Genomic DNA, 50,970 nt, shown 5'->3' on the forward strand with positions numbered 1-50,970 from the left:
CCGCCAACGGCGATCGCTGGCTGCTCGGCACGGCGGCCGATCGCCCGGAGCCTTCGGCGCTGGAGGCGGCCCTGGCGGCCGATGGTCTGATCGCGGCGCCGCTGGAGGTCGACGGCCACCCGCTGCTGGCCTGGACCCGGCTGCAGGCCGGCCCGGGCCGCCGGGACGGCAGGTCCGAGCAGCTGCAGGCCCCCCTGCTCGGCTGGCGCTGGCAACGGGGCGACCAGGCCTGGTGGGGGGAGTCCCTCGGCCAGCTGGAGAACCTGGACGGGCCAGAGAAGAAAGGATCTGGTCGCCTTCAGGGACAACTGGAGGCCCTTGCCGTTCCGGAGGCGGCTCTGCAATGGGCCCTCGATGGCCCACGGGCCCGCGATGTGCTGGCGGCCTGGCGGCCGTGGCAGCGCCTCACCGCCCTGGCCGGTGGCCCGCTCAGTGAGCCGGTCACGGGCCTGGCCCTGGCGCTGCAGGGAGAGCCCGGCATTCTGGCGGTGGAAGCGCGCCTCGACTTCGGAGGATCCTGAGCATGGCGTCACTGGCTTGGGAGCTGCTGTTGCTGCGCCATGGCATTGCCGAGGAGCGCAGCCCCAGCCGAGCCGACGCGGGGCGGGAGCTCACCGCTGCTGGCAGGGTCCGCGCCCGGGCGGTGCTGGAGCGAGCCGTCCAAATGGGTCTGCGGGCGGATCGTCTGTTCTCCAGTCCCCTGGCCCGGGCCAGCCAAACCGCAGAGATCGCCAGATCCGTCGGCCTGGCCGCCGCCATCGAACTGGCCCAGGCCCTGGAGCCCGGCGGTGATCCCCTGCCCCAGTTGCCGGCCTGGTTCAACCAAGGTGATGAAGCGCCATCCTGCCGGCTGCTCCTGGTGGGCCATGAGCCGGATCTGGGGCTGCTGGCGGCCCGACTGCTCGGGGCGCCGCCCGGCGCCATCGCCCTGCGCAAGGCGGGCCTGGCCCTGCTGCGCCTGCCCGTGGTGGCGCTCGATGGTTCGCTGGCCGGCACGGCCCGTCTGGAATGGCTGACGCGCCCCAAACTCTGGCTTCCTCGCCCCTGAGCCGGCAGCGGGCGCTACGTCAGGCGCCGGTTCCTGCGCCTAAGTTCTTGCCATCCACAGGAAGCGGTATGGCGGCGGAGAGCACCCCAGAGGTGAACGACCCTCAGGGCACCCCGCCAACGGTGCCGGCGCCGGCTCCACCCACGTTCCGCCCGGGGCTTGAGGGGGTGCCGGCCACCCAATCGGCCATCTGTGACATCGAGGGGCAACGGGGCCTGCTCACCTACCGGGGCTACCCCATTGAGCAGCTCGCCAACCAGAGCAGTTTCCTGGAAACCACCTACCTGCTGATCTGGGGCGAGTTGCCGACGATCTTCCAGTTGCGGGAGTTCGAGCAGGAGGTGCAGATGCACCGGCGGCTCAGCTTCCGCATCCGCGACATGATGAAGTGCTTTCCGGCCACGGGCCATCCGATGGATGCCCTTCAGGCCAGTGCGGCGTCCCTGGGGCTCTTCTATTCCCGCCGCGCCCTGTACGACCCCCAGTACATCGTCGATGCGGTGGTGCGGCTGATCGCCAAGATCCCCACGATGGTGGCGGCGTTCCAGCTGATCCGGAAGGGTCAGGATCCGATCCAGCCCCGGGACGACCTGGCCTATTCGGCCAACTTCCTCTACATGCTCACCGAGCGGGAGCCCGATCCCCTGGCGGCCCGGATCTTTGATTCCTGCCTGATCCTGCACGCCGAGCACAGCCTCAACGCCAGCACCTTCAGCGCCCGCGTCACCGCCAGCACCCTCACTGACCCCTACGCCGTGGTGGCCTCCGCCGTGGGCACCCTGGCCGGGCCCCTGCACGGCGGCGCCAACGAAGACGTGCTCGACATGCTCGACCAGATCGGCAGCATCGATCAGGTGGAGCCCTGGCTCGATCGTGCCATCGCCCAGAAGCATAAGATCATGGGCTTCGGTCACCGCGAGTACCGCGTCAAGGACCCCCGGGCCGTGATCCTGCAGGGCCTGGCCGAAGAGCTCTTCCAGCGCTTCGGCCACGACGCCATGTACGACGTGGCCCTCAAGCTTGAGGAGGTGGCCGAGCGGCGGCTGGGGCCGAAGGGCATCTACCCCAACGTCGACTTCTATTCCGGTCTGGTTTACCGAAAACTCGGTATTCCCCGCGACCTGTTCACCCCCATCTTCGCCATCGCCCGTACGGCAGGATGGCTGGCCCACTGGAAGGAACAACTGGGTGCCAACCGCATCTACCGTCCCTCGCAGATCTACACCGGTCCCATCGAACGGGGCTGGTTGCCCCTGGAAAGCCGTCCGGTTCCTGGCTGACCCCGTTTCCCCCTAGGTTCCCCGTACCGGAGTTCTCTGATGCTGTCCACTGGCCTGATGGGTGCCACCGTCGCTCCCCCTGGTCTCGACCTCCAGTCGAGCTTCATTGATCTGGCCCAGGGCATGGGTCTCACGGCTGGTGCGGCCCGTCTGCTGTGGCTGCCACTGCCCATGGTGCTGGTTCTGGTGGGGGCCGTGGTCGGCGTCCTGGTGAGCGTCTGGCTGGAGCGGAAGATCTCGGCAGCGGTGCAGCAGCGCATCGGCCCCGAGTACGCCGGAGCTCTGGGCGTGCTTCAGCCCCTGGCCGATGGCCTCAAGCTGGTCTTCAAGGAGGACATCATCCCGGCCCGGGCCGATTCCGTCCTGTTCAGCCTCGGTCCAGTGCTGGTGGTGGTGCCGGTGATCCTCTCCTGGCTGGTGGTGCCCTTCGGGCAGAACCTGCTGATCAGCAACGTGGGTGTGGGCATCTTCCTGTGGATCGCCCTGAGCAGCATCCAGCCCATCGGCCTGCTGATGAGCGGCTACTCCAGCAACAACAAGTACTCGCTGCTCGGCGGCCTGCGGGCGGCGGCCCAGTCGATCAGCTACGAGATCCCCCTGGCGCTGGCGGTGCTGGCCGTGGTGATGATGAGCAATTCCCTCAGCACCGTCGACATCGTCGCGCAGCAGACGGGGGCCGGCATCTTGAGCTGGAACATCTGGCGCCAGCCCGTCGGCTTCGTGATCTTCTGGATCTGTGCCCTGGCGGAGTGCGAGCGCCTTCCCTTCGACCTTCCGGAGGCCGAAGAGGAGTTGGTGGCCGGCTATCAGACGGAATATTCCGGAATGAAGTTTGCCCTTTTCTATCTGGGCAGCTACATCAACCTGGTGCTGTCGGCCCTGCTGGTCTCGGTGTTGTACCTGGGCGGCTGGAGCTTCCCTATCCCCGTCGAATGGATCACCGGCTGGCTGGGGGTCTCCCCCGATGCCCCCCTGGTTCAGGTGATCACCGGCTCGATCGGGATCGTCAGCACGATCCTCAAGGCCTACCTGCTGGTGTTCTTCGCCATCCTGCTGCGCTGGACCACCCCACGGGTGCGGATCGACCAACTCCTCGATCTGGGCTGGAAATTCCTGCTGCCTATCGCCCTGGTGAATCTCCTGGTCACTGCCGGCCTCAAGCTGGCCTTCCCGGTCGCTTTCGGCGGCTGAATCCGTCGCGCGGATACCAACAGCCCCGCGCCCCTGGGCCATCATGGTCCCCATCCCGTAACCCCCTCGCCCCCAGCCATGTTCGGGTTCCTCAAACAAGTCGGTGACTACACCCGCGAGGCGGTGAGCGCGGCCCAGACCATGACCCAGGGTCTGGCGGTCACCTTCGACCATCTGCGCCGGCGCCCGATCACGGTGCAGTACCCCTACGAGAAGCTGATCCCCTCCGAGCGTTACCGGGGCCGCATTCACTACGAACTCGACAAGTGCATCTCCTGCGAGGTGTGTGTGCGGGTGTGCCCGATCAACCTGCCGGTGGTCGATTGGGTGATGAACAAGGCCACCAAGAAGAAGGAACTGCGTAACTACTCGATTGATTTCGGGGTCTGCATCTTCTGCGGCAATTGCGTGGAGTACTGCCCCACCAATTGCCTCTCTATGACCGAGGAGTACGAACTGGCGGCCTTCGACCGCCACAGCCTCAACTACGACAGCGTCGCCCTCGGCCGCCTGCCCACCAGCGTCACCTCTGATCCGGCGGTGTTCGCCCTGCGGGAGTTGGCCTACCTGCCCAAGGGCGTCCTGGATCCCCATGGGGTGCCCGCCAGCGAACCCCGTGCCGGCCAGCTGCCTTCCCAGGTGCTGGAATCTCTCCAGAAGGAGACGGCCCCGAACGGCGCCGCCCCGTCCGACAGCACCGGAGTGTCCTGATGTCGATCGCTTCCACCACCCAGCAGATCTGCTTCCTTGTGCTCTCGGCCACCACGGTGGTCGGATCACTTGGGGTTGTCCTGCTTCCCAACATCGTCTATTCCGCGTTCCTCCTCGGTGGTGTCTTTCTTTCGGTTGCCGGGCTGTATCTGCTGCTCAACGCCAGCTTCGTCGCGGCGGCCCAGATCCTCGTCTACGTGGGTGCTGTCAATGTGCTGATCCTGTTCGCGATCATGCTCGTCAACAAGCAGGAAACCCTCGCCGTGATCCCTGGGCTGCTGGTGCGGCGTCTGCTGTCGGGGGCGGTCTGCGCCGGCCTCTTCGCCCTGCTGTTGCGGGTGGCCTTCACCACCACCTGGGCGCTGCCTGGCCCCCCTCCTGTCGGCGAGGAGGCCACCATCCGGATCGGCGAGCATCTCTTCACCGACTACCTGCTGCCCTTCGAGCTCGCTTCGGTGCTGCTGCTGATGGCGATGATCGGTGCGATCGTTCTGGCCCGTCGGGACGTCTTCAGCACCGATGTGATCACCGGTGAACCGGCCGATCAGGGGCTGATCGAAAAGGAACGCACGCCCCTGCTGATCGAGAAGTCCGCCAACGAGCCCACCCTCCTCACCAAGCCATGAGCACCGACCTCGCGTCCCCGATCCCGCTCGAGGCCTTCCTCTCCGTCGCGGCCATGCTGTTCTGCGTCGGTGTCTGGGGGCTGATCAACAGCCGCAACGCCGTGCGGGTGCTGATGAGCATCGAGTTGATGCTGAATGCCGTCAACATCAACTTGATGGCCTTCTCCAACTACCTTGATGGCCAACTCATCCGCGGCCAGGTGTTCGCCATCTTCGTGATCACCGTGGCGGCGGCTGAAGCGGCCGTCGGCCTGGCCATCCTGTTGTCGCTCTATCGCAACCGCGAAACGGTCGATATGGAGCGCTTCAACCTGTTGCGCTGGTAACCGTGCAAGCGTCTCGCGATCCGGCCCATGCGGCTTGAGCGGGTCTGGTTGATTCTTCGCAAGGGCAGCCAGGCGGCCCAGCGCCAGGCTCGCCGCTGTGCCCAGGATCTGCGTTCCCAGGGGGTGATCGTCACCACCGCCGTCAGCGGTCTGGGGTTGAATCCCTTCCCTGGCCTCCTGGCCACGGAAGCCGAACTCCCCGACCTGGCCGTGGTGCTCGGCGGCGATGGCACGGTCCTGGCGGCCGCACGACACCTGGCCAGCTTCGCGGTCCCGGTGCTCAGCTTCAACGTCGGCGGCCACCTCGGCTTCCTCACCCACGAGCGACGCCTGCTGCGGCTGCGGGGTGAGGCCAACGGGGAGGCCGGCAGCCACGATCCCGACGACAACCTTTGGCAACGTTTGCGGGACGACCGCTTCGCGATCGAGAAGCGCATGATGCTGGAAGCCCGGATCGACCGTGGCGACGGCGTGCCCCAGGAGGGGGACATGGCCTCCGACGACGATCTGAACGGAGTTGGCGATGGCCCCCATGGCGCCCTCAATGACTTCTATTTCCGCCCTTGCCTCGATGAACTCTCACCCACCTGCATGCTGGAGTTGGAGATCGACGGGGAGGTGGTGGATCAATACCGGGGCGACGGCCTGATCATCGCCACCCCCACCGGATCCACCGGCTATGCGATGGCTGCCGGCGGACCGATCCTGCATCCGGGCATCGAAGCGATCGTGGTCACACCCATCTGCCCGATGAGCCTCTCCAGTCGGGCCATCGTGGTTCCGCCCGGTTCGCGGCTTTCGGTGTGGCCCCTGGGGGAGGCCAGCCGTCGGGTGAGGCTCTGGAAGGACGGCGCCCATGCCACCGTGCTGGAACCGGGTGATCGCTGTGTCCTGCAGCGGGGCCGCCATCCGGTGCTGATGCTTCAGTTGGAGCAGAGCCCCTCGTACTACAGCACCCTCACCCACAAGCTCCACTGGGCCGGCAGCCTCACCAGCGGCGAACCGTCCCGTAACTGATCAGCTCTGCTCCCCTGCCCCGACGCCCTACCCCCCATGGCTCTGGAAATCGAGCGCCGCTTCCTGGTCAGCGGCGACCAGTGGCGCCGCCACGTGCAGGGGGCCAGGGAGATCCGCCAGGGCTATCTGGCATCGGGAAACGAGGGCCTCACCCTGCGGGTGCGCCTGGCCCGGCCCCCTGTGGGCTCCATGGAGGCGTTCCTCACCCTCAAGCTGCCGGCGGCCCTCGACGCGGGGATGGCTCCCCCGCCCGGTCAGGCCCTGACCCGGCAGGAGTACGAGTACCCGATCCCCGCCCTCGATGCGGAAGCCCTGCTGGAGCGCAGTGACCATTCGCTCAGCAAAACGCGTTTCGGCCTGGATCTGCCTGGTGGCGACTGGGTGCTGGACGTGTTCGAGGATCCCAATGCCCCTCTGGTGGTGGCGGAGGTGGAGCTGGAACGGGCCGATCAGGCCGTTGCCATTCCCGCCTGGTGTGCCACGGAGATCACTGGCCGCCGCGAGCTCAGCAATGCCTCCCTGGCGCGCCGTCCGCTGGCGTTGTGGTCCGCCGCCGAACGGCAGGCGCTGCTTTCCGGGGTCTGACCCCATCAGCCGGGCCTGGTGGCGTCGAGGTGGGGCAGGGCGCAGCAGTTGAAACCGTCGCGGCAGATCTTGCCGTGGTCCATGGCCCAGTTCAGGAGGGCTACCCGGTTTTTGGCGCCGGTCTTGGTGAAGATGTTGCTGACGTGGTTGTCGACGGTGCGCTTGCTGATGGTCAGCTGGCCGGCGATCTCGAGATTGGTCAGGCCGGTGGCCACCAGTTCGATGATTTCGAGTTCCCGCTCTGACAACTCGCTGCGTAGCTGCACCATGGGCCTCTCCGGGGACGGGGGCATGGAGGGTGCTGCGGGCCTGCGCTCAGCCATCAGCTCCTCGACGGGTCACTCCACTCTAGGCAGCGCTTGATCCATGATGCCCCTGTCATGGAGATGGTCGTTGCAACTTCGACAGGCCCTGGCGGAAGGCCGGTTCGCTGTCACGGCGGAAGTGACCCCGCCCCGTGGGGGCAATGCCTGCCGCACCCTTGAGGCCGCAGCGGCTCTGCGGGGCCTTGTGCAGGCGGTCAACGTCACCGATGGCAGCCGGGCCGTGATGCGGATGAGCAGCCTGGCGATGTGCCGCCTGCTGCTCGAGGCCGGTATCGAGCCGGTGCTGCAGATGACCTGCCGCGATCGCAACCGCATTGCCCTCCAGGCTGACCTGCTCGGCGCCCATGCCCTGGGCATCCGCAACCTGCTCTGCCTGACCGGCGACCCTGTGCGGGCTGGGGATCAGCCCGCGGTTCGTCCGGTGAATGAGCTCGAGTCGGTGCGACTGCTGCAGCTGGTGAGTGCCCTCAACGCCGGCCAGGATCCGGTGAAGGGCGACCTTCCGGATGGACCCACGGCACTTTTCCCAGGAGCCGCCGCCGATCCACAGTCGCCCAGCTGGAGCGGATTGCGCTCAAGGGTGCGGCGCAAGCGGGAGGCCGGAGCTCAATTTCTGCAGACCCAGATGGTGATGGACACGGCTTGTCTGCACCGCTTCGTGGAGGAGATCACCGCCCCGCTGGGGCTACCGGTGCTGGCCGGGGTGTTTCTGCTCAAGTCGGCCCGCAATGCCCAGTTCATCAACCGCGTGGTGCCCGGTGCCCGTATCCCCCAGTCCCTGATCGATCGGCTTGCCGGCGCCGCGGATCCGGCGGCGGAGGGCGTGGCGATCGCTGCCGAACAGGTGGCGGCCTACCGGTCCATCGCCCAGGGGGTGCATCTGATGGCCATCAAGGCTGAGCACCGCATCCCCCAGATCCTTCGGCTGGCGGGACTAGGGGGCGCCGCTGGCGGCGAGGTCGGTGCCGAGCAGCTCGGCCATGGCCTTCTGCTGCGGTGAGGGGGTGCCCACGTCCTGGCGGCGGGCATCGGTGATCAGCCAGTCGAGGGCTGCTTCCTGAAGATCGAAATGGTCGCCGTTGCGATCGACGCAATAGCGGCCGTAGACGAGCTTTTCGACGAGCTGCACACCGGCGCCGATGCGGGAGTAATCAAAGATGATCGAGTTGTCGATCGTGGCGCCTTCACAGATGTGGCAACTCGGCCCGATCATGGCCGGCCCGATGATGGTCACCCCGTTCTCAATGCGGGTCATGCCGCCCACGAAGATCGGCCCCTCGACGTGGATCTTGTCCCAGTCGGCCGCCACATTCAGGCCCGCGTAGATCCCCGGCCGCACTTCCTTGCCAGGAATCTGCACCTGGCGCACGTCCCCTTGGAGGACGCTTCGGATCGCCTGCCAGTAATCCGGCACCTTGCCGATGTCGACCCACTCAAACTCCATAGGGAGGGCAAAGAAGGGCGCCCCGGACTCCACCAACAGGGGAAAAAGATCGGCGGCGATGTCGAACGCTTCCCCGCTGGGGATGAAGTCGAGGACGGCCGGTTCGAAGATGTAGATCCCTGTGTTGATCATGTCGCTGGCGGCCTCTTCCACCGACGGCTTCTCCTGGAAGGAGAGCACCCGACCGGCCTCGTCCGTGACCACCACCCCGTAGCTGCTCACCTGCTCGCGGGGCACCCGCTTGGTGATCAGGCTGGCCATCGCCCCCTTTTCGCGATGGCGCCGCACGGCTTCGGTGAGGTCAAGGTCGATCAGGGCATCGCCGCAGAGCACCACGAAGGTGTCGTCGAAAAAGGCCTGGAAGTCTTGAATCTTTTTCAGCCCCCCGGCTGATCCCATGGCTTCTCCGATCAGCTCACCATCGCTGATGCGGCCCTCGAAGCTGTAGGCGATCTGGACATCAAAGCGTTGCCCATCACGGAAGTAGTTCTCGATCTCCTCCGACAGGTGGGAGACGTTGACCATGATTTCGTTGAAACCGTGCTCCCGGAGCAACTCGAGCAGAAACTCCATCACGGGTTTCTGGAGGATCGGGATCATCGGCTTGGGGGTGGTGTGCGTGATCGGCCGCACCCGTGTTCCCTTGCCTGCCGCCAGGATCATCGCCTTCATCGGCGTCGTTTCATGTCGGAGGTGAGTGGTCAGCCTAAGGAGAAAACTCAGGCTGCCACTGCTTCCAGAGCCGGCCCCCTATCTGACCCCTGGCCCGGTAGCCTCGGCAGGCTGAGCGCCTCTGCCCTTTCCTCGCGTCGGCGCCGCAGGCTGAGGGGCCCGTAGAGACCGCCGGCCTGCTCCAGCTCCACCTTGCCCTGGGAGGAGAGGAACAGCAGGGCCCAGAACACCCCCACCCGATCCCGGTCCAGGTCCTCGTCCGCTGGCGAGCCGGCGGTGCCACTCTCGAGCGCCTCCGCCCAGGCGCCGACAAGGGCATCGAAGGCGACCCAATCGAGGGTCTCGGCGGTGGGCGTCCACTGCAGCAGGAAGCGGCTGAGGGCGGCGGTGGTCTCCGGCAGTTTCTCCCGGTGGGCCAGGGAAGCCACCTGGGCGATCGCGGCCCGTTCGCTGTAACGGCGCGCCCGGGGCCTGTGGCGTCCTTCCCCCCCGTCCTGCTCCAGCTGCTCGGCGATGTCCTCAAGCTGCCGGATCAGCTCCCCCAGCGTGACGGGGCGCTGCAGGGGCGGGGGTGCCACCGGACGGCGATGCAGGTGCCGCTCCGGCCGCCGGGGCAGCGCCATGGCTCCTGGCTCCCAGCCGTCGTCGTCGGCGGAGAAGGGATCCTCCAGCAGGGGTTCGGGCGGGAACGTGGCCGACTCCAGCAGCTGGGCCTTGAGCCCCACCAGCACCGAAGCCGCCAGGAACGCTTCACTGGATTCCGCCAGATCCCGTTCGTAGCTTCCCCCCTGGGGGGCCAGACGCCTGGGTGACTCAATGCGCTGGCGCAACTGGTCGAGGAAGCCGTCAATGACGGCGATCACATCCACGTCCCAGGGGTCAATGTCGCCCCGCTCCGCCGCGTCCTGGAGCAACCTTATGGCGAGTCTGGCGCCCGCTTCTGCCACGCGCGATGTCCTGCTCGGGGGGGCCTTCCAAGCGCAAGCTACCGGCTGCAGACGGATGGCACCAGTCGCGGTGATCACCGAACCGCCCCATGGGCTTCAGTCCACGGCCAGCGAGAGGCTGCCATCGCTCCCCTCATCCCGGGATGGAGCTGAACTCTCTCCAGCCGCCGGCAGCAATCCGAGCTGGGCGTCGACGGTGGCCCGGTAGCGGCGCAGATCGTTCTCCAGTTCGCTGATCCGCACCTGCTGGGCCTCCACGTCACCGCTGCTCTGCAGGGTTTCCACTTTCCGCACCACCCCGCTCCATACGGCGTAGATCCAGGCGGCGGTGGCACCAAGGCCCCCCACCAGCAGCAGGAGGGCGGCCAGGGGCAAGGTGGTGCTCACGCCCGGCAGGAAATGCACCGTCGTGGCCGTGGTGTTCTCCAAGGTGAACATCACTGTGGCCAAGCCGAAGCTGAAGATCAGAAGGAAATTGACCTGCCGCATGGAGACCGTCGCTGTGCGATGGAGGAGCGTAGGCATTTTTTCCGCAGGACGACGGCATCGCCTGGGAGCTGCGCAGGGTTTCGTAACCGGCCCCCGCGGTCAGTGGGCTGGGGATCAGCCGAGGGCCGGGGCGTGCAGCAGGGCAGGGGGCAGGGTGCCGAAGGCCCCGGAGGCCATCACCGCAGGCACCGGTGGACGCCCCACCTTCACCAGGGCGATGGATTCCCGGTCCACCAGGGCCTCGATCGCGGCGCGGTAGCTGTCGGTGACCAGGCGGGGATAGAGGCCGATGCCGATGATCGGCACCAGCAGGCAGGAGATCACATAGATCTCGCGGGGTTCGGCATCCACCAGGTGGGTATGGGAGGCCAGCTCGTTGTTCTCTTTGCCGAAGAAGATCTCCCGCAGCATCGAGAGCAGGTAGATGGGGGTGAGGATCACGCCCACGGCCGCGAGCACCGCAATCACGATGCGGAAGCTCATGCTGTAGGCCTCGCTGGTGACGAAGCCCACGAACACCATCAGCTCTGAAACGAAGCCGCTCATGCCGGGAAGGGCCAGGGAGGCCAGGGAGCAGATGGTCCAGAGGGCGAACATCTTGCGCATTTTCTGACCGATGCCGCCCATCTCGTCGAGCTGGAGGGTGTGGGTGCGGTCGTAGGTGGCACCCACCAGGAAGAACAGGCTGGCTCCGATCAGGCCATGGCTGATCATCTGGAGCATGGCGCCACTGGTGCCCAGGGCGCTGAAGCTGCCGATGCCGATCAGCACGAAGCCCATGTGGCTGATCGAGCTGTAAGCGATCTTGCGCTTGAGGTTGCGCTGGGCGAAGGAGGTGAGAGCGGCGTAAATGATGTTGATCACCCCCAGGATCACCAGCAAGGGGGCGAACTGAACGTGGGCTTCCGGCAGCAGCTGCACGTTGAAGCGCAACAGGGCATAGCCGCCCATCTTCAGCAGGATGCCCGCCAGCAGCATGTGAACAGGGGCCGTGGCCTCCCCGTGGGCATCCGGGAGCCAGGTGTGCAGGGGCACCACCGGCAGCTTGACGCCGAAGGCGATCAGGAGGGCGGCGTAGCAGAGCACCTGGAAGCCGCTGCCGAACTCCTTGGCCGCCAGAACCGTGTACTCGAAGCTGGGGGCACCACCTCCGTAGAAGGCCATCGCCAGGCCCGCCAGGAGGATGAACAGGGAGCTGCCGGCGGTGTAGAGGATGAACTTGGTGGCGGCGTACTGGCGCTTCTTGCCCCCCCAGATGGCCAGGAGCAGGTACACCGGCAGCAGCTCGAGCTCCCAGGCCAGGAAGAACAGGAGCATGTCCTGCACGGCGAACACGGCGATCTGGCCGCCGTCCATGGCCAGGAGCAGGAAGTAGAAGAGCTTCGGCTTGAAGGTCACCGGCCAGGCCGCCAGGCAGGCCAGGGAGGTGATGAAGCTGGTGAGCAGGATCAGGGGCATGGAGATCCCGTCGGCCCCCACCGACCAGGCCAGACCCAGATCGGGCAGCCACTCCACCCGCTCCACCAGCTGCAGGCCTGGATCAGCAGGGTCGTAGCCGCGCAGGTAGGCGCCCACGGTCACCAGGAAGGTGGTGAGGGCAACGCCGAGGGCGTACCAGCGCACCTGCTTGCCATCGCCCTTGTCAGGCACGAAGGGGATCAGCAGAGCGGCGCCGATCGGGAACAGAATCGCGGTGCTCAGCCAGGGAAAGGGCACAGAACGGTGCTGTCCATCTGGCCGGAGTGTAGATATCCCCGCCTCCCCCACACCCACCGGATGGGCGTTGTCACACGCAGCGGGGGGCGGCCCGGCCGACGGCGGGATGGCCGGGACTCAGCCGAAGGCCCCGAACAGCAGCACCAGGCCGATGACACCGCCGAACACGATCAGGGCATAGAACTGCACGCGGCCGGTCTCGAAGTACTTGAGACCCTCGCCGCTGCCCAGGGTGAGCAGGCCGGTCAGGTTGACCACCCCATCCACCACCTTGGAGTCGACGTCGAGCACCTGGCGGGCCAGCCGGCGGCTGCCCTGCACGAAGAGCTTCTCGTTGATGGCATCGAGATACCACTTGTTGACCAGGAAGCGGTTGATCGCTGGGAACCGACCCGCCACGGCGGTGCCGAGGTCGATGCGGTGCAGGGCGTAGGCCAGAACGGCCAGGCCGATGCCCAGGCTGGAGATGGCCACCGAGGCACCGGCCAGGGGCAGGAACTCCCCCCAGCTGAAATGCTCGGCCACCTCGGCGGCCTCAACGGGATCGACGAGGTTGCCGAAGCGGCTGTTCCAGGGGGTGCCGAGCAGGCCGATCAGCACCGAAGGAACCGCCAGCACCACCAGGGGGGCGGCCATCTGCCAGCCCGATTCGTGGGGATGGCTGGCGTGGCCGTGGTGACCGTCTTCGGTGGCCTCCAGGGCAGGCTGGCCCGCCGCGTTGAGCAACTGGGCGCGGATGCCGGCGTCCAGGCCGCGGAAGGGGCCTTCAAAGGTGAGGAAATAGAGCCGGAACATGTAGAAGGCGGTCATCCCGGCGGTCAGGAAGCCCATCGCCCAGAGCAGCGGAAAGCTGTTGAAGGCCTGGCCGAGGATCTCGTCCTTGCTCCAGAAGCCCGCCAAAGGAGGGATTCCGCTGATCGCGATGCAGCCCACCAGGAAGGTGGCGGAGGTGATCGGCATGTGTTTCCTGAGGCCGCCCATCATCCGCATGTCCTGGGCCAGGACAGGCTCGTGGCCCACCACTTCTTCCATGGCATGGATCACCGAGCCGGAGCCGAGGAAGAGCATCGCCTTGAAGAAGGCGTGGGTGACGAGGTGGAACATGCCGGCCAATGGGGCCCCGCAGCCCATGGCCAGCATCATGTAGCCCAGCTGGGAGACGGTGCTGTAGGCCAGGCCCTTCTTGAGATCCATCTGGGTGAGGGCGATGGAGGCCCCCAGGAACAAGGTGATGGTGCCGATCACGGCGATGACCACCTGCACCTGTGGGAAGGGTTCATAGACGGGCTGCAGACGGGCCACCAGGAAGACGCCGGCCGCCACCATCGTGGCGGCATGGATCAGGGCAGAGATCGGGGTGGGGCCCTCCATGGCATCGGGCAGCCATACGTGCAGAGGGAACTGGGCCGACTTGGCCATCGGGCCCATGAACACCAGCAGGCAGAGCAGCACGGCCACCCCCGTGGGCAGGCCACCGCCAGCCACCGCCGCCGTGAGCCGCTCACCGATCTCCTCGAAGCCGAAGCTGCCGGTGGCCCAGAACAGGCCCAGGATCCCCAGCAGCAGGCCGAAGTCACCCACCCGGTTGACCACGAAGGCCTTCTGGGCGGCGTTGGCGGCGGCGTCCCGGTCGTACCAGAAGCCCACCAGCAGGTAGGAGCACATGCCCACCAGCTCCCAGAACACGTAGATCTCCAGCAGGTTGGGGCTGATCACCAGCCCGAGCATCGAGCTGCTGAACAGGGCCAGGTAGGTGAAGAAGCGGACATAGCCCTTGTCGTGGGCCATGTAGCCATCGGAATAGACCATCACCAGCAGGGCGATGGTGGTGACGAGCGACAGCATCACGGCCCCGAGGGCGTCGACCCGGAAGCCCATCTGCAGATGGAAGCTGCCGGCGCCGGCCCAGTCGAACAGCACCTCGGTGCCCCCGGCACCGGCTAACTGTTCGGCGAGGATCGCGAAGCTGAGCACGGCGGCCATGCCCACACTGGTGATGAGCAACAGCGCCACTGGCTTGCGAAGCCGGTTAACGGTGCGGTTGAAGCTGATCAGCCCCAGGCCGGTGAGGCAGGCCCCCAGCAGCGGGAGCACTGGTATCAACCAGGCAAGTTCGGAAGCGGAGGGCATCCTGGGGGCTCTGTTGGCGCGAGTTTAGGCAGGCTCGCCCGAATGGCCCCGGCTCTGTGGGGGCCTGCCCATCGACCTCAGCCGATCGACGGGAGCTTCAGCCCAGCCAGTGGGCCAGGGCGGTGCGCGAGAAGGTCGTGGCGCCGAGGCCGATCCAGCGATGGGACCACCAGATCACACCGATGGCGATGGCGATCCCCAGCTGGGAAGGCCGCAGGAATTCCGCCGCCACCAGCGTCTGACGACCATCCAAAACCGCAGCGAAGGGCAGCACCGAGGTGGCGTCCCGCAGCTCTTCGAAGGCCGGTCCGAAGCGGTTGCGCAGGCGCCGGTCCCCGTTCCAGACGGCAAACAGGTGGTGGCCGATCAGTCCCACGCAGGCCACCAGCGTGAAGCTGGTGCCGATCCAGAGCAGGTGGGTGGCGCACCACAGCACCTGGCCCACCGCCTGGGGATGGCGGCTCACCCGGATGATCCCCGTGGCGTACAGCCGCACCTGGGGCCTCAGCAGCGCCGGAATCTCCAGCAGGTTGTAGGTGGCCGGATACAGAAACAGGAAGCTGATGGCCGTGCCGATCCAGACCACAGGCACGATCCAGGGCTGCTCCTGCAGGTTCCAGAGCCTCAGGCCGTCGTAGCGGTGGGCCAGGAAGTAGCCCACCACCACCACCGCCGAGGGGATGCTGAGACCGGCGAACAGCAGCCGCCAGAGCCGGGCCCCGATCCGTGCCTCCCCCCAGGCCCTCAGGGAGGCCCCGCCACTGTGGATCAGGGCGAAGAAGATCAGCAAAGCCAGCATCACCACGCTGCTGTGCTGGGGTCCCGCCGTCAGCAGGGGAAGCGAGGCCATGGGGTGTGGTGTCCGGGAACGGATGTGACAGGCCGATTCTTGCCACCGGGCGAGCCCCCTAGAGTTCCGCACGGCCTGCCGGCTCCGGCGAACGGTCCCCCCGCGGCCTCCCCGACCCATGGCAGATCTGCCTTTCACCCTCGACCAGCTGCGCATCCTGCGGGCCATCGCCAGTGAGGGCAGCTTCAAGAAGGCGGCCGACAGCCTTTATGTCACCCAGCCGGCGGTCAGCCTGCAGATCCAGAACCTGGAGAAGCAGCTCGATGTGTCGCTGTTCGACCGCGGCGGCCGCAAGGCCCAGCTCACCGAAGCCGGCCACCTGCTGCTCAGCTACTGCGACCGGATCCTGAGCCAGTGCCAGGAGGCCTGCCGGGCCCTTGATGATCTCCACAACCTTCGCGGCGGCTCCCTGGTGGTGGGAGCGAGCCAGACCACGGGCACCTATCTGATGCCCCGCATGATCGGCCTGTTCCGCCAGAAATACCCCGACGTGGCGGTGCAACTGCAGGTGCACAGCACCCGCCGCACCGGCTGGAGCGTGGCCAACGGGCAGATCGACCTGGCGATCATCGGCGGCGAGCTGCCGGCGGATCTCAACGACCTGCTGCAGGTGGTGCCCTACGCCAACGACGAGCTGGCCCTGGTGCTGCCCCCCAAGCACCCCCTCGCCCGTCTGCCCGAGCTCACCAAGGACGATCTCTACCGCCTGGGATTCGTCTGCCTGGACGCCCAGTCCACCACCCGCAAGATGGTGGACCAGCTGCTGAGCCGCTCCAAGCTCGACGTGCAGCGGCTCAAGATCGAAATGGAGCTCAACTCCTTCGAGGCGATCAAGAACGCCGTCCAGGCGGGCCTGGGGGCGGCGTTTCTGCCGGTGGTGTCAATTGAGCGGGAGCTGGCCGCCGGCACCCTGCATCGCCCCCAGGTGGCCGATCTGATGGTGCGGCGCCAGCTGAAGCTGATCACCCACCCCGCCCGTTACTGCTCCCGGGCGGCCGACGCCTTCCGTCGCGAGGTGCTGCCGGTGTTCGCCAGCCCGGACAGCCCCCTGCGCCAGGTGCAGCCTTCGCCGGGGCCGGCCGAGCGCAACGGCACTAGAACTGATCGGCCTCCGGTGTGAGGCCGACGGCGTCATCGGCGGCGCCGGCGACGCCCCGGGTCTGGAACTTGTTGCCGGTGATGTCGGTCTGGTAGACGCAGCGGACGACGGGCTTGTCGCGCACCGAGCCGATGTAGGCGAAGGTGTTCATGCGCTGTTTGCACTGGCGCATCTGCTCGGCGGTCACCGCCCCTTCCTTCTGCAGCACCGACCAGTTCTCCCGGCGGATGACACAGCCGGGCTGGAGCGTGGGCTGGGTCACGAAGCTGCTGCTCGGGTTCATCGTGGTGTACAGCTCAATGTCCATCACGAAGGCGCTGGCGCCCCACTGTTTGCAGAATTCGGGGTCGGGAACCGCCATGTCGAGCTGCTGGGCGCTGGCGATATTGCCCTGGTTGCCCTGGGTGGTGCTGGTCACGGCGCTGCCGATGCCGATGCCCACCACCAGCACCCCCGCCAGCACCGCCACGGTGGCCACATTGAGCTGAATGTTGGGGCCGCCGCCGCCCGGGGGGCCGCCGCCGTTGCCGGAGGGGGGCCGACCGCCACCACCACCGCCGTTCGTCTCCCGACGTCCCTTGGTCCCGGTGCGCGGGTCATCCCGGCGGCCGTAGCCCGTGGAAAACCGGTCGGTGCGCTCGTCGTAGCCATCGGCCCGGGGGTCGTAGCGGTCGGGTCGGCCGCTGCTGCGGGAGCGGGTCACAGGGTTTCCGGGCTGCGGGGCAGGCCCATCGAGTAATTGAGCACCCGGGCCTCAGGGTTGTAGCTCACCTCACCGGCTTGGAGCATCTGCCGGATGAGGCCCTCGAGTTCGGAGCCGATGCGGCGCAGGCTGTAGTCACTGAGCTCCTGGCCGGCCTGGGCCGCCACCAGTGCCCTGAACTGGCCACGCACCTTCTCAAGGGCCGCTTCGTCCCAGAGGAACTCGTTATCGGGATCGATGTCGAGGGTCAGCTGATCCGGGTCGGGGATGAGATCGTCGTTCTCGACCCGCGCCGTGAACAGACGGATGTGGCGGGTGGTGGACTTGAGCAGCGTCTCGACCATGGGCTCGGCCTCGGGGGCAGGGATGCGGGAGAAGGGGGCGGCACCCGTTGAGTGCTCCTGTGACTTTAGGTAGGCCGAAGCCCGATACCGTCGCCGCGGCCCCATCCCACCGGTCGCCCCTGCCCTAGAGGGCCCGATAAGGTTGCTGTTGATCTCGGGTTCAATATGCGGGTTGTGATCGCCGGGGCCGGGCTGGCCGGCCTGTCCTGCGCCAAATACCTCTGTGACGCTGGCCATACCCCGATCGTGCTTGAGGCCAGAGATGTGCTGGGCGGAAAAGTGGCGGCCTGGCAGGACGCGGATGGCGACTGGTATGAAACCGGCCTTCACATCTTCTTCGGCGCCTATCGCAACATGCGCCAACTCTTTGCCGAGCTGGACATCGAGGATCGTCTGCAGTGGAAATCCCACTCCATGATTTTCAACCAGAAGGAAGTACCGGGCACCTATAGCCGTTTTGATTTTCCTGATCTACCTGCTCCGTTCAACGGTGTGGCCGCGATCCTGGGGAACAACGACATGCTGACCTGGCCGGAGAAGATCGCTTTCGGCCTCGGCCTGGTTCCTGCCATGCTTCGCGGCCAGGCCTATGTGGAGGAATGCGACAAGTACAGCTGGAGTGAATGGCTCGAGATTCACAATATTCCTGAGCGCGTCAACGATGAAGTTTTTCTCGCCATGAGCAAGGCGCTCAACTTCATCAATCCCGAGGAGATCTCCAGCACGGTGGTGCTGACAGCCCTCAACCGCTTCCTCCAGGAGACGGATGGCTCCCGCATGGCCTTCCTCGATGGCAATCCCCCAGAGCGGCTCTGCCAGCCGATCGTCGAGTCCATTGAGGCTCGGGGGGGCGAGGTACATCTGGATTCGCCCCTCAGGGAAATCCGCGTCGACCAGAATGGAGCCGTTACCGGCTTCCGCATCGGTGGCATCAAGGGCCGCCCCGAGCGCGAGATCCAGGCCGACGCCTACGTGAGCGCCATGCCGGTCGATCCGCTCAAGCTCTTGCTGCCTGAGCCCTGGAAGCAACTGCCGTACTTCAGCAAGCTCGAGGGCTTGCGTGGGGTGCCGGTGATCAACATTCATCTCTGGTTCGACCGCAAGCTCACCGCTATCGATCATCTGTTGTTCAGCCGCTCCGATCTGCTCAGCGTCTATGCCGACATGAGCAACACCTGCCGGGAGTACGAGGATCCCGATCGCTCCATGCTCGAGCTGGTGTTCGCTCCGGCGGCCGACTGGATCGGTCGTCCGGACGAAGAGATCGTGGCCGCCACGCTGGAGGAACTCAAGCGCCTGTTCCCCGTCCATTTCACCGGCGCGTCCCCGGCACGGCTGCGCAAGTCGGTGGTCGTCAAGACGCCGCTCTCCGTCTACAAAACCGTGCCTGGCTGCCAGCAGCTGCGTCCCTCCCAGGCCTCCCCCATCCCCAACTTCTTCCTGGCCGGTTGCTTCACCATGCAGCGCTACCTGGCCTCGATGGAGGGTGCGGTGTTGAGCGGCAAACTCTGCGCCGCCGCCGTGGACGCCAGCCTCTCTGGCGGCCGTGGTCAGGGGCCTGCCCCGGCCCAGAGCCTGGCAACGGTGTGAGTGTGCTGGCCCCCCTGCCTCGATGTCTCTCCTCCGATCTGCAGGACGCCTATGAATCCTGTCGGCAGGAAACGGCGCGCTGGGCCAAGACCTTCTATCTCGGCACGATGCTGCTGCCCCCGGCCAAGCGCCGGGCGATCTGGGCGATCTACGTCTGGTGCCGCCGCACCGACGAACTCATGGACAGCGCCCAGGCGCAGACCCTTTCCGCCGATGTTCTGCTGGAACGCCTCGACGCCTGGGAGGAGCGCACCCGCGCCCTGTTCGCCGGCCGTGCCGTCGATGCCCTCGACAGGGTGATGGTGGACACGATGGAGCGCTTCCCCCAGCCCCTTCAGGCCTACCTCGACATGATCGAGGGCCAACGGATGGACGTGCTGCGCGATCGCTACGCCAGCTTCTCCGACCTCCAGCTCTATTGCTACAGGGTGGCTGGGACCGTGGGACTGATGACCCAGGAGGTGATGGGGGTCGATGCCGCCTACACCTCCGCCCCCTGGAGCGAGCGCCCCGACACGTCGGAAGCCGCCGTGGCCCTGGGCATCGCCAACCAGCTGACCAACATCCTGCGCGATGTGGGTGAGGATCGCGGTCGTGGTCGCATTTATCTACCCCAGGAGGATCTTGACCGTTTCGGTTACTCCGAAGACGATCTCATGGCCGGCCGTCTCAACGAGAACTGGCAGGCACTGATGCGCTTCCAGCTCGAGCGGGCCAGGGATTGGTTCAACCGTTCCGAAGCCGGTGTTCGCTGGCTGGCACCGGATGCCCGCTGGCCCGTGTGGGCGTCGCTGCGACTGTATCGGGGAATCCTTGATGTCATCGAGAGATTGGATTATGACGTCTTCAACCACCGTGCCTTTGTGCCCAGGGTCGGCAAATTGCTGGATCTTCCCTTTTCCTATGTGATCGCCCAGACGCGATGAAGCGGCGTTCCATCTGCCAGGCCCACGGGCCTTCGATGCTGCTGTGCCTGTCTGTCCGCCTCACCCGTTTCGCCATGGCGGCCTGCATCGGAAGTCTGCCGTTTCCATCACTGGCCTGGGCCCAGTCCCTGCCGGCCTCGGTCAGCCCACCTGAGGTCAAGGACGTGGAAGGTCTGGGGGCGGGATGGCCCGGCCCGATGCCCACCGCTGACCGTTTGCCCGCTTTGCCCAGCGACCTGCTGGGGGCCCTGACGATGGAGCAGGCGGCGGCCTGGGCCGTGGACCGGAATCCCGTGGTGCGCTCCGCCTACCAGTCCCTGGTGGCCACCCAGAACAGCCTCGGTGCGGCCTACGCCAGCTGGTGGCCCACCCTCAATCTCAGCCTCAACGGCGGGCCCTACGGCTCCAAGACCTTCTACAACTACCCCTTCAGCGCCTCCGCTGGTTTCCCGACCGGCACCTCCAGCCTCGCCAATGCACGCGTCTTCGAGGCGAGCTACTTCCAGGCCATCGGCCAGATCGATACCACATGGAACCTGATCGATCCCACCCGCTCGGCAACGATCTGGCAGAACAAGTACCTGGTGCGCCAGGCAGCGGACACCTATGTGATCACCCGCCGCGACCAGCGCCTCAAGACCCAGTCCGCCTTCATCGATCTGCAGCGGGCCGTGGCCGCCGTGAAGACCGGCCGGGAGATCGTCGAGAACGATGAGCTGTTGTACCGCCTCGCCCTGACCCGGGTGCAGATGGGGGTGGCCTCCAAGCTGGAGGTCTTCAAGCAGCAGACCGTCCTGCTGGCCGATCGCCAGTCGCTGCTGGCTGCTGAGCAGCAGGTGGAGACCGCCCGGGCCAACCTGGCCCAGCTGCTGGCCACCCCCAGCCCCGACGCCCTCTCACCGGCCTCGCCCTTGACGCCGCTCGGCGCCTGGGGCCACGCCCTCGACGACACGATCAACGCCAGCCTGGCTTACCGCAAGGTGCTGGAACAGCAACTGCTCGCCATCCAGACCAATGAGGCCCAGGCCCGGATCTACCTGGCCACCTACCGACCCACCCTGCAGCTGATCACCTCCCTGTACTGGACCAAGGGCGTGGGCTATCTGTCCCAGGGGCCGCCGTTCGTGCCCGATGCCCGCTCCGATGCCTGGAACGGATCGGCCCTGCTGCAGCTCACCTTCACCGGCTTCGACGGCGGTCAGGCCCGCATGAACGCCGCCGCGGCCCGCCGTCAGGCGGCGGCCGCCGCCGAGACCTACAGCGCCACCCTGCTGCAGGTGCGCAGTGAGGTGCAGTCCCTGGTGGCCCAGGCCCGCTCCGGCCGCAGCATCGTGGTGGCCGGCGCCGAACGGGTCAAGGCGGCCAACGGGGCGCTGCGCCTCCAGACCCTGCGTTTCAACGCCGGCTACGGCACGATCACCGATGTGGTCCAGGCCCAGCAGGAGATCAGCCAGGCGGTCAGCTCCTACATCCAGAACCTGGCCAACTACAACGACGTTTTGGTGCAGCTCAGCCGCTCGAGCGGCCTGCCCGTTCAGCCTGATCCCGCCCTTCTGGAGGCGGTGGGCAATCCCCTGCAGACCCTGCGGCTGCCGACACGGATGGCGCAGATGCGCTGATCTGCTCCAGACGCCGCTGGCGCATCGCCCGCGCCCGCGCGCTGAGCTGTTCGAAGCTGGGGTCGTTGAGGATCGAGCAGACCTGGCCCTGCAGTTCCTTGGCGTTGATGTTGATTTCCATCTGGCGGATCTGGGCCCGCAGCGAACTCTCCCGGTCGGCCACGGCCCCCGACATCCGGTTGAAGGCCCGCACCAGCCGGCCGATGGCGTCATCGGCGGGATAGGTAAGGGCCTGATGGTCCTGGCCATCGGCGATCGCATCGGCGGCGGTCGCCAGCTCATGCAGCTGCCGCTGGATGCCGCGGGTGATCAGCCAGGCGGCGACCCCGCTGGCGCTGATCAGGATCAGGGTGAGAGTCACCAGGCGGCGGACCATCTGGTCCTTGGCTTTCTGCATCGGCAGGAGGGCATCGGCCAGGGCCTCCTCTTCCACGGACACCACCGCCAGCCAGTTCCACTCCGGAAAGGTGGAGATGTACAGGTGCTGCAGCACTGGGCTGCCGGTGCCCAGGGTGCGCACCCTGGCCTTGCGCTCAAAGGTCCTGCCCATGGCCAGGGTCCGTGGATCGGGAATGCCGCCGTTCTGCCGCATGGCCATGGCCAGGTCGACGCAGGCCTGGGTGTCCGGGGTCTGGTAGCTGCAGTACAGCGCCCCGCTGGGGCTGATGCCGAAGAAGGCCGTCTGATGGGTGTCGACGGGGAAGAGGCTGGAGCCGGCGGCGAGCAGCCTGGAGGCGGCCTGGGTGCTGACATCCACCAACAGGGCCAGGTGGCCCTCGCCAGGCTTCCGACCCGAAAGGATGGTCAGCCGGGCCATCCGCCAGTCCCCATCCAGTTGCAGCATGGTGCTGCGAGCGGTCTCCGCGGCAGGGGCGCCCTTGAAGAGGTTCTCGAAGTCGTCCACCGTCGCCGACCTGGCCGGTGTGCCGGGCTCCAGGGCTTGGCCCCGGCTGGTGATGCCGGTCAGGCGCCGCCAGGTGCCGGAGCGGTCGCGGTAGTAGACGGCGGCCTGCTCGTGGAGCATGGCCAGGGGGAGTCGCAGCCTGTCGTTCAGCAGGGCGGGGGCCTCGGCCGTCGTCATGGGTTGGCCGTTCCAGGAGAGGCGCCCGACCGCATCCAGCCTCAGGGGAGCGAGGGCCCGGCGCAATTCCTGGGAATCCTGAATGATGTCCCGGCTGAACTCCGTGGCCGTTTTCTGGATGATCGACGTGGTCACCGCCAGGGAGGAAAGGTTGTCGTGGTCGAACATGGTGCTGATCTCGATCCGGGCCTTCTGGGCCAGGCGGATCGAGCCGATGGTGGCCAGCGCCAGGAAGATCGCCAGACTCACGAGCGGGCCACTGATCCCCAGGAGCAGCAGCCTCACCGACAGCCGCATGGGTCGCCCCTGCTTCGCCTCCGGTGTCCTCTTGGGCCGTCCAGGAAAACTTGGGCGAATCTTCAAAAGGGCTTGCAACACCATGCCTATGATTTTCTCACGTCCGTGAGTTGGATGGCTTCATGACCAGGATCCTTTCCGTCCATTCCTTCCGTGGTGGAACGGGAAAATCCAACCTCTCGGCGAATCTGGCTGCCGCATTCGCTGCCCGGGGATTGAGGGTCGGCGTGTTCGACACCGATCTGGCTTCACCGGGCATTCATGTGCTGTTTGGATTCACGGCCGGCCCGGAATCCCATACGCTCAACGACCATCTCCAAGGCTCCATTCCGATCGAAAAGTGTTCCCATGACGTCACCCCTTCCTCGCTGCGGGGTGGCAAGGGGCGCATTTTTCTGGTACCCGCTGCCATGGACGGGGACAGGATCGCCCGCCTGCTGCGGGAAGGCTATGAGGTCGAGCGGCTGAATGATGCGCTGTTCAGCCTCGGCCAGAGTCTGCGCCTGGATCTGCTGATTGTGGACACGCACCCGGGGATCAATGAGGAAACCCTACTTTCCACGGCCATTTCCGATTGCCTGGTGATGGTGATGCGCCCGGATCAGCAGGATTACCTCGGCACGGCCGTGGCGATCGAAGTGGCCCAGAGGTTGATGGTGCCCGAGGCCCGCCTGGTGGTGAACAAACTGCCGCCCCATTTCGATGCGGAACAGGTGCGGGCCCGGGTGGCCCAGAGTTACGGCATTCCGGTGGGAGCGATCCTGCCCCTCAGCGAAGACCTGCTGAACATCGCCAGTGGCAGCCTGGCCCTGGTGGATGTCCCCTCCCATCCCTGGAGCACCGGGGTGACCCAGCTCGCGGCCGATCTCGCCGATGCGCTCCTCTGAGCCCCCCGACGCCGCCGGCGACAGCCCGGCGCCGATGGCCCTGCCTGAGGGCCCCCTGAGCATGGGCCGGTTGGTGGCGCTGGAACCGGCGTTGCTGCGACAGCTGCTCATCATGGGCCTGCGGGCTGGCCTGGCGGAGCCGGAACTCGACGCCTGCTGTGCCGCCGCCGCCCCCTCCGTGGGTCAGGCCCCTGAGCAGCTGCGGGCCCGTCTGCAGGAACGGGGCTGGCTGCGCTGGGATCCAGAGCGCCAGCGCTGGCGCACCCGGCTTGGCGCGGCCAGGCCGGCTGCTCCGCCTCAGGGCTGATCCACCAGGGCGAGCCACTCCTCCAGCACGGGGTTCACCAGGGAGGGATTCTCGTCATGGGGGCAGTGGCCGAGGCCGGGCAGGATCCGCAGATCACGCACCGCGGCAAAGGCCCCGGCCCAGCGCCGGGCCTCCGCGACCGGCTCCCACGGGTCCGCCTCCCCCCAGAGCATCCGGACCGGAATGGTCAGCTCCGCCAGCATGTCCGGGGCGAGCCGGTCGCGGAAGAGGTTGATGAAACCCCGGAAGCTCTCTTCGGCGCCGGGGCTGCGGGCCGGGGTCAGCAGCAGCTGCACCAGTTGGTCGTCGATGCCGTCACCGGAGGGGTAGGCGGCGCCCAGCACCCGGCGGATCACGCCGGGATTGGCCACCCAGCGGAACAGGCGACCCGTGAGCCAGCGCTGCCGCACCAGGCGCTTCAACAGGGGCCGGCCGATCCGGCGCAGGGGCGGCTGATCGCCCAGGCGTCGGTCGTCCAGGCTGCGCTGGGCGCAGTCGATCAGGATCACCTGGCGGGCGTCATCCCCGAGCCTGGTGGCTGCAGCGAGGGCCACGACGCCCCCGATCGAATTGCCGACGAGCTGGACCGGCGTGCCGATCACCTCCCGAACGAAGGCCGCCACCTGATCGGCCCACAGGTCGATGCCGTAGCGCAGCGCTAGGCCGTCGTCGGGTTCGCCCTCGAGGCGGGAGGGCGGCTTGCTGCTGGCCCCGAAGCCCACCAGATCCAAGGCGAAGACGGGACGGTTGCCGGAGAGGGGCGGCAGGTTGTGGCGCCAGTGTTCCTTGCAGGCGCCGAAGCCATGGATCAGCAGCACGGGCAACGCCCCAGCCGGGCCTGGTGCCGCAGGCGAGCTGCGCACGTAGCTGATCGTCTGCCCCTGCCACGGCCAGGTGCCCAGCCAGTCCGCCGGGAAAAGCGTGTCGCCGCTGGACGTGTCGCCGCTGGAAGGGGGGGTGACGGGCATGGGGCCGGGTGACGGGGGACTCAATGGGAGCCCTTCCAGGGTTCGACCCTGCCATCTTCAATGGCCCAGATCCGATCGGCGTCATCGAGCAGGCGCAGGTCGTGGGTCACCAGCAGCACCGAACTGCCCCGCTTGCGGCAGAGGTCGCCGAGCAGGGCCACCACCTCCTGGCCGGAGCTGCTGTCAAGGGAGGCGGTGGGTTCATCGGCCAGCACCAGGTCGGGTTCGGGGGCCAGGGCCCTGGCGATCGCCACCCGCTGCCGCTGGCCGCCGGAGAGTTCGGAAGGGAAGTAATCCAAGCGGTGTCCCAGGCCCACGGCCTCAAGCAGGGCGGTGGCCCGGTGCAGGCGCCGTTTGGGATCCGGTTCACTCAGCTGCAACACCAGCGCCACGTTCTGCAGGCTGGTGAGGGAGGCCACCAGATTGTGGCTCTGGAAGATGAAACCGATGCGGCGGCGGATCTCCACCCGGCTGCGCTCACTGGAGCGCCGCACCTCGCTGCCCAGGACCTGAAGGGATCCTTCCTGGACCGATCGCAGGGCCCCGACGAGGGTGAGCAAGGTGCTCTTGCCGCTGCCGGAGGGCCCCACCAGCAGGGTGATCTCGCCTGGATTCACGCTGAAGCTGATTCCGTGCAGGATCTCGCTGCGCAGCGGACCTTCGCCGTAGGCGTGGCGCAGATTCTCGGCGACGACGGGCAGCATCGTGTTCAGAAGACGCTGGCCGGATCCGCATCCCGCAGCTTGTTCAGCGCGATGGCGGCCGCCAGTCCGCAGACGCCGATGGTCAGGCTGAACACCAGCAGGGTCTTGTCGGTGGTCATCATGATCTGGATGCCGGAGACGGCGGTGAGAAAGGCATAGAGGGCGGCGCTCGCCACAACGGCGGGGACAAAGGAGGAGACCGCCAGGATCGAGGCCTCCTGGAGCACCAGGATCAGCAGGAAACGGTTGCGGAAGCCCAGGGCCTTGAGGGTGGCGTATTCGTGCAGGTGGTCGCTGACATCGGTGTACAGCACCTGGTAAACGATCACCCCCCCCACCAGCAGTCCCATGATCGTGCCGAAGCCGAAGATGATGCCGAAGGAGGAGCTGGTGTTCCAGTAGTTCTGTTCATTGGCGATCAGCTCCGGCTTGGTGAACACCTGCAGCTGGCTGCCGTACAGGGCTCGCAGGTGACGCTGCACGGAAGCGATGGCGGCCGGATCCCTGACGCGGATCAGACCCATGGAGATCTCACCTGGGTTGATTTGCTTATACGCCAGTTGCAGGGCCGTGGTGTCGCTGCTGATCAGATTGCTGTCGGCGGCAAAGGTGGAGCCGAGGCGAAACAATCCCACCACCCGAAAGGTCTTGGAAAAGTCGGACAGGATCATCGTCTGGCTTCCCTGGGCCTTGACCGCCGCTGCCAGCGGACCGGTGTTGCTGTTGCCGGCCGCGTCGAAGAGCACATAGCCGGGCGTGCGGATCCGGTCGATCTGCTCACGCACCGGCGCCAGATCGAGAATCTGCTGGTCGGGATCGAAGCCGATCAGTCGCAGGCTGGTGGGTTTGATTCCGCCCATCTGCTGGGCATTCACATTGGCCACGTAGACGGGAATCACATCGCTCACCCCAGGCACACCCAGCGACTGGTACAGCTGGGACTGGGGGAACTGCTGGAAGGCGCCACTGTCCCGGGTGCCGGGGCTGATCACCACCAGATCGGTGATCAGGGCCTGGTAAAACGTGGTGGCGCTGGTCAGCAGACCCGACTGGAAGCCCAGCTGCATGAACATCAAAAGGGCGGCGAAGCCGATGCCGGTGACGGCCACCAGGTAACGGATCGGCTGCCGCTTCAGCTGCAGCCAGGCCACCGGCAGATCGCCCAGGCTGCGCCTCAGGGAGCGGCCGATCACGGCAGGAAGCGGACGTTGACGTTCAATCCGCTGAGCTTGGCGAGGCGGCTGGAGTCGGCGGGCGACAGGTTGATCTTCACCAGCACCACCCGGGCATTGACGTTGTTGTTGGAATTGACGCTGAACAGATCCCGGTCGGACACCTCACCGGTGATGTTCTGGACGCGGCCCTGCAGTTTGCCGCTGAAGCCACCGCTCTCCGGCCAGATCTCGACGGGCTGGTCGCGGCGGACCTGGGGGATGTCGCTCTGGAACACCTGGGCCCAGACCTGCATGGCCCCGATCTGACCGGCCTGGGCGAGTCCCTGGTCCGTCTCTTTCATGCCGGGCCAGCTGTAGATCCGCAGCAGGCGTCCGTCGAGGGGGGAGCGGATCTCGGCGTTGCGCAGCTGGCTGCGGGCCTGGGCGAGGTTGGCCTTCGCCACCGCGACATCGGCGAGGGCCACTTGCCGGTCCACCGGGCGGACCGTGAGGTTGTCGTAAAGGGTGCCTTTGAGGGCCTGGATGTTGGCCTGGCCCTGGGCGAGGGCCGCATCGGCCTTGCCGAGCTCCTCCTCGGAGATCGCCCCGGCCTTGAACAGCTCCACGCTCTTCTGCTGGCTGATCTTCAGGTAGGGAATCACTACCTGTTCGGCCTTGAGGTCGGCTTCGGCCTTGAGCCGGGCCCCCGCCCTGGCCCCGGCATCCACCTGGGCGAGCTTGGCCTCGTTGAGGGCCATCTGGTTTTCGGCCTGGACGACGCCATCCCGGAGGCTGGCCCAGCTGCTGAGGAAGCCCAGCAGCTGGCCGCGGCGAATCGTCGCCCCTTCCGGCACCAGCCACTTCTCGACGACCTCCGAGCCGCCACTGTTGCCGGAGGCGGTGGACAGGGACACGACGCCCCCCATGGGGGTGAGGCGTCCCAGGGCGGTCACGGCACGGGGCGCCAGGGGCGGTGGGGGCGGGGCGGGGCGGTGGCTCAGCTGCCAGCCCGCCAGCCCCAGCACGGCCAGCGCCGACACCGTGATCAGCTTCTGGCGGCCGCTGCCCCAGGCGCGCTCCCGCCAGAAGCGCTGCAGGCCCTCCAGCCTGTCCACGTGCGGCGTCTCCGTCACGAACCGAGGGCCTCTGGGCGCGCCATGGTAGCCAGCGGTTCTTCGCTCAGCCAGCGGCGGTGCATGCGGCGGAACTCGATTGAGAGGATGTCCGAGGCCACATGGCGTTCTTCGGTGAGATCGAGGGGGACGGGGGTCGGCCGCTGGCTGCGCACCACCCCATGGTCCTCCTCGAAGATCGTCCGGGAGATGGCGACTGACTTGGTCGCGCTGCCGGGCAGCCGGAAGCGTTTGCGCTTGGAGTACTTCACCCAGCGGGCCACGGTGTGGCTGTCGCTCTGGGGCAGGCTGGCGTTGAAGAAGACAAAGCGCAATTGGTCACCGATGCTGGTGTCGACGATGTTCAGATTCGGGTAATAGAAACTGAAGGTGGTGGTGGCGCAGAGGGGCCCGCTCTGGCCCATCACGCTGCGCAGCAGTTTGAGGGCCCCTTTCACCGGCAGTTCGAAGCTCACCGTGGCGGCGATCATCCGATCCTCCTTGCGTAGATCGACGGGAATTGACAGGGGCGAATCCTGACTGGCGAAGGTGCCCTTGTGCACCCAGTAGGCGTGGGAATTGTCGAGGTTGGACTCGATCACCCGGCTGAAATGGGTTTCCCAGTCGAAGCTGCTTTCCACATGGCTCCAGTCGGCAGCCGGGAAGAGGGGCAGTTCGGGAAGCAGGGACGGATCCGGAGGATCGGGGCCCCACCACATCCAGACAAAGCCCCGCGATTCGATCACCGGCCGCTCCCCCACCAGGCTGCTGCGTGCTGGGGGGCTGGATCCGGCCGGTTCGGCGGGGGCCTCCAGGCAGGTGCCATCGGCTGCGAACTTCCAACCATGGAAGGGGCAACGCAGGCAGCCCGCCTCCATGTGGCCCAGGGCCAGGGAGGCTCCCCGGTGCGGGCAGCGGTCGCTGAACAGGCGTGGCCGCCCTTCTGCATCCGGGAACAGCACCAGATCGTGGCCTGCGAATGGGACGGAAATGGGCCCCTTCTGCAGAGCGAAGCCAGAGGCCACGGCGTACCAACAGTTCTGAGCCAGTTGAGACACCTGGGGAGATGTTGTCTCTGATACGGACCCAGGAAATGACATGCTCTGCTGAGGCTGCTGGGATCTTAGGCGAAGCGTCCGGATGGAGAGTGCGACACCCCCTAGATTGGCGCCGCCGCCAAGGTTGGGACACCCAACACTGCCGTTCGAATGATCCGAAAGTGATTCGCAAGCTGCGCAGTCCCCTGGCGATCGTGTTTCTCACCCTGTTGCTGGACAAGCTGGGCGAGAACATCGTCTACCCGCTTCTACCCTTCATCCTCGAGACGTTCTCCCCGGACGGACTCACCCTGGGTCTACTGGCATCGACGGCCACCCTGTTTTCTGTCCTGGCATCACCGATCATCGGTTCCCTCAGTGATGCCTTTGGCCGACGGCCGGTGATTCTTGTCTGCGTGGCCATCAACGCCCTGTCCCTGTTCATGTTCGGCCTGGCCGGAACATTGGGGCTCATCTTTCTCTCCAGGGCGATCAACGGCGTGTCCACCGCCACGGTTGGCACGGCCCAGGCCTACATCTCTGACATCTCGACCCCGGCGAACAGGGCCCGCAACTTCGGCATCAGTGGTGCAGCCTTCGGCCTCGGGGCCATCGCCGGTCCTGCCCTGGGAGGTGCCCTGGTGGGCTTCGGCATGCGCATTCCGGTGTTTGTGGCAGCAGCCCTGGCGGCCTACAACTTCCTGATGGCGTTTCTCTATCTCAAGGAAACGCTCCCCCGCGAGAACAGACCGCGCTTCAAGCGCGCGCAGATCAACGGATTGGCGCCGGTGATGGCCTTGCTGGCGCTGCCGAAGGCGAACCGCGTGGCCCTCGCTTTCTGCTGCTTTAACTTCGCCTTCAGCGGCTTCACCACCCTGCTGGTTCTATATCTCAAGGATCAGTTCTCCTGGTCGGCCTCCCAATCGAGCGGCATCTTCGTGATCGTCGGCCTCACGGTCACCTATGTCCAGGTGGCCCTCACCGGCCCGTTGGTCCGGCGCCATGGGGAGGCCCGCCTCAACAGCTACGGCCTGGTGGCGGTGGCCGCCGGCATTGCCCTGGTCCCCCTGGCCCAGGTCTTCGGCGCTGGGGCCGCTGTCGTGATCGTCACGGCCGCAGTGATGCTGTCGGTGGGGGCGGCCTGCGTCATCCCCACCGCCAGGAGTCTGGTGTCGCGGCTGGTGCCCGAGAACCGGCAGGGGGTGATGCTGGGCAGCCTGATCGCCCTCACGGGCCTGGCCAGCGCCTTGGGCCCCATGCTCGCCGGGGTCCTCTACGACCTTTCCCCTGCCCTGTGTTTCCTGTTGCAGGCCGTGGTGTGCTTGCTGGGGGTCCCCCTACTGCGTGGCATCAAGGAGCCCGTCCCGGTGCCGGTCGACATCGGCGGCTGAGAGTGGACGGTGCGCCCCTAGAGACGATCGCTGCCTCAGACCCGCGCCCGTTCGCGCATCATCCGCCGGTACTCCACAAGGATCAGGTCGGACTCGATCAGCACCTCGTTGGAGCCGCGGAAACTGACCCGCTTCGGCTCCTGCTCACTGATCACGGCCGCATCCTCCTTGGAGATCTGCAGACCCGTGTCCAGGGTGATGCGATCGAACAGCCGGTTGAGCAGGGGCGTGGTGCCCAGGAAGTTCCGGCCGTTGGTCACCCTGACGGTGGTTTCCCTGTCGTTGTCCGGCACATGGGCCTGCAGGGCCGCCAGGGTCAGGGCACCGAAATGGATGATCGAAACCACCACATTGGGATAAAGAAACCGGTACTCCTTGTAGGCATTGCCGGAATCCCCCTTCAGCAGCAGGCGGGTGAGGCCGGTGAGCTTCTTGACCTTGATCGGCATCCGTCCGTAGAGGCTGCCCGGTTCCACCTGGACGGGGTAGTGCTCCAGGCTGAAGTCGGTGGCCGGGTCCACCCGGCCGATGCTCTTGCCATGCACAAAGGCGGCATGGGTGGGATCGATGCCGTTCTCGATCGTCCGGGTGAAATGGGTGGCATAGGTGAAGGCCATGTCGCCTCCGTCCCGCAGGCTCAGCCCGGCCAGTTCCGGGATGTCCTGCACCTCCTCGTCGGGGCTCGTGTGCCGGCCGGCCAGCCACAACCAGACGAACCCGTGCCGCTCCCGGGTGGGAAAGGTGCGCAGGTGGGCCTGGCGGGGGATGGACTCCTCTGGCCGCAGGGCCGGGATCTGCACACAGGTCCCCTGGGCGTCATACCGCCAGCCGTGGTACGGACAGACGAGGGTGTCCCCCTGGGCCCAGCCCGCCGCCAGGGAGCAGCCCCGGTGGGCGCAGCGGCCATCAAAGGCCAGCACGCAGCCGCCGCCATCACGCATCAGCACCACCTCCCTGCCCTGGAAGCGATGGGCCAGGGGCTGGCGGCTCACCTGGCTGGAGAGCCCTACCGCATACCAGCAGTCGATGGGCCAGGGCGACGGGGAGTCCATCTCAGGCTGCCGTGGCGGCACTGGCGGCCGGACAGGCGCGGGCGAGGGCGCGGCGGTAGGCCAGGATCAGCTGATCGGAGGCCAGCAGCAGTTCATCACCCTGGGTGGTCCAGGAGGGCCCCGGTGGCTGGGTTTCCACCACGGCGCGGTCCTCTTCGTAGGTGTCGACGGTGTTACGGATCGAGTTGCCATCCGCCCAGCGGTAGGGAAGGAAGTTGCGTACGCCGATCCATTTGGTCAACGTGGTGTTGTCGTCAACGGGAATGTTGCTGGCGAAATAGATGTATTGAAATCCCTTCCAGTTGAAATCCAGGGCGATTCTGTTGATGTTGGGGAGATAGCTGGTGAGGGTGGCGCTGGAGTGGCTTCTTTCCCGTTTGACGATGTACTTCAACAGGCCCACCCTTGCCGGTGGCTTGACCTTGTGGTGGGTCGACACCAGGCCGGGTTCGCTCTGGATGGCCAGGCTTTCCACGCTGGCCTCCTCCCGGTTGCCGAAGAAGGGCTTGTGCACGAAGGGGGCGTGGGACGTGTCCAGCCCCGACTCCACGACACGGCTGAAGTGGGCGTTCCAGCGGTACTCCCCACTCACCGCCCGCCAGCCCGGCTGGTCCAGTTCGGGGAAGGGGGGAATGGGGACGCTGGCGGCCATGCCGGCATCGCCGGGAAAGATCCATAGGAAACCGGACTGTTCCCTGAGGGGGAAGGTGGCCATCCGGGCCCGGGCCGGGATCGGTGTGCCTGGCGGATCGGCCGGAATCCTGACGCAGTGCCCGGACACGTCATAGCTCCAGCCGTGATAGGGGCAGCGCACGCAGGATCCTTCCAGCCACCCCTTGGCCAGGCTGGCTCCCCGGTGGGCGCAGTAGTCGGCCAGGGCGTGGGCCTGGCCAACGTCGTCGCGGAAGAGCAGGTAGCGGCGCCCCAGCAGGGTGACCGAAACGGGTTGATTGCCGAGCCCGTGGGTGTGCTCCACCGCGTACCAGAAATTCTCGAGTCCCTTGGTCATTCCTCAGACGGGTGCGAGACGGGTTCCATTGGCCCACCGCCCTTGTTTAGCACCGGCTAGCCCGGGAACCAAGTTGAACTGGTTGGAGGAATTAGAGTGGGCTCCTGTTGACCTGCGACCATTGCGCAAGCTTCACCTTGACCCCGGTGAGTTCGCCTACCGAAGTGGAGACGGCGGCCAGGATGTTTATCTCGTCCGTACCGGGGCGATCGAGCTGGTCACCCTCTATCCCGAAACCGGTGAAGGCGTCGATGGGCGCCATGGGCCCGGCCACGTCTTCGGTGAGGTGGAACTCGTCGACGGCCGCAACCGTACCCACACGGCCCGGGCCTCGAAGCCCACGGAGTTGCTGGTGTTCAGCCGCGACGAATTGATGGATCTGCTGTTCGAGCATCCCGAACGCAGTCTTGTGCTGGGACGGAGCGTATTTGATCGCCTGCGCGACCTATACACCAATGAAACCCTGGAGTCCGACCTGGCTCGCCTGCGGGAGGAGATGCAGGCCAGCATCCGCGACGCAGTCGTTGCCCATGAAGGGCGGGTGGTGCGCAGCCACAACGGCATGGCCGCGATTGCCGTTCCCATCGTGCTGATGGTGCTGTTGGCGATCGGTTCCTACTGGTACTTTCACCGGGGTTGAGCCGCTGATCCGATGGGATCCCAGGCTCCAGTCCTCGGCGCCATCCTCCCAACATCCCTCGCCATGACGATCAAGCCGGTCCCTCCCGAAGACAAGCAGCGGACCCTCTCCGAATTCAGGGAGAGGATCACGGCCGACGTGGAGGCCGGCATTGACGGCCATGAGCGCAAGATGACACGCCTGGGATTCGTCTTCCTGGCGATCTTCGTCGGGGTCGTGGGTCTGATGGCGGTACTCCCCTAAGGCGGCGCCTCAGACCGCAGCTTTCTGGTTGGCCAGCAGGTTCTTGAGCTTGGCCAGTTCGCCGGCCCAGCGGGGATCGGGAGCGCCTTCGCCGACGGCGTCGGCATGGACCACCTTGTTGACGCTCTTGCGGGCGGCCGTCGGGGCGCTGCCGGGACGACGGTCGGCGCCGGCGGCTGGGCGGGTGTCACGGCGCTGCTCGGAAATCTCGATGCGCAGGGTGCTGCCGCCGAAGTCCTTGCCATTGAGCTGGGCAATCACCGCCTCGGCCTGGGCCAGGTCTTCGACGTTGGCAAAGCCAAAGCCCCGGCAGGCCCCAGTCTCGCGGTCGTTCACGGCCTTGAAGCGCACCCCCTCTCCCACGCTCGAGAAGAGAGCTTCCAGCTCTTTGGCATCAAAGGTTTGCGGCAGGTTGCCGACATAGAGACGGACGCTCATGGGAAGGGGGCGAGGGAAAAGGGAAAAAACTCTGGCAGGCGGTGCGATAGCGCCATTGCACTCAGCAGTTAATCACGCCGTGGGTCCGCCTCCGGCACTTCGCCCTGGCGGCCCAGCCAGGTCCTGGCGGCGGCAACGGCAGCTTCAGTGAGGCGGGGATCCTCCAGCTCCGCTGTGTCCGTCGCTGCCGTTTCACTCAGTCGACCGAAGGCCCTTTCGGTCGTGAGGTGGTCGATCAGCTGGCCGAGCCGGGGGCCTGGGGCGATGGCCAGCAGCTGTTGGAGGCGTCTGCCGTCCAGGGGCGGCCGGGGATGGAACAGGCGATCCGCCGGATCCCGCCAGCGCCGCAGGGCCAGCTGCGCCGCCTCCGGATCCAGGTGCAGCAGAAGCGCGGGCAGATCCTCCTCCAGTTGTCGGTGCAGCGCCAGCCGCTCTGCTTCGGCCAGGGTCTCCAGCGCTGGCCCATCGGCGGCTGTTGGTGTCTGCCGGAGCCGGTCGTGCCATTGCCGCAGCCGCTGGCAGCGCTGCTGCAAGCGGCGGCTGGCCCGCAGCCCTTCCAGGCTCCGGCTGTCCAGTACGGCCGCCAGCCGTGCCAGCGGCAGGGCCCAGGCCGCCTCCGCCGGGGTCAGGCCGCAGGCCTCAGGCCGCTGCGGTCCCAGGGGCTCCAGCGGCACCTCTGGCTCGTCAGCGGCTCCCCAGGGCTGGACCAGGCCCGCCTCCAGGGCCTGAGCCAGCCCCCGGTGCCCCTGGGCAGAGGCGGCCAGGCGCTCCAGTTCCGCCAGCACCCGCTCCCCGGCCACGACGGTGATCCGCTGCTGGTGGCGCCTGATCAGCTCCCAGGTGGCCGGTGCGATGGTGAAGTCCAGTTCGCAGGCCAGCCTCACCCCCCGCAGCAAGCGCAGCGGGTCGTCGAGCAGGTTGGCCTCGCTGATCGCCACCAGCCGGCGTGCCGCCAGATCCTGGAGGCCGCCACAGGGGTCGACCAGCACCAGATCGGCGGCATCGCTGCTGTCTGGTGACGTCGCTCCCCCAAGGGGCAGGGCGATGGCGTTGGCGGTGAAGTCGCGGCGGCCCAGATCGGCCGTCAGATCATCACCGGCGCAGCGGGCCAGGTCGATTGTCCAGCCCTTCAGCACCAGCCGGGCGATGCAACGCGCCTGGTCGAGCACCACACAGGTGCCACCGAACTGCCGCCCCAGGCGTCGGGCCAGCTCGATGGCGTCGCCGGGCACCACCAGGTCCAGATCCGGCTGGGCGGCCAGGCGACCCAGCAGGCCGTCCCGGATCGCCCCCCCCACCAGCGCCGTGCCCTCCGGAAACTGGGCGGGGGCCACAGGCCAGCGCTCCGGTGCCAGGGCCCGCCACAGTTCCGAGACTTGACGTCCCGGCTCGCACGCCACAATGGGCGCCCTGCTGGGCCGTGGCGGCATGTGCATCTGTGTGGATTGCCACTGGGTCGAGCGTTGTCAGGCCTACCACGCGGTTGAGCGTCAGCATGGCGTCGCCCATCTCACCGTGAGCCCCGATTTCAATCCCAGCCAGCCCCGCATTCACGTGCAGGTGGTCGATCTCGACGCCGCTGGGGCCAGCGTCGGGGTGGAGTGGGACGTGCGGGCCTGCTCCGATTTCCGCTCGGATCCGGGCCGCTGGCGCCGCTGGCGCCCCGATGGCCCCCTGCCCTCATGACGGGCTTCCCCGATCCGGCCAGCCGCCCCTGGCTGCTGGCGTTGCACAGCTCCAGCGACAGCCTTGGGGTGGGGCTGCAGCGCCTCGGGGCAACGCAGCCTGAGCGGCTGGAGAGTTTCCCCCTGGGCCGCTCCCTCTCCAATGGCCTGTTCGACTGTCTGGAATCGGTGCTGCCGGCCAGCGCCTGGCCCCAACTGGGCCGACTGGCGGTGGCCACCGGCCCCGGCGGCTTCACCGGCACCCGCTTGACGGTGGTGCTGGCTCGCACCCTGGCCCAGCAACTGGCCCTGCCCCTCGACGGCATCAGCAGTTTCCGCTTGATGGCTCGCCGCCTGCTCAGTGGGCCCCAGCCACCCGGTGCGGCGGGCCCCTTCTGGCTGCTCCAGGAGCTCCCCCGTCGTGGGGTGGTGGCGGGGCTGTATGGCGCCGATCCTGGCCAGCCCGGTGGCGTGGCCGAGCTGGAAGCCCCGAAGCTCCACCGCGGCAGCGACGCCCTGGCCCCCTATCCCATCCATCCCGCCGAGGTGCGCTTGCCGGAGGACGTGATCCAGTTGCTCGGCATCAGTGCCGCCAACGCCGGCGCTGGCTTGGCGGCGCCCTGGCAGCCGGTGCTGCCCCTGTACCCCACCAGTCCGGTGGAGGCGCTCCCATGCTGAGCCGCCCCGGTCCCCAACCCCGGCCCCGCCGCCGGCGCCGCCCGGAACGCACCGGTGCTGCGCCGGAGGGTCCTTCCCCGCGGGTCCGCCGCGCCCCCCCCGCTCCGCGCCGACCCTGCCGGGGCAGGGGAGTGCTGGTAGGCCTAGTCGGATTGATTCTGCTGTGGCTCTCCCGGGGGGTGTGGTGGCCTGCGCCGCCGCCGCCCCAGATGATCCTGGTGCTGGGGGGAGATGCCGATCGGGAGGCGGCGGCGGCCCGCCTGGCCCGCACCGATGGGCTGCCGGTGGTGGTCACCGGCGGCACCAACCCCGAGTACGCCCACTGGCTGTTCCAGCAGAAGGAGGGCTTGCCCTCCCGCCAGGTTCAGCTCGATTACCGGGCCCGCGACACGGTGTCCAACTTCACCTCCCTGGTCGACGATCTGCGCAAGTCAAGGATCCGCCACGCCCTTCTCGTCACCTCCACCGATCACATGGAGAGGGCCCTGCTGGTGGGACGGATCGTGGCCGGCAGCCGTGGCATCCACCTCACCCCGGTGCCTGTCCCCTGCGGTGACCTTTGCGTCGTCGAGGGCCGGCGGCGCTTGTGGGGCGATGGAGCCAGGGCGGCCCTCTGGGTGATCAGCGGCCGGGACATCAGGCCGTGGGTGGAAGAGCGGGTGGCTCCCTGGCTGGAGAAAGCAGGCTTCCGCTGATCGGGCCGAGGTCGAGCATCCGGTTGATCTGCTCCTGGGCGGCCCGGGTCACCGCATCCAGGTCGGGGCGCCGCCGGGAGACCGGGGGAGGGATCGGCGTGCCGATGCGGATGTGGATCGGCACCAGCCGGGGCCCGTGGCCGCCCGGTCCCAGGGCCCGGTGGCTGTTGATGATCGCCACCGGCAGCAGCGGCACCCCGGCCCGGGCCGCCAGCAGGGCCGCCCCGGGCTGGGGATGGTTGACGCGACCATCCTGCTGGCGGGTGCCGTCGAGGAAAACACCGGTTGCCCAGCCCTGCAGCAGCCGGTCGGTGGCGGTGCGGATCGCTTCGCGATCACCCGCGCCGCGCTCCACCGGGTAGGCGCCGCAGGCCCGGATGATCGGACCCAGGATCGGCACCCGGAACAGCTCCGCCTTAGCCATGAAGGCCACGGGCCTGCCGAGGGCATGGCCCAGCAGCGGCGGGTCGAGGTGGGAGCCGTGGTTGGCCACCACCACGACGGCCCCCTCCAGAGGCACGTTGTCGTTGCCGGTGGTCTGGCCTCGGAACAGCACCCGGAACACGGGAAACACCAGCAGGTAGCTGATCAGCCGGTAGGTCAGGCTCGGTCGTGGCGTGTTCAGCAGGGCAGGGGGATCGGCCGGTGGCCGGCGACGGCGCCTCACTGGCCCAGGTCGCCCGTGCCGGCGATCTGGGCGGTACCGAGTCCAGGGCAGCTGCGCTTGATCAGGCCACTGAGCACGTTGCCGGGGCCGATCTCCACCGCGGTGGTGATGCCGGCGCTCTGCAGGCCTTCCATCGTTTCGCGCCAGCGCACCCCCATGGTCATCTGCTGGCGCAAGCGCTCCTTGAGCGCCGTGGCGGAGGTTTCGGGCCTGGGATCGACGTTGCTGAGCACGGGGATCCGGGCATCAGCGAAGGGCACCCCCTCCAGTTCGGCGGCGAAGGCCGCGGCGGCGGCGGCCATGAACGGGGAATGGAAGGCGCCGGAGACGGCCAGGGGGATGGCCCGCTTGCAGCGCACCGTGGCGCTGACGCTGGCCACCGCCTCCGGGGTGCCGGAGAGCACCACCTGGGCGGCGCTGTTGTCGTTGGCGATGACCACGCCCTCGGTGGCCGCCACCACCTGTTCCAGTTCGTCGCGGTCGAAGCCCATCACGGCGGTCATGGCGCCGCCGCCGGCGGCGGCCATCAGTTCGCTGCGGCGGCGCATCAGGGCCAGGCCGGTCTCAGCGTCGAAGACACCGGCGGCATAGAGGGCCACCAGTTCGCCCAGGCTGTGGCCCGCCACCAGCTGGGCCGTGCGGCCCTGCCGGTGCAGTTCATCCACCAGCAGGCTCTCGACCACGAACAGGGCCGGCTGGGTGTTGCGGGTGTCGTTGAGATCGCTGGGTTCGCCGGGGCCCCCACTGCCACAGGCCCCTGACCCGTTGCCGGAGGCCTCCGACCCGGCGCAGATCGCCAGCAGGTCACGACCGAGCAGGGCCGAGGACCGATCGAAGCGCTCCCGGGCGCCAGGCAGGTCGATCACCCCCTCGGCCATGCCCGGCTTCTGCGAACCCTGTCCCGGAAAAATCCAGGCGATGGCCATGCAAGCCTCCCGTGCAACGGCAGGAGATTAGGGCTCGGTTGGTGGGCGCCCAGGACCACTCCAGCGGAACAGGGCCGCCCCCCAGCTCAGGCCGGCGCCGAAGCCGCTGCTGGCGATCAGGTCGCCGACGCCCACCCGTCCATCGCGTACCGCCTCATCGAGCATCAGGGGGATCGTGGCGGCGGAGGTGTTGCCGTAGGCCGAGAGATTGCTGAGCACCCGCTCGGCGGGCATGGCGAAGCGGTCGGCCACCGCATCAAGGATGCGCTGGTTGGCCTGGTGCAGCAGCAGCCAGTCCACGTCGGCGGCGGCGGTGCCAGTGGCCTCGAGCAGTTCGGCCAGCACGGCGGGAACTTCCCGCACGGCGAACTTGTAGACCTCCTGGCCGTTCATGTGGATCGGCGCGAAGCCGCCCACCTGGGCGGAGAGGTCCCCTACCAGGGGCCGGTGCTCGGCCACCTGGGCCAGGGTGAGGCAGGCATTGCGGCTGCCATCCGAGCGCATGCGGAAGCCCACCAGGGCATCGTCGGCGGGATCGCAGGCCTGGACGGCCAGAGCACCGGCGCCATCACCGAAGAGCACACAGGTGCGGCGATCGTCCCAGTCGATCCAGCGGCTGAGCTGGTCGGCGCCGATCACCAGCACCCGCTGCATCGTCCCGCCGCGGATGTACTGGGCCGCCGTAATCAGGGCGAACAGGAAGCCGCTGCAGGCCGCCGTGAGATCAAACGCCACGGCCCGGTGGGCTTCCAGGGCCGCCTGGACCCGGGGGGCGGTACCGAACAGGTCGTCTGGGCTGGAGGTGGCCAGCAGGATCAGATCCACGTCGTCGGGAGTCCAGCCCGCATGGGCCAGGGCCGCCCGGCCGGCCTCGGCGGCCAGGCTGGTGACGGTCTCGCCTGGGCCAGCCACACGTCGGGCGCCGATACCGGTGCGGCTGCGGATCCAGCCATCGTTGGTCTCGACCCGCTCGCTCAGCTGGTCGTTACTGATGCTGGCGGCGGGGAGAGCCCGTCCGCAGCCCACCAGGGCCATCCCCCGCAAGGCGGCCGTGGTCACCGTCTTGTCTGAGCCGAGCGGCACCCATTCGGTTCACAGGTGGGCACAGTCAACCACAGGTGGTTGCCACTCCGGCGCTCCCCTCTCCGAGGGCGTGCAGGTCGTCCATGACCCCGTGGCTGGCGGCGGAGTGGGCCAGCCGCAGGGCACTCACCACCGAAAGCGCGCGGCTGCTGCCGTGGCCGATGACGCAGATGCCGTCGACCCCGAGCAGCAGGGCGCCGCCATGCTCGGCGTGGTCGAGGCGCTTCTTGATCCGCACCAGGTTGCTGCGCAGGAAGGCCGAGCCCACCTTGCCCCGGCGCCCCCGGGGCAGCTCGGCTCGCAGCACGTCCAGCAGGACGCTGCCCACCGATTCGAGGAACTTCAGCAGCACGTTGCCGGTGAAGCCGTCGCAGACCACCACGTCAAAGTCGCCGGAGAGGATGTCGCGACCTTCGCAGTTGCCGGCGAAGACGAAGCGCTCGTCGCCCGCCAGCAGCGGATGGGTGCGCAGGCAGAGGTCGTTGCCCTTGCACTCCTCCTCGCCGATGTTCACCAGGCCGATGCGCGGCCGTTTCACCTGCAGCACGTCGCGGCTGTAGATGTTCCCCAGCAGGGCGAACTGGTGCAGCCACTCGGGCTTGCAGTCCATGTTGGCCCCCACGTCGAGCACCAGCACCTGCTGGCTGGGGTCCTTGGTGGGGAACAGGGCGCCGATGGCCGGGCGATCGATGCCGGCCAGCCGGCCAAGGCGGAAGATCGCGGCGGCCATGACGGCACCGGAATTGCCGGCGGAATAGACGGCGGTGGCCTCGCCCTTCTTGACCAGATCCATGGCCACGTTGATGCTGGCGTCGCGCTTGCGCCGCACCACCGTGGCCTCCTCGTGCATGCCCACCGAGGGTCCGCTGGGCACCAGCTCGATCAGGCCGCGCTGCACGGCTTCCTCAAGGTCGTGGCCCAGCCCCATTGCCATCACAGCCTGGCGCAGCGGCTCCTGTTCCGCCACGAAGCGGATGCGCAGGGGCAGCAGGACCACCGCCCTCAGGCATCCCTCCAGGATCGGCCCAGGGGCGTGGTCCCCGCCCATGCCGTCGACGGCAACCCAGAGGCGCTGCCTGTCGTCGATGGTGCCCCCGGAGTGGCTTCCTTGCTGGAGACGACGCAGCGGATCGAAGACCAGGGGCTGGAGCACGGAGCCCGCCACGTTGGTGGCGGCGCCAGCCATGCTGCCCGCCACTGAAACCGCCCCCGAGGCCGCCCCCGAGGCGGTGGCGGTGGCGGTGCCCACCAGGCTGGTGACGGCCGCGTTGCGCCGATACCAGATCACCAGACGGCGGATCGTGCGGTTGGGTTTGGGGCGGTTGGAGGCGAAGCGGCGGCCGTCGCGCCCCCCGCCTTCAGGATCCTTCGGTGGCAACGGGTTCAACGATGCGCTGGAACAGATAGCCGGTGCCCCGGGCCGTGAGGATCAGCTCGGGGTTGGCAGGATCATCCTCCAGTTTGGAGCGCAGCCGCGAGATGTGGACATCCACCACCCGGGTGTCCACGTGACGCTCGGGGGTGTAGCCCCACACCTCCTTGAGGATCTCGCCCCGGCTGAAGGGCTCGCCGGAGCGGCTGACCAGCAGCTCCAGCAGGCTGAACTCCATTCCGGTGAGACGGATGCGCTCGTCGCCCCGGTACACCTGACGCTTGTTGGTGTCGATGCGGAGATCGCCGACCTGGATCACGCCGGAATTGGGAATCCCGGCGGCGGGGTCTTTCTCGACCCTTCGAAGCACGCAGCGGATGCGGGCCTCAAGTTCCTTGGGGCTGAAGGGCTTGACGACGTAGTCGTCGGCCCCGAGCTCAAGGCCGGTGATGCGGTCCGCCACGTCGCCGAGGGCGGTGAGCATCACGATCGGCACGTCGGATTCCTTGCGCAGCTCCTGGCAGACGCCATAGCCGTCAAGTTTTGGCATCATCACGTCGAGGACAACCAGGTCCGGCAGGACGCGATGGAACGCCTCGATGGCCTCCTCGCCATCGCAGGCGGTGACCACCTGATAGCCGATCATCGACAGCCGAGTCTCAAGGATCCGGCGGATGCTGGCCTCGTCATCGACGACGAGGATGGTTTCTTTGGCGGTGGGGGAGGCCGTCATTGCGGCGCGGAGAATGCAACACGGTTCCGACCCACTGAACCGGCCGGAAGGTCGCGAATTCACCGAACGCCACCTTTCTTCATACACCCCGCTTGCTTGCCTTGGCCCGTCCCGGTTCCTCGTTCGTCTGCCAGGCCTGTGGGGCCAGGACGCGGCAGTTCTTCGGCCGCTGCTCCGGCTGCGGTGGCTGGAACACGCTGGTGGAGCAGAGCGAGCCGAGCGGGGACAACCGCCGGCGCCGGCAGGTGCCCGCCATCGCCGCTCCTGACGCCGCCGGGGCTCCCTCGCCGGGCCGTCCCAGCCGCTCCGAACCGATCCAGGCCGTTGGCGACCTGCCCCTGCAGCGCCTGGCCAGCGGCTACGGCGAGCTGGACCGGGTGCTGGGGGGCGGCCTGGTTCCCGGCTCCCTGGTGCTCCTGGGGGGCGACCCGGGCATCGGCAAGAGCACCCTGCTGCTGCAGAGCGCCCGGGCCATGGCCTCCCGGGCCGTGGTGCTCTACGTGAGCGCCGAGGAGTCGGCCCAGCAGGTGAAGCTGCGCTGGCGGCGCCTGGCCGAGGACGCCCCCGGTGCGGCGGCAGAGGCTGGCGAAGGCGAAGGCGGCATTGGCGAGGGGCTGCGCCTGCTGGCGGAGACCGATCTGGAGCTGGTGCTGCAGGAGCTGGAAACCCTGCGGCCCCAGGTGGCGATCATCGACAGCATCCAGGCCCTGCACGACGCCGAACTAGGTAGTGCCCCCGGCTCGGTGTCCCAGGTGCGGGAATGCGCCGCCGCCCTGCAGCGGATCGCCAAGCGCCAGCACACCGCCCTGGTGCTGGTGGGGCACGTCACCAAGGAGGGGATGCTGGCGGGTCCCAAGGTGCTCGAGCACCTGGTGGATGCGGTGCTCACCTTCGAAGGGGACCGTTTCGCCAGCCACCGGCTGCTGCGGGCCGTCAAGAACCGCTTCGGCGCCACCCACGAGCTGGGGGTGTTTGAGATGCAGGGCGCAGGCCTGGTGGAGGTGAGCAACCCCAGCGAGCTGTTCCTGGCCGGGGATGGTCCCAGCCCCGGCACGGCCACGATCGTGGCCTGCGAGGGCACCCGTTCGCTGCTGGTGGAGGTTCAGGCCCTGGTCAGCCCCACCAGCTACGCCAGTCCGCGGCGCACCGCCACCGGCATCGGCACCAACCGCCTGCACCAGATCCTGGCGGTGCTCGAAAAACACATGGGCCTGCCCCTGTCCCGCTTCGACTGCTACCTGGCGGTGGCCGGCGGCCTCGAGGTGGAGGAGCCGGCGGCGGATCTGGGGGTGGCAGCCGCCGTGGTGGCCAGTTACCGCGACCTCACCCTTCCGGCGGGCACCGTGCTGCTGGGGGAACTGGGCCTGGGCGGTCAGTTGCGGCCCGTGGGCCAGCTGGAGCTGCGCCTGCAGGAGGCGGCCCGACTGGGGTTCGTTCGGGCCGTGGTGCCACGCGGCAGCGCCCTGGGGCCGGTGGCGGCCGGCCTGGGCCTGCAGCTGCTGGAGGCGGCCACGGTGGCCGAGGCCCTGGTGGCCGGCCTGGGGGTCAACCCCGAATAATCAGAAGTACACGTCGACGTTGCTGCGGCCCGAGGACTTGAGCCAGTTCTCGATGTCCAGGTAGCCCCCCGGGTAGAGCCGCACGGCCTTGGTCCAGTAGGTGGCGGCCTCGTCGAACCAGCGGTCGGCCGCGTCCTGGTCGCCGGTTTCCTCGGCCAGTCGGCCCCACTTCTCGTAGATCAGCCCCATGTTCTTGAGGCAGGAGGGGGAGTTGGCGTTGGCATCCAGCGACTGGCGGTAGAAGTCGAGGGCCTTGTCCTCCTCGCCGTTGCTCATGAAGATGATCGCCATGTTCTTGAGGATCTCGCCCCGGTCGATGCTGTTCTCCTCAAGCTTCAAGGCCTCTTCGTAGTTTTCAAGGGCTTCGGCATAGTCGCCGTCGTTCTGGGCCGACAGACCGTCGCGGTAATAGACGTAGGCCTCCTTGGCCTTGGGATCGATCGGCAGCAGCTTGACGATCAGGTCGGCCATGACCGTGAAGCTCTTGTCGATGAAGTTGTCGTTGCGCTGCGAGCGGGGCAAGGGTCGAGATCCAGATCGTCCCTCCATCCTGCCTGTTGCAGCTTTGGGGAAGGCGAAGGGGTGGCGGCTCCCTAGCCTGTGCCCCCGTTCCGTGATCGCCCCGGCACCCCTCCGCGTGAGCGCCAACCCCCCTGCCACCACGGCCGAGCCCCTGCTCCTCGATGTCGAGGGCATGAAGTGCGGCGGCTGCGTGCGTGCCGTGGAGCAGCGCCTGCTCCAGAACGAGGGGGTGCGCCAGGCCAGCGTCAACCTGCTCACCCGCACCGCCTGGGTCGACCTGGAGCCCCGCACGGACGGCCCCGATGGGGTCGTGGTGGACCCGCTGCCCGCCTTGCTGGTCAGCCTCGAGGGCCTGGGCTTCCAGGCCCGGCTGCGGTCCCAGGAGCTGGAGCCGGCCAGCCAGCGGCAGCGGAGGCAGGCCGACCAGTGGTGGCGCCACTGGCGCCAGCTGCTGGTGGCCCTGCTGCTGCTGTCCGTCTCCGGGCTGGGTCACCTGGCGGATGCCGGCCAGCTGCCCTGGCGCGGTCCTTGGCAGCTGCTGGGCAGCCCCTGGTTCCATGCCCTGGTGGCCACACTCGCCCTGGCCGTTCCTGGCCGCCCGATCCTGATCCGGGGTGCGCGTTCGGCGCTGGCCGGGGTGCCGGGCATGGACAGCCTGGTGGGGCTGGGCGTGGCCAGTGCCTACCTCTCCAGCCTGGTGGGCTGGCTGTGGCCGTCCAGCGGTTGGCCCTGCTTCTTCAACGAGCCGGTGATGCTGCTGGGTTTCGTCCTCACCGGTCGCTTCCTTGAGGAACGGGCCCGCTATCGCACCGGTCGGGCGATTGAGGAACTCAGCGCCCTGCAGCCCGACCATGCCCTGCTGCTGCTGGGCGATGGCCCCCCCCGCCAGGTGAGGGTGGGAGGGCTCCGGCCGGGCGACCGGCTGCGACTGTTGCCGGGGGACCGCGTGCCGGTGGATGGGGTGGTGCTGGAGGGCAGATCGAGCGTGGATGCCTCCAGCCTCACCGGCGAACCCCTGCCGCGCTCCGTGGAGCCGGGCAGTGAGCTGGCCGCCGGCCTGCTCAATCTGGAGGGTTCCCTGGTGCTGGAGGTGCAGCGCAGCGGTGCCGAAAGCACCATTGCCCGCATCGTGCACATGGTGGAGCGGGCCCAGGCCCGCAAGGCCCCGATCCAGGGTCTGGCGGATAGGGTCGCCGGCCGCTTCACCCTCGTGGTGCTCGCCCTGGCATTGCTCACCCTGCTGTTCTGGTGGTTGTGGGGGAGCCAGCACTGGCCCGAGGTGTTGCTCACGGCCGCTGCTGCCGGCCATGGAACCCATGGCCATGGAGCTGCCGCCGGCCCCGCCACGCCCTTCAGCCTCGGCCTGCAGCTGGCCATCGCCGTGGTGGTGGTGGCCTGTCCCTGCGCCCTGGGTCTGGCGACGCCGACGGCGATCACGGTGGGCTCCGGACTGGCCGCCCGCTCGGGGCTCCTGTTCCGGGGCGGTGACGCCATCGAGACCGCCTCCCGGCTGGAGGCGGTGCTGTTCGACAAGACCGGCACCCTCACCGTCGGCCGACCCCTGGTGACGGCCGTCCGCGTGGTCGGTGCCCCGGCGGGGAGCCCGGCGGAAGCGGCCCAGGCCGAGCGGCTGGTGCAGCTGGCCGCCAGCCTCGAGCAACACAGCCGCCATCCCCTGGCCCACGCCTTGCTGCAGCAGGCCCAGGCCCAGGGCCTGCCCCTGCTGCCCGTCGCTGAGTCCCTGACCCTCCCCGGGGAGGGGGTGCAGGGGCTGGTGGACGGCTGCGGGCTGGTGCAGGTGGGCCGGCTGGCCTGGCTGGGCCGCACCGGCGTGGCGGTGGACCCCGGCCTCGAGGCCCTCCAGCGGGACCTGGAGGCCGATGGCGCCAGCCTGCTGGCGGTGGCGGGCGACGGACGGCTGCTGGGTCTCCTGGCGGTCGAGGATCAGCCCCGCGCCGATGCCGCCGCCACCCTGGCCCGCTTGCGGCAGCAGGGGCTGCGGCTCGGGTTGCTCAGCGGGGACCGGCGGGCGAGCGTCGAGGGCCTGGGCCGCCGGCTCGGCCTGCGTCCCGAAGAGCTGGCCTGGGACCTGCGGCCCGAGCAGAAACTGGAAAGGCTCCTGCTGGCCCAGCGTCAGGGGGCTGTGGCGATGGTGGGGGACGGGGTCAACGATGCGCCTGCCCTTGCCGCCGCCGATCTCGGCATCGCCGTCGGAACGGGCACCCAGATCGCCCAGGAGAGTGCGGCGCTGGTGGTGATGGGTGAGGACCTCGATGGCATCGTCCGGGCCCTGGAGATCGCCCGACGCACCATGGCCAAGGTCCGCCAGAACCTGGCCTGGGCCTTCGGCTACAACCTGATCGTGCTGCCGATCGCCGCGGGTGTGTTGCTGCCGGGCTTCGGCCTGCGCCTGTCGCCGGAGCTGGCGGCCCTGCTGATGGCCTTCAGTTCGATCACGGTGGTCGGCAATGCCCTGCTCCTCCAGGGCAGCCCCACGGATCGCCTACCATGAGCGGACGCTTCCTGGTGCTGGAAGGCATCGACGGCTGCGGCAAGTCCACCCAGATCCAGGCCCTGCGCGCCTGGCTGCCGATCAGTGGCCTGATGGCTCCTGGCGCCCAGCTGGTGGTGACGCGGGAACCCGGGGGCACGGCCCTGGGCCAGGCCCTGCGCGCCCTGCTGCTGCGGCCGCCCGAGGGTGCCGCCCCCTGCAGTCTCAGCGAGCTGATGCTCTACGCCGCCGACCGGGCCCAGCATGTGGAGGAGTGCCTGCGTCCGGCCCTCGCTGCCGGCGATTGGGTGCTTTGCGATCGCTTCAGCGGCTCCACCGCCGCCTACCAGGGCTATGGCCGCGGCCTTCCCCTGGCGACGATCCTCCAGCTTGAAGCCCTGGCCACCGGTGGCCTGGCGCCCGATCTCACCCTCTGGCTCGATCTGCCCCTGGCTGGATCCCTGCAGCGCCGCGGCGATCGGCCCGCCGACCGGATCGAGGCCGCCGGCGAGGCCTTCCTGCAGCGGGTTAACGATGGCTTCGCCACCCTGGCCGGCCAGAGGGGCTGGTGTCGCGTCGAGGCCGGCCTGCCTATGGAGAAGGTCACGGACCTGTGCTGCGCCCTGATCACGGAACACCTGGGCGGTCCCGGGGATGGGGACCATGGCTGAGTTGTTCGCCGATCTTCTCGGCCAGCCGCAGGCGGTGGGGCTGCTGACGGCCGCCCTCGAACGGCAGCGGCTGGCGCCGGCCTATCTGTTCGTGGGGGCCGAGGGGGTGGGCCGACGCTTGGCGGCCCTGCGCCTGCTGGAGGGGGTGCTCTCCGGTGGAAGCACCGGATCAGTGCCGTTGCGGCGGCGCCTGGCGGAGGGCAACCACCCCGACCTGCTCTGGGTCGAGCCCACCTACCTGCACCAGGGCCGGCTGGTGAAGGCCTCCGAGGCCGAGGCCCAGGGCCTCAGTCGCCGCAGTCCCCCCCAGCTGCGCCTGGAGCAGGTGCGGGAGGTGACCCGTTTCCTGGCTCGCCGCCCGGTGGAGGGGGCCCGGTCCCTGGTGGTGCTGGAGACGGCCGAGGCGATGGCCGAGGCGGCCGCCAATGCCCTGCTCAAGACCCTCGAAGAACCCGGCCACGGCCTGCTGATCCTGCTCACGGCGACGCCGGACCGGCTGCTGAGCACCATCCGTTCCCGCTGCCAGTCCATTCCCTTCGCCCGCCTGTCCCCCGCCCTGGTGCGCCAGGTGCTGGAACGGCAGCCGCTGGCGGAAGGGGAACCGCAGGGGCACGTGGAGGATCCCCCCGAACTCCTCGAACTGGCCGCCGGCTCCCCCGGGGCCCTGCTGCGCCACCGGCGGGTCTGGCAGGGCCTGCCGGAGGGGCTGGCGGAACGGCTGCTGGCCCTGGGCCGCGAGCCCATGGAGGCCCTGGGCCTGGCCCGCGACCTCAGCGAGGCCCTCGACGGCGAACAGCAGCTGTGGTTACTCGACTGGTGGCAGTTGCACCTCTGGCGCCAGCGCCTGGAGCCGGCGCCGCTGCGGCGGATCGAGCAGCTGCGCAGCCACCTGCTGGCCTACGTGCAGCCCCGGCTGGCCTGGGAGGTGGCCCTGCTCGATCTGGGCCGGTGAGGGTAACCAGCCGCGGCAGCACGTTCCCCATGAACCTTCGGTGCTGCACCCGCTCGGACGGGTGCTGTCCTGGGCTGGGGAACGCTGTCGAATGTCCTGGCAGAGGGGGGCCAAGCCAGCCCACCCTCTCCATGCACGCCAGCGGCTGCTGGCCCTAGATGCTGAAGGTGTGGTGCCCGCCCAGATCCTTTCGTGGGCCTTGAGTCAGGCAAAGAGAGTGTTGTTCTGGGCGGCGGGACTCTTGCGGGTGAGGGTCTGGTTGAGGTGGAGGTGAGAGTTCACCGTCTGCTTGTTGGGGCAGATCTTCGGCCAGTTCGATCTGCCGAATCCAGCTTTCTTCCGCTTGTCAGTGAACGGGAGGGGTGTGTTCCCATGAAGCGTTGGCGGAGGATTCAGCCAGCTTCGTTGATCTTGGTGGAGGCCTCCAGGCGGGCCCGTCTGGCGTCGCGGACGATGGTGGCGAGGGGTTCCATCTGATCGTTGGAAGGCAGCTCAAGGCAGTAGCCGGCGCCGTAGACGGTCTTGATGAAGCGGGGCTTGCGGGGGTCGGGTTCGAGCTTGGTGCGGAGGTGGCGGATGTGGACCCGGATGGTTTCGATGTCGTCGTCGGGCTCGTAACCCCAGACCTCCTTGAGGATCAGGGAGGGCGCGACGGTCTGGCCGTGGCGCTGCAGCAGGCAGTGGAGGAGTTCGAACTCCGTGTGCGTGAGGCGCACGGGGGCGTCGAACCAGATGGCCTCGAAGCGCTCGGGGACGAGGGTGAGGGAGCTGAAGCTGAGGATTTCGTTGTGCTTGACAGAGAGGGGAGCCCGCTCGCTGCGGCGCAGGAGGGCCTTGACCCTCACCATCAGTTCTTCAAGATCGAAAGGCTTGGTGAGGTAGTCGTCGGCACCGGAATTGAAACCGCTGACCTTGTCCTTGGTGCTGCCGAGGGCGGTGAGCATCAAGATGGGGATCTTGGCGGTGCGCTCGTCGCGGCGGAGGCGCTGACAGAGGGTGAGACCGTCGACCTTGGGAAGCATTAGGTCGAGGAGGATGACGTCGGGGCTGTATTGAACGGCGAGGGCCTGCCCCTTGATGCCGTCCTCAGCGCGCTGGACGTCGAAGCCCCCGTGCTCGAGATGGCCGGCGACCAGATCGCGCATATCGCCGTCATCTTCGATGAGCAGGATGCAGGGCTTCATGGGTGGGGTCGTGCCGTCGGGGGTGCTTCTGGAGGGAGCACAAGTGACGGGAGACTACATTTTCGTCGTTTTCACGTTCCTGTGGATGGATCCGGAGGATGCCCCTGGGAGGACTTGAACCACCGGCCTGGGCGCAGGATCGGGGCTCGGAATCGGACAGATGAAGAAACTCCCCGGGCGGGATTCGAACCTGCGACCAATCGGTTAACAGCCGACCGCTCTACCACTGAGCTACCGAGGAAAACACCGGGATAACCCGGTTCTGAAGACCTTACCTTTCGGCCCCGCCGGCGGGCAAGGGGGCCAGGGAGCGTCGCAGGCTTTCGCCGCTCTGCCAGGGGCCGATCGCACCGGCTTCCATGCGGGCGGCACCGTCGCAGCGCTCCAGTTCTTCGAGACGGTGGGTGATCCACAGCGCGGCCAGGGGTGAGGCGCTCCGATGACAGAGCCGATGGATCAGCTCCAGCACTTCTTTCTGGCTCTCCGGATCCAGCAGGGCCGTGGGTTCATCCAGCAGCAGCAACGTCGCGTCACTGGCCAGGGCGCCGGCAATGGCCAGGCGCTGCTTCTGGCCGCCGCTCAGGGTGTGGATGGGCCGCTGCTGCAGGCCGCTCAAGCCCACCTGAGCCAAGGCCGAGGCCACCCGGGCGGCACGCTCGCCGTCGTCGAGACCATCGGGAAGGGCGAGCTGCAGGTCGCTGCCGCAGCTGGGCAGTAACAGTTGATGGTCAGGGTTCTGGAACACCAGAGCGGGCCTGCCCTGGCAGGTGATGGTTCCTTCGGCAGGTGTAAGCAGGCCGGTGATCAGGCGCAGCAGGGTGCTCTTGCCGCTGCCGTTGCTGCCCACAAGCATCCAGAGACCCGGCCCAGGAATCTGCAGGCGGCAGTTGTGAAGGGCGTGACGACCCATGCCCCAGCCGAAGCCGAGACCTTCGATGTGCAGGGGCGGTTCCACCGCTGCAGCCGGTGTCAAGGCTCGAAGCTGAAGCCAGGCCGCTTGCCGCCGCCGGCGACGGCCGACTTTTCATAGATCTGTACGGCAACGATCTCACTGCTGAGAAGGCTGACGCGTTTCTGCTCGTCCTTCTCGCAGGTCAGCTCGAGCACCTTGGGCTGACCGTTCTCTAGGGCCTGACACACCTCCCTGTAGAGGGCCTGGGCGGCCTCCAGCTCCTTGCGCTGGACGGCAACGGGCATGGGGCTGAGCCGGAGGGAGATCTCGACGACGTACATGGTGGATGGCGCCCGGAGGCGGGGACGGCGGGGAGGGCTGGCCTGTCCACTCTGGCGAATCGTGGGCCGCCGGGGAGGCGATGGGTACTTGTGCTCAATCCTTGGGGGCTGGGGTGCGACCAGCCGCACGGAGGAGGATCGTCTTTTACGCTCAGCATGTAACGCTTCGTGAAGCTCCTCCCATGACGATCGCCCTAGGGCGTGCACCGGCCACCCGTGGATGGTTCGACGTCCTCGACGACTGGCTCAAGCGCGACCGCTTCGTTTTCGTTGGGTGGTCCGGTCTGCTGCTGTTCCCCACGGCCTATCTGGCTCTGGGCGGCTGGCTCACCGGCACCACCTTCGCCACCTCCTGGTACACCCACGGGATTGCCAGCAGCTACCTGGAAGGTTGCAACTTCCTCACCGCTGCCGTCAGCACCCCGGCGGATGCCATGGGTCACAGCCTGCTGCTGCTCTGGGGCCCGGAAGCCCAGGGTGACTTCGTGCGCTGGATCCAGCTCGGTGGCCTCTGGCCGTTCGTGGCCCTGCACGGCGCCTTCGCGCTGATCGGCTTCATGCTGCGTCAGTTCGAGATCGCC

52 protein-coding genes, 1 tRNA gene and 3 pseudogenes are annotated in these 50,970 nt (G+C 67.8%); 27 read left to right on the forward strand and 29 right to left on the reverse strand.

All coding sequences use genetic code 11. The features are described 5' to 3' along the window. From KQ305_RS01005 to KQ305_RS01045, 9 genes and pseudogenes are all read left to right on the forward strand, one after another. A pseudogene (locus KQ305_RS01005) lies at nt 1-521 on the forward strand (DUF3352 domain-containing protein); the annotation flags it as partial. A 2-nt stretch (nt 522-523) separates the two neighbouring features. After that, nucleotides 524-1,048, forward strand: a complete 525-nt coding sequence (sixA, locus tag KQ305_RS01010) for a phosphohistidine phosphatase SixA (RefSeq protein ID WP_259723596.1) — start codon at nt 524-526, stop codon at nt 1,046-1,048. Between the two features lie 68 nt (nt 1,049-1,116). Beyond that, on the forward strand, nt 1,117-2,328 hold the full coding sequence (locus KQ305_RS01015) for a citrate synthase (protein ID WP_259723597.1): 1,212 nt from the start codon (nt 1,117-1,119) through the stop codon (nt 2,326-2,328). Between the two features lie 39 nt (nt 2,329-2,367). Further along, the gene (nuoH, locus tag KQ305_RS01020; protein WP_259723598.1) at nt 2,368-3,519 is read left to right on the forward strand and encodes an NADH-quinone oxidoreductase subunit NuoH; all 1,152 of its coding nucleotides are present in this window, start codon (nt 2,368-2,370) and stop codon (nt 3,517-3,519) included. Nucleotides 3,520-3,597: 78 nt separating this feature from the next. Next, nucleotides 3,598-4,230: an NAD(P)H-quinone oxidoreductase subunit I gene (gene ndhI / locus KQ305_RS01025; RefSeq protein WP_259723599.1), complete on the forward strand. Its 633-nt coding sequence runs from the start codon at nt 3,598-3,600 to the stop codon at nt 4,228-4,230. Next, the gene (locus KQ305_RS01030; RefSeq protein ID WP_259723600.1) at nt 4,230-4,856 is read left to right on the forward strand and encodes an NADH-quinone oxidoreductase subunit J; all 627 of its coding nucleotides are present in this window, start codon (nt 4,230-4,232) and stop codon (nt 4,854-4,856) included. Before ndhI ends, KQ305_RS01030 begins: the two co-directional genes overlap by 1 nt. Next, nucleotides 4,853-5,182 (forward strand): NADH-quinone oxidoreductase subunit NuoK, encoded by a 330-nt coding sequence (gene nuoK, locus KQ305_RS01035; protein ID WP_216907869.1) that lies wholly within the window; start codon nt 4,853-4,855, stop codon nt 5,180-5,182. Before KQ305_RS01030 ends, nuoK begins: the two co-directional genes overlap by 4 nt. A gap of 27 nt (nt 5,183-5,209) precedes the next feature. Further along, a complete protein-coding gene (locus KQ305_RS01040; RefSeq protein WP_259723601.1) occupies nt 5,210-6,199 on the forward strand; it encodes an NAD(+) kinase in 990 nt (329 codons plus the stop codon). 36 nt (nt 6,200-6,235) lie between these two features. Next, nucleotides 6,236-6,784 (forward strand): CYTH domain-containing protein, encoded by a 549-nt coding sequence (locus tag KQ305_RS01045; RefSeq protein ID WP_259723602.1) that lies wholly within the window; start codon nt 6,236-6,238, stop codon nt 6,782-6,784. 5 nt (nt 6,785-6,789) lie between these two features. On the opposite strand, the gene KQ305_RS01050 is transcribed toward KQ305_RS01045, so the two are convergent. Beyond that, nucleotides 6,790-7,077, reverse strand: coding sequence for a LuxR C-terminal-related transcriptional regulator (locus tag KQ305_RS01050; protein ID WP_259723603.1), 288 nt, complete (start codon nt 7,075-7,077; stop codon nt 6,790-6,792). 73 nt (nt 7,078-7,150) lie between these two features. Here KQ305_RS01050 and KQ305_RS01055 point away from each other — a divergent pair, with 73 nt between their 5' ends. Further along, complete coding sequence (locus KQ305_RS01055) at nt 7,151-8,110, forward strand: methylenetetrahydrofolate reductase (RefSeq protein ID WP_259723604.1); 960 nt, start codon at nt 7,151-7,153, stop codon at nt 8,108-8,110. On the opposite strand, the gene KQ305_RS01060 is transcribed toward KQ305_RS01055, so the two are convergent. From KQ305_RS01060 to KQ305_RS01085, 6 genes and pseudogenes are all read right to left on the reverse strand, one after another. Continuing rightward, on the reverse strand, nt 8,045-9,226 hold the full coding sequence (locus KQ305_RS01060; protein ID WP_259723605.1) for an NDP-sugar synthase: 1,182 nt from the start codon (nt 9,224-9,226) through the stop codon (nt 8,045-8,047). The two genes, KQ305_RS01055 and KQ305_RS01060, sit on opposite strands and share 66 nt — an antisense overlap. A 47-nt stretch (nt 9,227-9,273) precedes the next feature. Then, nucleotides 9,274-10,173: a segregation/condensation protein A gene (locus KQ305_RS01065; protein WP_259723606.1), complete on the reverse strand. Its 900-nt coding sequence runs from the start codon at nt 10,171-10,173 to the stop codon at nt 9,274-9,276. Nucleotides 10,174-10,269: 96 nt separating this feature from the next. Next, nucleotides 10,270-10,662: a lipopolysaccharide assembly protein LapA domain-containing protein gene (locus tag KQ305_RS01070; protein WP_259723643.1), complete on the reverse strand. Its 393-nt coding sequence runs from the start codon at nt 10,660-10,662 to the stop codon at nt 10,270-10,272. A gap of 225 nt (nt 10,663-10,887) precedes the next feature. Beyond that, nucleotides 10,888-12,378 (reverse strand): annotated as a pseudogene (locus KQ305_RS01075) (NAD(P)H-quinone oxidoreductase subunit 4); the annotation flags it as partial. A 117-nt stretch (nt 12,379-12,495) separates the two neighbouring features. Then, nucleotides 12,496-14,508, reverse strand: a complete 2,013-nt coding sequence (locus KQ305_RS01080) for an NAD(P)H-quinone oxidoreductase subunit 5 (RefSeq protein WP_259723608.1) — start codon at nt 14,506-14,508, stop codon at nt 12,496-12,498. Between the two features lie 97 nt (nt 14,509-14,605). After that, nucleotides 14,606-15,358, reverse strand: coding sequence for an NnrU family protein (locus tag KQ305_RS01085; protein ID WP_259723609.1), 753 nt, complete (start codon nt 15,356-15,358; stop codon nt 14,606-14,608). 118 nt (nt 15,359-15,476) lie between these two features. Between KQ305_RS01085 and KQ305_RS01090 the strand changes: the two genes are divergently transcribed. Further along, nucleotides 15,477-16,478 (forward strand): LysR family transcriptional regulator, encoded by a 1,002-nt coding sequence (locus KQ305_RS01090; RefSeq protein ID WP_259723610.1) that lies wholly within the window; start codon nt 15,477-15,479, stop codon nt 16,476-16,478. On the opposite strand, the gene KQ305_RS01095 is transcribed toward KQ305_RS01090, so the two are convergent. Together KQ305_RS01095 and KQ305_RS01100 are read right to left on the reverse strand one after the other, a co-directional pair. Beyond that, nucleotides 16,453-17,160: a DUF3172 domain-containing protein gene (locus KQ305_RS01095; RefSeq protein WP_259723611.1), complete on the reverse strand. Its 708-nt coding sequence runs from the start codon at nt 17,158-17,160 to the stop codon at nt 16,453-16,455. The two genes, KQ305_RS01090 and KQ305_RS01095, sit on opposite strands and share 26 nt — an antisense overlap. After that, on the reverse strand, nt 17,157-17,504 hold the full coding sequence (locus KQ305_RS01100; RefSeq protein ID WP_259723612.1) for an NAD(P)H-quinone oxidoreductase subunit M: 348 nt from the start codon (nt 17,502-17,504) through the stop codon (nt 17,157-17,159). The genes KQ305_RS01095 and KQ305_RS01100 overlap by 4 nt, the downstream gene beginning before the upstream one ends. A gap of 165 nt (nt 17,505-17,669) precedes the next feature. On the opposite strand from KQ305_RS01100, the gene pds reads away from it, so the two are divergent. Genes pds through KQ305_RS01115 form a run of 3 tightly spaced genes read left to right on the forward strand, consistent with a single transcriptional unit; the run spans nt 17,670 to nt 21,639 of the window. After that, on the forward strand, nt 17,670-19,094 hold the full coding sequence (gene pds, locus KQ305_RS01105; RefSeq protein ID WP_259723613.1) for a 15-cis-phytoene desaturase: 1,425 nt from the start codon (nt 17,670-17,672) through the stop codon (nt 19,092-19,094). After that, nucleotides 19,091-20,020: a phytoene synthase gene (locus tag KQ305_RS01110; protein WP_259723614.1), complete on the forward strand. Its 930-nt coding sequence runs from the start codon at nt 19,091-19,093 to the stop codon at nt 20,018-20,020. Before pds ends, KQ305_RS01110 begins: the two co-directional genes overlap by 4 nt. Continuing rightward, entirely contained in the window at nt 20,017-21,639 is a 1,623-nt protein-coding gene (locus tag KQ305_RS01115; RefSeq protein ID WP_259723615.1) for a TolC family protein, read from the forward strand. The genes KQ305_RS01110 and KQ305_RS01115 overlap by 4 nt, the downstream gene beginning before the upstream one ends. Here the strand turns inward: KQ305_RS01115 and KQ305_RS01120 are convergent. Continuing rightward, nucleotides 21,530-23,005, reverse strand: coding sequence for a HAMP domain-containing protein (locus tag KQ305_RS01120; protein ID WP_259723616.1), 1,476 nt, complete (start codon nt 23,003-23,005; stop codon nt 21,530-21,532). The genes KQ305_RS01115 and KQ305_RS01120 overlap by 110 nt on opposite strands. 134 nt (nt 23,006-23,139) lie before the next feature. Between KQ305_RS01120 and KQ305_RS01125 the strand changes: the two genes are divergently transcribed. Both KQ305_RS01125 and KQ305_RS01130 read left to right on the forward strand, forming a co-directional pair. Further along, complete coding sequence (locus tag KQ305_RS01125; protein WP_259723617.1) at nt 23,140-23,904, forward strand: MinD/ParA family protein; 765 nt, start codon at nt 23,140-23,142, stop codon at nt 23,902-23,904. Beyond that, nucleotides 23,891-24,211 (forward strand): hypothetical protein, encoded by a 321-nt coding sequence (locus tag KQ305_RS01130; RefSeq protein WP_259723618.1) that lies wholly within the window; start codon nt 23,891-23,893, stop codon nt 24,209-24,211. Before KQ305_RS01125 ends, KQ305_RS01130 begins: the two co-directional genes overlap by 14 nt. On the opposite strand, the gene KQ305_RS01135 is transcribed toward KQ305_RS01130, so the two are convergent. Genes KQ305_RS01135 through KQ305_RS01155 form a run of 5 tightly spaced genes read right to left on the reverse strand, consistent with a single transcriptional unit; the run spans nt 24,202 to nt 29,249 of the window. After that, a complete protein-coding gene (locus tag KQ305_RS01135) occupies nt 24,202-25,179 on the reverse strand; it encodes an alpha/beta fold hydrolase (RefSeq protein ID WP_259723619.1) in 978 nt (325 codons plus the stop codon). The two genes, KQ305_RS01130 and KQ305_RS01135, sit on opposite strands and share 10 nt — an antisense overlap. A gap of 20 nt (nt 25,180-25,199) precedes the next feature. Continuing rightward, nucleotides 25,200-25,883: an ATP-binding cassette domain-containing protein gene (locus tag KQ305_RS01140; RefSeq protein ID WP_259723620.1), complete on the reverse strand. Its 684-nt coding sequence runs from the start codon at nt 25,881-25,883 to the stop codon at nt 25,200-25,202. A 5-nt stretch (nt 25,884-25,888) separates the two neighbouring features. Then, a complete protein-coding gene (gene devC, locus KQ305_RS01145) occupies nt 25,889-27,076 on the reverse strand; it encodes an ABC transporter permease DevC (protein ID WP_259723621.1) in 1,188 nt (395 codons plus the stop codon). Next, the gene (locus KQ305_RS01150) at nt 27,073-28,170 is read right to left on the reverse strand and encodes a DevB secretion protein (RefSeq protein ID WP_259723622.1); all 1,098 of its coding nucleotides are present in this window, start codon (nt 28,168-28,170) and stop codon (nt 27,073-27,075) included. Before KQ305_RS01150 ends, devC begins: the two co-directional genes overlap by 4 nt. Then, the gene (locus tag KQ305_RS01155; RefSeq protein WP_259723623.1) at nt 28,167-29,249 is read right to left on the reverse strand and encodes an aromatic ring-hydroxylating dioxygenase subunit alpha; all 1,083 of its coding nucleotides are present in this window, start codon (nt 29,247-29,249) and stop codon (nt 28,167-28,169) included. Before KQ305_RS01155 ends, KQ305_RS01150 begins: the two co-directional genes overlap by 4 nt. Nucleotides 29,250-29,368: 119 nt before the next feature. Here KQ305_RS01155 and KQ305_RS01160 point away from each other — a divergent pair, with 119 nt between their 5' ends. Beyond that, nucleotides 29,369-30,577: an MFS transporter gene (locus tag KQ305_RS01160; protein WP_259723624.1), complete on the forward strand. Its 1,209-nt coding sequence runs from the start codon at nt 29,369-29,371 to the stop codon at nt 30,575-30,577. 35 nt (nt 30,578-30,612) lie between these two features. On the opposite strand, the gene KQ305_RS01165 is transcribed toward KQ305_RS01160, so the two are convergent. Continuing rightward, a complete protein-coding gene (locus tag KQ305_RS01165) occupies nt 30,613-31,629 on the reverse strand; it encodes an aromatic ring-hydroxylating dioxygenase subunit alpha (protein ID WP_259723625.1) in 1,017 nt (338 codons plus the stop codon). Nucleotide 31,630: 1 nt separating this feature from the next. Then, entirely contained in the window at nt 31,631-32,638 is a 1,008-nt protein-coding gene (locus KQ305_RS01170; protein WP_259723626.1) for an aromatic ring-hydroxylating dioxygenase subunit alpha, read from the reverse strand. 121 nt (nt 32,639-32,759) lie between these two features. Between KQ305_RS01170 and KQ305_RS01175 the strand changes: the two genes are divergently transcribed. Together KQ305_RS01175 and KQ305_RS01180 are read left to right on the forward strand one after the other, a co-directional pair. Beyond that, nucleotides 32,760-33,278 carry a Crp/Fnr family transcriptional regulator gene (locus KQ305_RS01175; protein ID WP_259723627.1) on the forward strand — a complete coding sequence of 173 codons (519 nt, stop codon included), beginning with the start codon at nt 32,760-32,762 and terminating at the stop codon, nt 33,276-33,278. Nucleotides 33,279-33,341: 63 nt separating this feature from the next. Continuing rightward, entirely contained in the window at nt 33,342-33,521 is a 180-nt protein-coding gene (locus tag KQ305_RS01180) for a hypothetical protein (protein WP_259723628.1), read from the forward strand. A gap of 9 nt (nt 33,522-33,530) precedes the next feature. On the opposite strand, the gene KQ305_RS01185 is transcribed toward KQ305_RS01180, so the two are convergent. Further along, nucleotides 33,531-33,959: an RNA-binding protein gene (locus KQ305_RS01185; protein WP_259723629.1), complete on the reverse strand. Its 429-nt coding sequence runs from the start codon at nt 33,957-33,959 to the stop codon at nt 33,531-33,533. A 68-nt stretch (nt 33,960-34,027) separates the two neighbouring features. After that, nucleotides 34,028-35,359, reverse strand: coding sequence for a CCA tRNA nucleotidyltransferase (locus KQ305_RS01190; RefSeq protein WP_259723630.1), 1,332 nt, complete (start codon nt 35,357-35,359; stop codon nt 34,028-34,030). Between the two features lie 28 nt (nt 35,360-35,387). Between KQ305_RS01190 and KQ305_RS01195 the strand changes: the two genes are divergently transcribed. From KQ305_RS01195 to KQ305_RS01205, 3 genes are read left to right on the forward strand one after another with little or no spacing between them, the layout of a single operon-like run. Further along, complete coding sequence (locus KQ305_RS01195) at nt 35,388-35,645, forward strand: Ycf34 family protein (protein ID WP_259723644.1); 258 nt, start codon at nt 35,388-35,390, stop codon at nt 35,643-35,645. Next, complete coding sequence (gene tsaB, locus KQ305_RS01200) at nt 35,642-36,301, forward strand: tRNA (adenosine(37)-N6)-threonylcarbamoyltransferase complex dimerization subunit type 1 TsaB (RefSeq protein WP_259723631.1); 660 nt, start codon at nt 35,642-35,644, stop codon at nt 36,299-36,301. Before KQ305_RS01195 ends, tsaB begins: the two co-directional genes overlap by 4 nt. Continuing rightward, a complete protein-coding gene (locus KQ305_RS01205; RefSeq protein ID WP_259723632.1) occupies nt 36,295-36,996 on the forward strand; it encodes a YdcF family protein in 702 nt (233 codons plus the stop codon). The genes tsaB and KQ305_RS01205 overlap by 7 nt, the downstream gene beginning before the upstream one ends. Here the strand turns inward: KQ305_RS01205 and KQ305_RS01210 are convergent. The 5 genes from KQ305_RS01210 to rpaB form a co-directional block, all read right to left on the reverse strand. After that, the gene (locus tag KQ305_RS01210; protein ID WP_259723633.1) at nt 36,938-37,663 is read right to left on the reverse strand and encodes a 1-acyl-sn-glycerol-3-phosphate acyltransferase; all 726 of its coding nucleotides are present in this window, start codon (nt 37,661-37,663) and stop codon (nt 36,938-36,940) included. The two genes, KQ305_RS01205 and KQ305_RS01210, sit on opposite strands and share 59 nt — an antisense overlap. After that, nucleotides 37,660-38,589, reverse strand: a complete 930-nt coding sequence (fabD, locus tag KQ305_RS01215; RefSeq protein WP_259723634.1) for an ACP S-malonyltransferase — start codon at nt 38,587-38,589, stop codon at nt 37,660-37,662. Before fabD ends, KQ305_RS01210 begins: the two co-directional genes overlap by 4 nt. A gap of 27 nt (nt 38,590-38,616) precedes the next feature. Continuing rightward, nucleotides 38,617-39,624 carry a beta-ketoacyl-ACP synthase 3 gene (locus KQ305_RS01220; RefSeq protein ID WP_259723645.1) on the reverse strand — a complete coding sequence of 336 codons (1,008 nt, stop codon included), beginning with the start codon at nt 39,622-39,624 and terminating at the stop codon, nt 38,617-38,619. 73 nt (nt 39,625-39,697) lie between these two features. After that, nucleotides 39,698-41,050: a phosphate acyltransferase PlsX gene (plsX, locus tag KQ305_RS01225; RefSeq protein WP_259723646.1), complete on the reverse strand. Its 1,353-nt coding sequence runs from the start codon at nt 41,048-41,050 to the stop codon at nt 39,698-39,700. Beyond that, nucleotides 41,031-41,777 (reverse strand): response regulator transcription factor RpaB, encoded by a 747-nt coding sequence (gene rpaB / locus KQ305_RS01230; protein WP_259723635.1) that lies wholly within the window; start codon nt 41,775-41,777, stop codon nt 41,031-41,033. The genes plsX and rpaB overlap by 20 nt, the downstream gene beginning before the upstream one ends. Before the next feature lie 101 nt (nt 41,778-41,878). Between rpaB and radA the strand changes: the two genes are divergently transcribed. Next, nucleotides 41,879-43,336, forward strand: coding sequence for a DNA repair protein RadA (gene radA / locus KQ305_RS01235; protein WP_259723636.1), 1,458 nt, complete (start codon nt 41,879-41,881; stop codon nt 43,334-43,336). Here radA and KQ305_RS01240 read toward each other — a convergent pair whose 3' ends face one another. Next, complete coding sequence (locus KQ305_RS01240) at nt 43,337-43,858, reverse strand: photosystem I assembly protein Ycf3 (RefSeq protein ID WP_259723637.1); 522 nt, start codon at nt 43,856-43,858, stop codon at nt 43,337-43,339. Between the two features lie 115 nt (nt 43,859-43,973). On the opposite strand from KQ305_RS01240, the gene KQ305_RS01245 reads away from it, so the two are divergent. From KQ305_RS01245 to KQ305_RS01255, 3 genes are read left to right on the forward strand one after another with little or no spacing between them, the layout of a single operon-like run. Then, a complete protein-coding gene (locus tag KQ305_RS01245; protein ID WP_259723638.1) occupies nt 43,974-46,370 on the forward strand; it encodes a cation-translocating P-type ATPase in 2,397 nt (798 codons plus the stop codon). After that, nucleotides 46,367-47,020, forward strand: coding sequence for a dTMP kinase (tmk, locus tag KQ305_RS01250; protein ID WP_259723639.1), 654 nt, complete (start codon nt 46,367-46,369; stop codon nt 47,018-47,020). The genes KQ305_RS01245 and tmk overlap by 4 nt, the downstream gene beginning before the upstream one ends. Further along, complete coding sequence (locus tag KQ305_RS01255; RefSeq protein ID WP_259723640.1) at nt 47,013-47,972, forward strand: DNA polymerase III subunit delta'; 960 nt, start codon at nt 47,013-47,015, stop codon at nt 47,970-47,972. Before tmk ends, KQ305_RS01255 begins: the two co-directional genes overlap by 8 nt. Nucleotides 47,973-48,364: 392 nt before the next feature. Here KQ305_RS01255 and KQ305_RS01260 read toward each other — a convergent pair whose 3' ends face one another. From KQ305_RS01260 to KQ305_RS01275, 4 genes are all read right to left on the reverse strand, one after another. Continuing rightward, complete coding sequence (locus KQ305_RS01260) at nt 48,365-49,156, reverse strand: response regulator transcription factor (protein WP_259723641.1); 792 nt, start codon at nt 49,154-49,156, stop codon at nt 48,365-48,367. Nucleotides 49,157-49,325: 169 nt separating this feature from the next. Then, nucleotides 49,326-49,397: transfer RNA gene (locus KQ305_RS01265), tRNA-Asn, on the reverse strand. Nucleotides 49,398-49,427: 30 nt separating this feature from the next. Then, a complete protein-coding gene (locus KQ305_RS01270; RefSeq protein ID WP_399230199.1) occupies nt 49,428-50,129 on the reverse strand; it encodes an ABC transporter ATP-binding protein in 702 nt (233 codons plus the stop codon). Continuing rightward, on the reverse strand, nt 50,126-50,389 hold the full coding sequence (locus tag KQ305_RS01275) for a hypothetical protein (protein ID WP_259723642.1): 264 nt from the start codon (nt 50,387-50,389) through the stop codon (nt 50,126-50,128). Before KQ305_RS01275 ends, KQ305_RS01270 begins: the two co-directional genes overlap by 4 nt. 182 nt (nt 50,390-50,571) lie before the next feature. On the opposite strand from KQ305_RS01275, the pseudogene KQ305_RS01280 reads away from it, so the two are divergent. Further along, nucleotides 50,572-50,970: pseudogene (locus KQ305_RS01280) on the forward strand (photosystem II D2 protein (photosystem q(a) protein)); the annotation flags it as partial.

Source organism: Synechococcus sp. CS-1332, assembly GCF_025127995.1.
GTDB lineage: Bacteria > Cyanobacteriota > Cyanobacteriia > PCC-6307 > Cyanobiaceae > Cyanobium.

What these genes read in the sequence shown, in the direction of transcription:
- sixA (WP_259723596.1), top strand. Translation starts at nt 524, where the DNA reads ATGGCGTCACTGGCTTGGGAGCTGCTGTTGCTGCGCCATGGCATTGCC.
- KQ305_RS01015 (WP_259723597.1), top strand. Translation starts at nt 1,117, where the DNA reads ATGGCGGCGGAGAGCACCCCAGAGGTGAACGACCCTCAGGGCACCCCG.
- nuoH (WP_259723598.1), top strand. Translation starts at nt 2,368, where the DNA reads ATGCTGTCCACTGGCCTGATGGGTGCCACCGTCGCTCCCCCTGGTCTC.
- ndhI (WP_259723599.1), top strand. Translation starts at nt 3,598, where the DNA reads ATGTTCGGGTTCCTCAAACAAGTCGGTGACTACACCCGCGAGGCGGTG.
- KQ305_RS01030 (WP_259723600.1), top strand. Translation starts at nt 4,230, where the DNA reads ATGTCGATCGCTTCCACCACCCAGCAGATCTGCTTCCTTGTGCTCTCG.
- nuoK (WP_216907869.1), top strand. Translation starts at nt 4,853, where the DNA reads ATGAGCACCGACCTCGCGTCCCCGATCCCGCTCGAGGCCTTCCTCTCC.
- KQ305_RS01040 (WP_259723601.1), top strand. Translation starts at nt 5,210, where the DNA reads ATGCGGCTTGAGCGGGTCTGGTTGATTCTTCGCAAGGGCAGCCAGGCG.
- KQ305_RS01045 (WP_259723602.1), top strand. Translation starts at nt 6,236, where the DNA reads ATGGCTCTGGAAATCGAGCGCCGCTTCCTGGTCAGCGGCGACCAGTGG.
- KQ305_RS01050 (WP_259723603.1), bottom strand. Translation starts at nt 7,077, where the DNA reads ATGCCCCCGTCCCCGGAGAGGCCCATGGTGCAGCTACGCAGCGAGTTG.
- KQ305_RS01055 (WP_259723604.1), top strand. Translation starts at nt 7,151, where the DNA reads ATGATGCCCCTGTCATGGAGATGGTCGTTGCAACTTCGACAGGCCCTG.
- KQ305_RS01060 (WP_259723605.1), bottom strand. Translation starts at nt 9,226, where the DNA reads ATGAAGGCGATGATCCTGGCGGCAGGCAAGGGAACACGGGTGCGGCCG.
- KQ305_RS01070 (WP_259723643.1), bottom strand. Translation starts at nt 10,662, where the DNA reads ATGCGGCAGGTCAATTTCCTTCTGATCTTCAGCTTCGGCTTGGCCACA.
- KQ305_RS01080 (WP_259723608.1), bottom strand. Translation starts at nt 14,508, where the DNA reads ATGCCCTCCGCTTCCGAACTTGCCTGGTTGATACCAGTGCTCCCGCTG.
- KQ305_RS01085 (WP_259723609.1), bottom strand. Translation starts at nt 15,358, where the DNA reads ATGGCCTCGCTTCCCCTGCTGACGGCGGGACCCCAGCACAGCAGCGTG.
- KQ305_RS01090 (WP_259723610.1), top strand. Translation starts at nt 15,477, where the DNA reads ATGGCAGATCTGCCTTTCACCCTCGACCAGCTGCGCATCCTGCGGGCC.
- KQ305_RS01100 (WP_259723612.1), bottom strand. Translation starts at nt 17,504, where the DNA reads ATGGTCGAGACGCTGCTCAAGTCCACCACCCGCCACATCCGTCTGTTC.
- pds (WP_259723613.1), top strand. Translation starts at nt 17,670, where the DNA reads ATGCGGGTTGTGATCGCCGGGGCCGGGCTGGCCGGCCTGTCCTGCGCC.
- KQ305_RS01115 (WP_259723615.1), top strand. Translation starts at nt 20,017, where the DNA reads ATGAAGCGGCGTTCCATCTGCCAGGCCCACGGGCCTTCGATGCTGCTG.
- KQ305_RS01125 (WP_259723617.1), top strand. Translation starts at nt 23,140, where the DNA reads ATGACCAGGATCCTTTCCGTCCATTCCTTCCGTGGTGGAACGGGAAAA.
- KQ305_RS01130 (WP_259723618.1), top strand. Translation starts at nt 23,891, where the DNA reads ATGCGCTCCTCTGAGCCCCCCGACGCCGCCGGCGACAGCCCGGCGCCG.
- KQ305_RS01135 (WP_259723619.1), bottom strand. Translation starts at nt 25,179, where the DNA reads ATGCCCGTCACCCCCCCTTCCAGCGGCGACACGTCCAGCGGCGACACG.
- KQ305_RS01140 (WP_259723620.1), bottom strand. Translation starts at nt 25,883, where the DNA reads ATGCTGCCCGTCGTCGCCGAGAATCTGCGCCACGCCTACGGCGAAGGT.
- KQ305_RS01155 (WP_259723623.1), bottom strand. Translation starts at nt 29,249, where the DNA reads ATGTCATTTCCTGGGTCCGTATCAGAGACAACATCTCCCCAGGTGTCT.
- KQ305_RS01165 (WP_259723625.1), bottom strand. Translation starts at nt 31,629, where the DNA reads ATGGACTCCCCGTCGCCCTGGCCCATCGACTGCTGGTATGCGGTAGGG.
- KQ305_RS01170 (WP_259723626.1), bottom strand. Translation starts at nt 32,638, where the DNA reads ATGACCAAGGGACTCGAGAATTTCTGGTACGCGGTGGAGCACACCCAC.
- KQ305_RS01180 (WP_259723628.1), top strand. Translation starts at nt 33,342, where the DNA reads ATGACGATCAAGCCGGTCCCTCCCGAAGACAAGCAGCGGACCCTCTCC.
- KQ305_RS01185 (WP_259723629.1), bottom strand. Translation starts at nt 33,959, where the DNA reads ATGAGCGTCCGTCTCTATGTCGGCAACCTGCCGCAAACCTTTGATGCC.
- KQ305_RS01195 (WP_259723644.1), top strand. Translation starts at nt 35,388, where the DNA reads ATGTGCATCTGTGTGGATTGCCACTGGGTCGAGCGTTGTCAGGCCTAC.
- tsaB (WP_259723631.1), top strand. Translation starts at nt 35,642, where the DNA reads ATGACGGGCTTCCCCGATCCGGCCAGCCGCCCCTGGCTGCTGGCGTTG.
- KQ305_RS01205 (WP_259723632.1), top strand. Translation starts at nt 36,295, where the DNA reads ATGCTGAGCCGCCCCGGTCCCCAACCCCGGCCCCGCCGCCGGCGCCGC.
- fabD (WP_259723634.1), bottom strand. Translation starts at nt 38,589, where the DNA reads ATGGCCATCGCCTGGATTTTTCCGGGACAGGGTTCGCAGAAGCCGGGC.
- KQ305_RS01220 (WP_259723645.1), bottom strand. Translation starts at nt 39,624, where the DNA reads ATGGCCCTGGTGGGCTGCGGACGGGCTCTCCCCGCCGCCAGCATCAGT.
- rpaB (WP_259723635.1), bottom strand. Translation starts at nt 41,777, where the DNA reads ATGACGGCCTCCCCCACCGCCAAAGAAACCATCCTCGTCGTCGATGAC.
- tmk (WP_259723639.1), top strand. Translation starts at nt 46,367, where the DNA reads ATGAGCGGACGCTTCCTGGTGCTGGAAGGCATCGACGGCTGCGGCAAG.
- KQ305_RS01255 (WP_259723640.1), top strand. Translation starts at nt 47,013, where the DNA reads ATGGCTGAGTTGTTCGCCGATCTTCTCGGCCAGCCGCAGGCGGTGGGG.
- KQ305_RS01260 (WP_259723641.1), bottom strand. Translation starts at nt 49,156, where the DNA reads ATGAAGCCCTGCATCCTGCTCATCGAAGATGACGGCGATATGCGCGAT.
- KQ305_RS01275 (WP_259723642.1), bottom strand. Translation starts at nt 50,389, where the DNA reads ATGTACGTCGTCGAGATCTCCCTCCGGCTCAGCCCCATGCCCGTTGCC.